This is a genomic window from Paenibacillus alba (genome assembly GCF_013204855.1).
Classification (GTDB): Bacteria; Bacillota; Bacilli; order Paenibacillales; family NBRC-103111; genus Paenibacillus_E; species Paenibacillus_E alba.
Genome location: NZ_JABMKZ010000023.1, coordinates 1 through 57,671, shown reverse-complemented (window position 1 = coordinate 57,671; position 57,671 = coordinate 1). Strand labels below are relative to the sequence as shown.

53 protein-coding genes (1 of these 53 running past the window's edge) are annotated in these 57,671 nt (G+C 47.6%); 40 read left to right on the top strand and 13 right to left on the bottom strand.

The window, feature by feature from the left end:
• The 10 genes in view from HQN90_RS24530 to HQN90_RS24485 are tightly spaced (at most 35 nt apart) and all read left to right on the top strand, a layout consistent with a single transcriptional unit that may run on beyond the window.
• A protein-coding gene (locus tag HQN90_RS24530; RefSeq protein WP_173223597.1) for a glycosyltransferase family 4 protein crosses the window boundary here: on the top strand, nucleotides 1-1,736 show its 3' portion. It extends 148 nt beyond the left edge of the window; only the last 1,736 of its 1,884 coding nucleotides appear in the window; its start codon lies beyond the left edge, outside the window; its stop codon occupies nucleotides 1,734-1,736.
• Nucleotides 1,733-2,824, top strand: coding sequence for a non-hydrolyzing UDP-N-acetylglucosamine 2-epimerase (gene wecB / locus HQN90_RS24525; RefSeq protein WP_173223595.1), 1,092 nt, complete (start codon nucleotides 1,733-1,735; stop codon nucleotides 2,822-2,824). The genes HQN90_RS24530 and wecB overlap by 4 nt, the downstream gene beginning before the upstream one ends.
• Nucleotides 2,814-3,800 (top strand): SDR family NAD(P)-dependent oxidoreductase, encoded by a 987-nt coding sequence (locus HQN90_RS24520; RefSeq protein WP_173223593.1) that lies wholly within the window; start codon nucleotides 2,814-2,816, stop codon nucleotides 3,798-3,800. Before wecB ends, HQN90_RS24520 begins: the two co-directional genes overlap by 11 nt.
• Nucleotides 3,797-4,633: a dTDP-4-dehydrorhamnose reductase family protein gene (locus HQN90_RS24515; protein ID WP_173223591.1), complete on the top strand. Its 837-nt coding sequence runs from the start codon at nucleotides 3,797-3,799 to the stop codon at nucleotides 4,631-4,633. The genes HQN90_RS24520 and HQN90_RS24515 overlap by 4 nt, the downstream gene beginning before the upstream one ends.
• Nucleotides 4,630-5,529, top strand: coding sequence for an NAD-dependent epimerase/dehydratase family protein (locus HQN90_RS24510; protein WP_173223589.1), 900 nt, complete (start codon nucleotides 4,630-4,632; stop codon nucleotides 5,527-5,529). Before HQN90_RS24515 ends, HQN90_RS24510 begins: the two co-directional genes overlap by 4 nt.
• Before the next feature lie 10 nt (nucleotides 5,530-5,539).
• Nucleotides 5,540-6,256 carry a glycosyltransferase gene (locus tag HQN90_RS24505; RefSeq protein ID WP_173223587.1) on the top strand — a complete coding sequence of 239 codons (717 nt, stop codon included), beginning with the start codon at nucleotides 5,540-5,542 and terminating at the stop codon, nucleotides 6,254-6,256.
• A gap of 5 nt (nucleotides 6,257-6,261) precedes the next feature.
• Nucleotides 6,262-6,990: a glycosyltransferase gene (locus HQN90_RS24500; RefSeq protein WP_173223585.1), complete on the top strand. Its 729-nt coding sequence runs from the start codon at nucleotides 6,262-6,264 to the stop codon at nucleotides 6,988-6,990.
• 14 nt (nucleotides 6,991-7,004) lie between these two features.
• A complete protein-coding gene (locus tag HQN90_RS24495; RefSeq protein ID WP_173223583.1) occupies nucleotides 7,005-8,225 on the top strand; it encodes a glycosyltransferase in 1,221 nt (406 codons plus the stop codon).
• 18 nt (nucleotides 8,226-8,243) lie between these two features.
• Complete coding sequence (locus tag HQN90_RS24490) at nucleotides 8,244-8,426, top strand: hypothetical protein (protein ID WP_173223581.1); 183 nt, start codon at nucleotides 8,244-8,246, stop codon at nucleotides 8,424-8,426.
• 35 nt (nucleotides 8,427-8,461) lie between these two features.
• Nucleotides 8,462-9,049 (top strand): class I SAM-dependent methyltransferase, encoded by a 588-nt coding sequence (locus tag HQN90_RS24485; protein WP_173223579.1) that lies wholly within the window; start codon nucleotides 8,462-8,464, stop codon nucleotides 9,047-9,049.
• Nucleotides 9,050-9,575: 526 nt separating this feature from the next.
• Here HQN90_RS24485 and HQN90_RS24480 read toward each other — a convergent pair.
• The 4 genes from HQN90_RS24480 to HQN90_RS24465 are packed head-to-tail and all read right to left on the bottom strand — an operon-like array spanning nucleotide 9,576 to nucleotide 12,156.
• Nucleotides 9,576-10,217, bottom strand: a complete 642-nt coding sequence (locus HQN90_RS24480; RefSeq protein ID WP_173223577.1) for a DUF1796 family putative cysteine peptidase — start codon at nucleotides 10,215-10,217, stop codon at nucleotides 9,576-9,578.
• A gap of 13 nt (nucleotides 10,218-10,230) precedes the next feature.
• Complete coding sequence (locus tag HQN90_RS24475) at nucleotides 10,231-10,857, bottom strand: DUF1796 family putative cysteine peptidase (protein ID WP_173223575.1); 627 nt, start codon at nucleotides 10,855-10,857, stop codon at nucleotides 10,231-10,233.
• A 43-nt stretch (nucleotides 10,858-10,900) separates the two neighbouring features.
• The gene (locus HQN90_RS24470; protein ID WP_173223573.1) at nucleotides 10,901-11,524 is read right to left on the bottom strand and encodes a DUF1796 family putative cysteine peptidase; all 624 of its coding nucleotides are present in this window, start codon (nucleotides 11,522-11,524) and stop codon (nucleotides 10,901-10,903) included.
• Nucleotides 11,521-12,156, bottom strand: coding sequence for a DUF1796 family putative cysteine peptidase (locus HQN90_RS24465; RefSeq protein WP_173223571.1), 636 nt, complete (start codon nucleotides 12,154-12,156; stop codon nucleotides 11,521-11,523). Before HQN90_RS24465 ends, HQN90_RS24470 begins: the two co-directional genes overlap by 4 nt.
• A 272-nt stretch (nucleotides 12,157-12,428) precedes the next feature.
• Between HQN90_RS24465 and HQN90_RS24460 the strand changes: the two genes are divergently transcribed.
• The 9 genes from HQN90_RS24460 to HQN90_RS24420 all read left to right on the top strand — a co-directional run bounded on the left by HQN90_RS24460 (nucleotide 12,429) and on the right by HQN90_RS24420 (nucleotide 21,395).
• Nucleotides 12,429-12,812 carry a hypothetical protein gene (locus HQN90_RS24460; protein ID WP_173223569.1) on the top strand — a complete coding sequence of 128 codons (384 nt, stop codon included), beginning with the start codon at nucleotides 12,429-12,431 and terminating at the stop codon, nucleotides 12,810-12,812.
• Nucleotides 12,813-12,843: 31 nt separating this feature from the next.
• A complete protein-coding gene (locus tag HQN90_RS24455) occupies nucleotides 12,844-13,191 on the top strand; it encodes a hypothetical protein (RefSeq protein WP_173223567.1) in 348 nt (115 codons plus the stop codon).
• Nucleotides 13,192-13,208: 17 nt separating this feature from the next.
• Nucleotides 13,209-14,273, top strand: coding sequence for a glycosyltransferase (locus tag HQN90_RS24450; RefSeq protein WP_173223565.1), 1,065 nt, complete (start codon nucleotides 13,209-13,211; stop codon nucleotides 14,271-14,273).
• Between the two features lie 32 nt (nucleotides 14,274-14,305).
• Nucleotides 14,306-15,568, top strand: coding sequence for a sialidase family protein (locus HQN90_RS24445; RefSeq protein ID WP_216855445.1), 1,263 nt, complete (start codon nucleotides 14,306-14,308; stop codon nucleotides 15,566-15,568).
• A gap of 33 nt (nucleotides 15,569-15,601) precedes the next feature.
• Nucleotides 15,602-16,819, top strand: a complete 1,218-nt coding sequence (locus tag HQN90_RS24440) for a sialidase family protein (protein WP_173223563.1) — start codon at nucleotides 15,602-15,604, stop codon at nucleotides 16,817-16,819.
• Nucleotides 16,820-17,677: 858 nt separating this feature from the next.
• Nucleotides 17,678-18,049, top strand: a complete 372-nt coding sequence (locus HQN90_RS24435; RefSeq protein ID WP_173223561.1) for a hypothetical protein — start codon at nucleotides 17,678-17,680, stop codon at nucleotides 18,047-18,049.
• A 521-nt stretch (nucleotides 18,050-18,570) separates the two neighbouring features.
• Nucleotides 18,571-19,773 carry a glycosyltransferase family 2 protein gene (locus HQN90_RS24430; protein WP_173223559.1) on the top strand — a complete coding sequence of 401 codons (1,203 nt, stop codon included), beginning with the start codon at nucleotides 18,571-18,573 and terminating at the stop codon, nucleotides 19,771-19,773.
• A gap of 14 nt (nucleotides 19,774-19,787) precedes the next feature.
• On the top strand, nucleotides 19,788-20,858 hold the full coding sequence (locus HQN90_RS24425; RefSeq protein WP_173223557.1) for a glycosyltransferase family 4 protein: 1,071 nt from the start codon (nucleotides 19,788-19,790) through the stop codon (nucleotides 20,856-20,858).
• A gap of 96 nt (nucleotides 20,859-20,954) precedes the next feature.
• Nucleotides 20,955-21,395 carry a hypothetical protein gene (locus HQN90_RS24420; protein WP_173223555.1) on the top strand — a complete coding sequence of 147 codons (441 nt, stop codon included), beginning with the start codon at nucleotides 20,955-20,957 and terminating at the stop codon, nucleotides 21,393-21,395.
• An 87-nt stretch (nucleotides 21,396-21,482) separates the two neighbouring features.
• Here HQN90_RS24420 and HQN90_RS24415 read toward each other — a convergent pair whose 3' ends face one another.
• The gene (locus HQN90_RS24415) at nucleotides 21,483-22,397 is read right to left on the bottom strand and encodes an NAD-dependent epimerase/dehydratase family protein (protein ID WP_173223553.1); all 915 of its coding nucleotides are present in this window, start codon (nucleotides 22,395-22,397) and stop codon (nucleotides 21,483-21,485) included.
• 218 nt (nucleotides 22,398-22,615) lie between these two features.
• Between HQN90_RS24415 and HQN90_RS24410 the strand changes: the two genes are divergently transcribed.
• The 6 genes from HQN90_RS24410 to HQN90_RS24385 all read left to right on the top strand — a co-directional run bounded on the left by HQN90_RS24410 (nucleotide 22,616) and on the right by HQN90_RS24385 (nucleotide 26,257).
• Nucleotides 22,616-23,404 (top strand): glycosyltransferase family 2 protein, encoded by a 789-nt coding sequence (locus HQN90_RS24410; protein WP_216855444.1) that lies wholly within the window; start codon nucleotides 22,616-22,618, stop codon nucleotides 23,402-23,404.
• Nucleotides 23,405-23,408: 4 nt separating this feature from the next.
• On the top strand, nucleotides 23,409-24,524 hold the full coding sequence (locus HQN90_RS24405; protein ID WP_246362814.1) for a glycosyltransferase family 2 protein: 1,116 nt from the start codon (nucleotides 23,409-23,411) through the stop codon (nucleotides 24,522-24,524).
• Nucleotides 24,515-25,246, top strand: coding sequence for a glycosyltransferase family 2 protein (locus tag HQN90_RS24400; RefSeq protein ID WP_173223551.1), 732 nt, complete (start codon nucleotides 24,515-24,517; stop codon nucleotides 25,244-25,246). The genes HQN90_RS24405 and HQN90_RS24400 overlap by 10 nt, the downstream gene beginning before the upstream one ends.
• Nucleotides 25,247-25,347: 101 nt before the next feature.
• The gene (locus HQN90_RS24395) at nucleotides 25,348-25,638 is read left to right on the top strand and encodes a nucleoside-diphosphate sugar epimerase (protein WP_079419238.1); all 291 of its coding nucleotides are present in this window, start codon (nucleotides 25,348-25,350) and stop codon (nucleotides 25,636-25,638) included.
• 11 nt (nucleotides 25,639-25,649) lie between these two features.
• Nucleotides 25,650-25,994 (top strand): alpha-helical endospore appendage domain-containing protein, encoded by a 345-nt coding sequence (locus tag HQN90_RS24390; RefSeq protein WP_173223549.1) that lies wholly within the window; start codon nucleotides 25,650-25,652, stop codon nucleotides 25,992-25,994.
• The gene (locus HQN90_RS24385; RefSeq protein ID WP_173223547.1) at nucleotides 25,994-26,257 is read left to right on the top strand and encodes a hypothetical protein; all 264 of its coding nucleotides are present in this window, start codon (nucleotides 25,994-25,996) and stop codon (nucleotides 26,255-26,257) included. The genes HQN90_RS24390 and HQN90_RS24385 overlap by 1 nt, the downstream gene beginning before the upstream one ends.
• Nucleotide 26,258: 1 nt before the next feature.
• On the opposite strand, the gene HQN90_RS24380 is transcribed toward HQN90_RS24385, so the two are convergent.
• Complete coding sequence (locus tag HQN90_RS24380) at nucleotides 26,259-27,248, bottom strand: ketoacyl-ACP synthase III (RefSeq protein WP_173223545.1); 990 nt, start codon at nucleotides 27,246-27,248, stop codon at nucleotides 26,259-26,261.
• Between the two features lie 334 nt (nucleotides 27,249-27,582).
• Between HQN90_RS24380 and HQN90_RS24375 the strand changes: the two genes are divergently transcribed.
• Nucleotides 27,583-29,649: a methyl-accepting chemotaxis protein gene (locus HQN90_RS24375; protein WP_173223543.1), complete on the top strand. Its 2,067-nt coding sequence runs from the start codon at nucleotides 27,583-27,585 to the stop codon at nucleotides 29,647-29,649.
• A 73-nt stretch (nucleotides 29,650-29,722) separates the two neighbouring features.
• Here the strand turns inward: HQN90_RS24375 and HQN90_RS24370 are convergent, their stop codons facing one another.
• Nucleotides 29,723-30,727 (bottom strand): DUF3231 family protein, encoded by a 1,005-nt coding sequence (locus HQN90_RS24370; protein ID WP_173223541.1) that lies wholly within the window; start codon nucleotides 30,725-30,727, stop codon nucleotides 29,723-29,725.
• 171 nt (nucleotides 30,728-30,898) lie between these two features.
• Between HQN90_RS24370 and HQN90_RS24365 the strand changes: the two genes are divergently transcribed.
• From HQN90_RS24365 to HQN90_RS24335, 7 genes are all read left to right on the top strand, one after another.
• Nucleotides 30,899-31,681: a peptidoglycan-binding protein gene (locus tag HQN90_RS24365; protein ID WP_173223539.1), complete on the top strand. Its 783-nt coding sequence runs from the start codon at nucleotides 30,899-30,901 to the stop codon at nucleotides 31,679-31,681.
• A 161-nt stretch (nucleotides 31,682-31,842) separates the two neighbouring features.
• Entirely contained in the window at nucleotides 31,843-33,423 is a 1,581-nt protein-coding gene (locus HQN90_RS24360) for a helix-turn-helix domain-containing protein (RefSeq protein WP_173223537.1), read from the top strand.
• Nucleotides 33,424-33,550: 127 nt separating this feature from the next.
• Nucleotides 33,551-34,111, top strand: coding sequence for a nitroreductase family protein (locus HQN90_RS24355; RefSeq protein WP_173223535.1), 561 nt, complete (start codon nucleotides 33,551-33,553; stop codon nucleotides 34,109-34,111).
• A gap of 35 nt (nucleotides 34,112-34,146) precedes the next feature.
• Nucleotides 34,147-35,100, top strand: a complete 954-nt coding sequence (locus HQN90_RS24350; protein WP_173223533.1) for an ABC transporter permease — start codon at nucleotides 34,147-34,149, stop codon at nucleotides 35,098-35,100.
• Nucleotides 35,090-36,037, top strand: a complete 948-nt coding sequence (locus tag HQN90_RS24345; protein ID WP_173223531.1) for an iron chelate uptake ABC transporter family permease subunit — start codon at nucleotides 35,090-35,092, stop codon at nucleotides 36,035-36,037. The genes HQN90_RS24350 and HQN90_RS24345 overlap by 11 nt, the downstream gene beginning before the upstream one ends.
• Complete coding sequence (locus HQN90_RS24340; protein WP_173223529.1) at nucleotides 36,034-36,792, top strand: iron ABC transporter ATP-binding protein; 759 nt, start codon at nucleotides 36,034-36,036, stop codon at nucleotides 36,790-36,792. Before HQN90_RS24345 ends, HQN90_RS24340 begins: the two co-directional genes overlap by 4 nt.
• Nucleotides 36,793-36,819: 27 nt before the next feature.
• Complete coding sequence (locus HQN90_RS24335) at nucleotides 36,820-37,818, top strand: siderophore ABC transporter substrate-binding protein (RefSeq protein ID WP_173223527.1); 999 nt, start codon at nucleotides 36,820-36,822, stop codon at nucleotides 37,816-37,818.
• Nucleotides 37,819-37,896: 78 nt separating this feature from the next.
• Here the strand turns inward: HQN90_RS24335 and HQN90_RS24330 are convergent, their stop codons facing one another.
• The 3 genes from HQN90_RS24330 to HQN90_RS24320 all read right to left on the bottom strand — a co-directional run bounded on the left by HQN90_RS24330 (nucleotide 37,897) and on the right by HQN90_RS24320 (nucleotide 42,264).
• Nucleotides 37,897-40,284: an EAL domain-containing protein gene (locus tag HQN90_RS24330; RefSeq protein ID WP_173223525.1), complete on the bottom strand. Its 2,388-nt coding sequence runs from the start codon at nucleotides 40,282-40,284 to the stop codon at nucleotides 37,897-37,899.
• Nucleotides 40,285-40,591: 307 nt separating this feature from the next.
• Nucleotides 40,592-41,623 carry an anthranilate phosphoribosyltransferase gene (locus tag HQN90_RS24325; protein WP_173223523.1) on the bottom strand — a complete coding sequence of 344 codons (1,032 nt, stop codon included), beginning with the start codon at nucleotides 41,621-41,623 and terminating at the stop codon, nucleotides 40,592-40,594.
• Entirely contained in the window at nucleotides 41,620-42,264 is a 645-nt protein-coding gene (locus tag HQN90_RS24320) for an ANTAR domain-containing response regulator (protein ID WP_246362813.1), read from the bottom strand. The genes HQN90_RS24325 and HQN90_RS24320 overlap by 4 nt, the downstream gene beginning before the upstream one ends.
• A gap of 467 nt (nucleotides 42,265-42,731) precedes the next feature.
• On the opposite strand from HQN90_RS24320, the gene HQN90_RS24315 reads away from it, so the two are divergent.
• The 3 genes from HQN90_RS24315 to nirD all read left to right on the top strand — a co-directional run bounded on the left by HQN90_RS24315 (nucleotide 42,732) and on the right by nirD (nucleotide 46,874).
• Nucleotides 42,732-43,973, top strand: a complete 1,242-nt coding sequence (locus tag HQN90_RS24315) for a nitrate/nitrite transporter (protein WP_173223521.1) — start codon at nucleotides 42,732-42,734, stop codon at nucleotides 43,971-43,973.
• Between the two features lie 96 nt (nucleotides 43,974-44,069).
• On the top strand, nucleotides 44,070-46,493 hold the full coding sequence (gene nirB / locus HQN90_RS24310; RefSeq protein ID WP_173223519.1) for a nitrite reductase large subunit NirB: 2,424 nt from the start codon (nucleotides 44,070-44,072) through the stop codon (nucleotides 46,491-46,493).
• 30 nt (nucleotides 46,494-46,523) lie between these two features.
• Nucleotides 46,524-46,874, top strand: a complete 351-nt coding sequence (nirD, locus tag HQN90_RS24305; RefSeq protein WP_173223517.1) for a nitrite reductase small subunit NirD — start codon at nucleotides 46,524-46,526, stop codon at nucleotides 46,872-46,874.
• A gap of 117 nt (nucleotides 46,875-46,991) precedes the next feature.
• On the opposite strand, the gene HQN90_RS24300 is transcribed toward nirD, so the two are convergent.
• Entirely contained in the window at nucleotides 46,992-51,344 is a 4,353-nt protein-coding gene (locus tag HQN90_RS24300) for a DEAD/DEAH box helicase (protein WP_173223515.1), read from the bottom strand.
• A 659-nt stretch (nucleotides 51,345-52,003) separates the two neighbouring features.
• Here HQN90_RS24300 and HQN90_RS24295 point away from each other — a divergent pair.
• On the top strand, nucleotides 52,004-54,022 hold the full coding sequence (locus HQN90_RS24295; protein WP_338042374.1) for an S-layer homology domain-containing protein: 2,019 nt from the start codon (nucleotides 52,004-52,006) through the stop codon (nucleotides 54,020-54,022).
• A 98-nt stretch (nucleotides 54,023-54,120) separates the two neighbouring features.
• Here the strand turns inward: HQN90_RS24295 and HQN90_RS24290 are convergent, their stop codons facing one another.
• On the bottom strand, nucleotides 54,121-54,306 hold the full coding sequence (locus tag HQN90_RS24290) for a hypothetical protein (protein WP_173223513.1): 186 nt from the start codon (nucleotides 54,304-54,306) through the stop codon (nucleotides 54,121-54,123).
• 178 nt (nucleotides 54,307-54,484) lie between these two features.
• Nucleotides 54,485-54,706 carry a helix-turn-helix domain-containing protein gene (locus HQN90_RS24285; RefSeq protein ID WP_028556998.1) on the bottom strand — a complete coding sequence of 74 codons (222 nt, stop codon included), beginning with the start codon at nucleotides 54,704-54,706 and terminating at the stop codon, nucleotides 54,485-54,487.
• Between the two features lie 195 nt (nucleotides 54,707-54,901).
• Between HQN90_RS24285 and HQN90_RS24280 the strand changes: the two genes are divergently transcribed.
• From HQN90_RS24280 to HQN90_RS24270, 3 genes are read left to right on the top strand one after another with little or no spacing between them, the layout of a single operon-like run.
• Complete coding sequence (locus tag HQN90_RS24280; protein WP_173223511.1) at nucleotides 54,902-55,597, top strand: DUF6483 family protein; 696 nt, start codon at nucleotides 54,902-54,904, stop codon at nucleotides 55,595-55,597.
• A gap of 28 nt (nucleotides 55,598-55,625) precedes the next feature.
• Nucleotides 55,626-56,357, top strand: a complete 732-nt coding sequence (locus tag HQN90_RS24275) for a class I SAM-dependent methyltransferase (RefSeq protein ID WP_173223509.1) — start codon at nucleotides 55,626-55,628, stop codon at nucleotides 56,355-56,357.
• A gap of 10 nt (nucleotides 56,358-56,367) precedes the next feature.
• Nucleotides 56,368-57,345: an MBL fold metallo-hydrolase gene (locus HQN90_RS24270; protein WP_173223507.1), complete on the top strand. Its 978-nt coding sequence runs from the start codon at nucleotides 56,368-56,370 to the stop codon at nucleotides 57,343-57,345.
• The last annotated feature ends 326 nt before the right edge of the window (nucleotides 57,346-57,671 follow it).

Sequence of the window (57,671 nt, the reverse complement as noted above, 5' to 3'; positions counted from 1 at the left end):
TTTTAGCGGCAGAAGCCAGACGCCAAGGTGTGGCAACGGTCGTGCAAACTTTCCCGCTTCTGTACGACATGTATCATCCAACAGAGTCTTTGCCGCACTTGCATCAAGAATTGCTGGGCCATTCCGATATGGCGGGCTTATTGGATCTACTCTTCATTCATGAACCGGATCTGGTTATCACTAACACCTGTGTCAACCTTCTGCCGGCCGCTGCCGCAAAGAAACTGGGAATTCCCGTAGCATGGATTATAGCTGAATCCATTCAATCGAATGCTTTTACGCCTATCAGTGCGGAGTTCATGGATCACTATGCGGATTGGATCGTAGGCATCTCGGAAACCACACTGCAGCCGTTGCAGAACCACATTCGCCGTGCCAAGAAATTCGTTCTGCCGCCTTCCTGGCATCCGGAGCAGTATGAGTCCAGAGAATGGCCAGCTAGACGGCAAAATAAACGTGCCGAGCTTGGCATCTATGACGAGCGTCCTGTTGTTGGTTATATTTCTTCCGATATCTATGCCAATAAAGGGCTGGATCACTTCATTCAGATGGGCATCACCATTTGTGAAAAGAACCAGATGGCCCATTTTATGATTACAGGTAAACCGGCAGATCCCGTGTATATGGAATCCTGTATTCAAATGATTTTGCTCTCCGGCTATTCTTCTCAATTCACACTACTTCCCTTCGATCCTGACATTCAATCGGTTTACCCAGCTATGGATATTGTTGTTATTCCCAGTCTGCTTAATGAGGGCTTCGGACTCACTGCCTTGGAAGGTTTGATCTTCGGTAAAGCTGTTGTGGCCTATCGCTCAGGCGGATTAGGAGAAATTCTATCTTCGACAGGCAATGAGCTCTTCCTCGCGCATAAAGGCGATATTCGAGATCTTACAAGCAAAGTACAGTATCTCGTTTCGGACGGAGGAGCGCGCCAGCAAGCAGGCGAGCACAATAGTCAAGCGATTGGGCAAATATTCGGCATCGAGGCTTACCGCAACCGGTTGGACCGTTTCCTCTCAATCGTTTGGCCGTACATGGATGCCAAAAGATCAAGCAGGCTTAGTGCTCCTCATTTTCCAGATCAGTTTCTACTGAAGGGTGAAGCTTCCAATACGGTGTTTCTGATTGAACAAGGGCAGAAACGTCCGGTTTCGACCGGTTATGATTTTCAATTCTATAAATACGACTGGAACCATGTCGGTATTGTTCAGGATCAGCAGTTAACCTCCCATCCTACTGGTGCGGCAATACGAGGGGAAGAACCTTTCTTGCAGCATGCTCCTGCCATCTTCGTTGCTAGAGGCCAGGGACCGACGGTTTACCTCATACAGCATGGCATCCGCTATCCCTTCAGCTCGGAAGGCGCGATGCAGCGTTACGGTTATACGTTTGATCAAATTGTGCAGTTGCCCGAACGAGGTCTTCTCTCCTATGCGCTTGGCCTTCCCATCGTTGGCGGGGCTAGTCGGAAGCCGGCAAAGTTAAAACGCAAGATCAAAATCAAGCGGAGTACGAGAAGAAGGATACAAAAAGGGGCAAAGCTGAGACGTAGTGGAAAACGATTTGCCAAGGGTGGATTGAAGGCGCGCAAAGCAAAGGCGGCTGTTCGGAAAACGAAAGCTGCCAAGAAGATTTCGCGGATTCGTAAACCGTCGGGGAGACGCGCTAGAAACGGTTCTGCCAAACAGAAGTTGAGACCCAAAAGCTTCGCGAAGGTAGGAGGGAAGAAATGAAAATCGCAACAGTGCTAGGAACTCGGCCTGAGATTATTCGGCTCAGCCTCATCATTCAGAAGCTGGATGAACTAGCCGACGAACACATTCTTATTCATACGGGGCAGAACTTCACGGCCACTTTAAGCGACGTCTTCTTCGAAGAGCTGGGGCTGCGTCAACCGGATTATATGCTGAACAATCAGCAGATGACGTTAGGCGGCCAGCTTGCTGTCTTATTCGCCGAGCTAGAGCGGATATTTACATTGGAGCGGCCGGATAAAGTGCTTGTGCTGGGGGATACGAATAGTGCGCTGAGCAGCGTTCTTGCCGAGCGCATGGGCATCCCTGTTATTCATATGGAAGCGGGCAATCGCTGCTTTGATCTTGCGGTTCCGGAAGAGAAGAATCGCAAGGTCATTGACGCTATTTCCAGTATTAATATGCCGTATACAAGATACAGCCGAGATAATTTGCTTCGTGAGGGAGTTCCCAGCCAGCGCATTATCGTGACCGGCAATCCCATTTATGAAGTGATGACCCACTACGAGGAGCAGATTAAGCAAAGTGATATTTTGGCAAAGCTCGGTTTGACAGACGAACCTTATTTCTTAGTGACGACGCATCGTGCTGAAAATGTGGACCATCCAGAGCGGCTGTCCCAGATTTTGCAAGGACTCAATCTCGTTGCTGAAGCTTTCGGCCATAAAGTAATCTGCAGCATCCATCCTCGGACGAAGTCAAGACTGGAGAAGGATGGCACAGCTAGGCATCCTTTAGTTCAGTTTCATGAACCTTTTGGATTTTTTGACTTTGTGCATTTGGAGCAGCATGCCTTTTGCGCCTTGACGGACAGTGGAACGGTACAAGAGGAGTGCTGCATTTTCCATGTCCCCACTGTGACCATACGCACAACAACCGAACGTCCAGAGACCATTGATTGCGGCAGCAACGTGGTGTCGGGTCTTGAGGCGGAGCAAATATTGGACGCGGTGAAAGTGATGGTGAGCTTCCCGGCAGACTGGCAGTGCCCGGATGGTTATCTGGATACGCAAGTATCCCAGAAGGTCGTTCAATATTTATTAGGAGGTAAAAAGCATGTTTACTAATGCGACAATCTTGGTGACCGGCGGAACCGGATCCTGGGGTTACGAGCTCATTGAACAACTGCTTAGGGAAGATCCTAAGAAGATTATTGTGTTCTCTCGTAATGAATCCACCCAGGTTGCGATGAAACGGGCCTTTGAAGATCCTAGACTTAGCTTCTGTATCGGAGATGTCCGGGATAAGGATGCTTTGACGAAAGCCTGTGAAAAGGTCGATTACTTGTTTCACTTAGCAGCGCTCAAGCATGTTCCTGTTTGCGAGGATCAGCCGTATGAAGCCTTGAAGACGAATGTGATCGGAACGCAGAATGTGATAGAAGCAGCCATTGAGAACAAAGTCAAAAAAGTCATCAATATTTCAACGGATAAAGCGGCGAATCCTTCGAACTTTTATGGCATGACCAAAGCGATCGGCGAGAAGCTGATTGTTCATGCGAATCTACTCAGTGATTATACGAAGTTTGTCTGTGTCCGTGGCGGCAACGTGCTTGGGACAAATGGCAGTGTCATTCATTTATTCATGAAGCAAATTCGCGAGAAAAACCAAATTGGGATTACGGATAAAGCGATGACCCGTTTCTTTCTAACCAAAGAGGAGGCTATCTCTCTTTTGCTTCGTGGCGCGAAGGAAGGCAAAGGCGGAGAAATCTTCGTTATGACCATGCCAACCTGCAAAATTATGGATCTCGCCGAAGTCTTAATGGAAGAGATGGGCAAACACAACGTCGATGTCATAGAACTCGGTGTTCGGCCGGGAGAGAAAATTCACGAGATTCTGCTTTCAGAATTCGAAAGTCATTATACGGTTGCCTATGACAAGGAGTACTTGGCTATTTTACCAACGATCGATATCCCTGGGTTGCGCGAATATTATGCGGATTATCCGAAGGTGCCTTTTGAAAGCTTTAGCTCGGAGGGGCCTTTGATGAGCAAGATAGAGATTAAGTCGCTTCTCGTTCGAGGGGGGTTCTTGGTATGAAGCAAAAGCTGCTAATCCTTGGCGGACGAGGAATGTTGGGAAGTATGCTCGTTGATTATTTCCAGGCATGCAGCAGCTATCATGTTTATTTCACGACAAGAGACAAAACGTGCTCAGAAGGTTTGTATCTGGATGCGGAAGATGCGGTATTGCTAGAGAAGGTCATCGAAACGGTACGGCCGACAATTACCATTAATTGCATGGGGATTTTGAATCAATTCGCGGAGAACAACCCGAAGCATGCCTTCTGGATTAATGGCTTAATTCCTCACAGAATCGCGCAGGCCATGGACAATGTGAACGGCAAGCTGATTCACATCAGCTCAGATTGCGTGTTCTCCGGCGAGACTGGAGGACATACGGAGGGAGACATTCCCAACGGAACTTCCATTTATGCCAGATCCAAGGCACTCGGGGAGGTAACCGCGAGTCCGCATCTGACGATTCGGACCTCGATCATCGGACCGGAAGTCAGCGAACATGGGATTGGCCTGCTGCACTGGTTCCTGAAGCAGAAGGGAGAGATTAACGGCTACAGTGAAGCGTGGTGGAACGGTGTTACTACCCTAGAGCTTGCTCACTGTATCCGCCACGTCATTGATGAGGATCCCGTATCGGGGATCCTTAACATTACGGCCCCGGAGCCGATTAGCAAGTTCGAGCTGCTGAAGCTGTTTCAGCGTGTATTTCAGAAAGAGGATGTTCTGATTCGTATGGACGACAAAGTGAAGCTGGATCGCACGCTTCGGCAGAGTCGTGATGATTTTCACTACGTCGTTCCAAGCTATGAAACCATGCTCTATGAATTGAAAAATTGGATGTGTGCGCAATGAAAACGATTCTTATAACGGGAGCGAACGGTTTTACTGGACAGCATGCTTGCCGGCATTTTGTGCAAAAAGGGCTGCAGGTTGCTGCGGTATCACGCTATAAGAATTCATCCGTGCCTAGCGTACATTCCCACATGGCCGATTTGACGAAGGTCGAGCAGGTGAACGCCTTAATAAAGATGACCCAGCCTGATTATGTCCTGCATCTGGCAGGCAAAAATGCCGTAGGAGAATCATGGCTGGAGCCCCTTGCTTACCTGGAGAGCAATATGATGTCGACCTTACATTTGCTGGATGCGCTGCGATCTGTCCCACATTGCCGTGTTGTCGTCATTGGTTCTATGCTCAGCTATGTACCGGCGGACGGGCAGGCCCCTCCTAGTCCTTACAGCATGAGCAAGTCTTTCCAAACCTGGGGCGCACTCGGTTGGGCGCATTTGTTTCAACAGCAGATTATGATAGCCAAATCTTCTAATCTGATCGGACCTGGACCCTCCAACGGCATCTGCGGGCTTCTGGCCCGCGCGTCTGTGGAAGCAGAAGCGGGAACGAGGACAGCTCCGTTCAAGCTGTCCTCGCTTATTGAAGAACGTGACTATTTGGATGTCAGGGATGCTGTTGCCGCCTATGAGCGGATACTCGAGCACGGCATCCCCGGCAACGTGTATCCGGTAGCCTCGGGTCTGAACCGAACGCTGGGAGATATCGTTGATGCACTGAAGCCGCTGACGGAGAAAGAACTACTCATTCAATCGGATCAGCTTAGCGGGTATGTGCCTCCTGCCCCGATTCAGACGCAGTTGACTCGTGATTTGGGCTGGAGTCCAGCATTTGCGTTGGAGGATTCCTTACGGGACGCGCTCGTTTATTTTCGTCAGCAAGGATTAACCAATAGGTAGAGGTGAAAGCATGTATCCGAAAGTTTCAATCATTATCCCCTTCTATAACGATCCTTATATTGAGCAAGCTATTGTCAGCGCGTTAGGCCAGACCTACCCGAACATCGAAATTATCGTGGTCGATGACGGCTCTACCATGCATCAAGAGAAAATTGCCCCATTTCTATCCCGAATTCACTATCTGGGCAAAGCGAATGGCGGAACGGCGAGCGCTCTGAATTACGGCATCCGGATGGCAACAGGGCATTATATTGTCTGGCTCAGCTCGGATGACATGCTGTATCCGGATAAGGTAGAGCGCCAATTGCTGTTCATGCTGGAGCATCATTCTGCAATCAGCTATACCTCTTTTGACGAAATAGATGGCTATAACAATGTCATTGGTCGTCATAAGTCAATGCTTCTTCCGAATCAGGCTGAACTTGTTCGTGCATTTATGAGCTATGATCCAATCAACGGATGTACGGTAATGCTGAAAAAAGAACTATTTGCCATCATCGGTTATTTTAATGAAGCTCTTCTTTATACGCAAGATTACGATCTGTGGATCCGTACGTTATTAGGAAGAGTTCATATTCATTATTTACACGTGCCACTGACCATGTATCGTTGGCATGGGGAAATGGGAACTAAAAAGCATTGGCCGGCGATTTTGAGTGAAATCGAACATATTCAAGCGTACTACCGGGAAAGTTTGCTGAATTATGTCCATCAATTGGGGGGGTAATACCGATGCATCCACTCGTATCCGTCATCATCCCTTTTTATAATTGTCCCTATGTGCATCAAGCCATTCAAAGCGTTCTGCAGCAGACGTACCCTAACGTAGAAATTATTGTCGTAGACGACGGGTCTACCCAATATGTCGACCTAATTCTCCCTTTTAAGAACAAAGTCCACTATTTGGGCAAAAAGAACGGGGGAACGGCCAGTGCGATAAATCACGGAATCAGCATGGCCTCAGGAGCTTACATCGCCTGGCTGAGCTCGGATGATATGTTTTATCCTCAGAAAATACAAAAACAGTTGTCTTTCATGCTGCATAATCATTCCTTGGCCAGCTATACCCCCTATGATGCAATGGACGCAAACAGTCATGTCTACCAAAGACATATAGGTCATGTCCTGCCAGGTGAGATTGCCCTCTGTCAAGGTTTTATTAAAGGCCTAAATCCAATCAACGGTTGTACGATCATGGTGCAGAGATCCGTATTTGACATCGTGGGTTACTTTAACGAGCAATTACGCTTTACTCAGGACTACGATATGTGGGTTCGACTTATGCTGCATGGTGTTAAATTCGATTATTTACCCGAACCCCTGACGATGTACCGATTTCATGAGCGCATGGGCACTGTACGGCATCAATCGGAGATGTTTCCCGAATACGAGGCTGTTCAGCGGCAATATACGCAGCCTTTAAAATATCGGATACGCCAGCTAGAGGAAATTTCTTTTTGAAATGAGGGCGATTTGTGAAAATATTGTTGGCAACACACTGGCTGATTCCCCACGTTGGCGGTGTATGGGCATTCATGGAACAGCTCAAGAAGCGGTTGGAGTCCATGGGGCATGTCGTGGATATGCTCGGCAACAGCCCGGATTATTTGAAAATCCATATCGTGAATCGCAACCTGGAAATTGCCAAAGCCCAGCTTCTGCCGCTGCTGGAAACGAAACTGAATGCCCATAATCAGCCATTGCTGAATTTGAGCCCGATTGTTCGCTACCATGAGTATGAACGCTATTGCTTGGAACTGTCTGCTGCTTATTTTGATTTAAGCCAATATGATCTTATTCATACGCAAGATGTGCTATCCACACGTTCAATTAGCCGGGTGAAGCCTAAGCATGTTGCTCATGTCGCGCATATTCACGGCTGTGTAGCGACAGAGATGATTCTTCATTATCAGTTGAACCCGCAGCTCGGTGTTACTGAAAGCTCGCCGGAGCTGAAGTATTTCCGCAGTCTTGAGCACTATGGCGCTTCTTCTTGCGATATTACGGTCACATCTACGCATTGGATGAAGGATTTGCTCATTAATGAATTTGCAGTTCCCCGTGGGCAAGTCACCGTGTTTCAATATGGGTTTGACCCTACTGATTTTGACCTAAAAAGTAAGAGAAGCACGTCCATTCGACGTCCCGAGGGCAAGAAAGTTATCATTTGCCCGGCTAGACTTGTGTTTGTCAAAGGCATTAATGTGCTGATTTCGGCTTTGGCGCATCTCAAGAAGATTCGGCAAGATTGGGTATGCTGGATTGTCGGAGATGGGGAACTGCGTACCGAGTTGGAACAGCTCAGCCTGGGGCTGGGCTTGCAGCAAGAGGTTGCATTCTTGGGACGCCGGGATGATGTGCCTGCTTTATTGCAGCAATCTGATATTTTTGCCCATCCCTGCTTGCAGGATAATCAACCTTATTCCGTGGTGGAGGCACAGTTTGCCGGATTGCCTGCTGTCGTTTCGAATGCCGGGGGATTGCCGGAAATGGTTGATCATGGACATACAGGATTGATTTCACCTGTGGGGGATGCGGAAACCTTAGCCTTGAACATGGCCTTTTTGCTGGAAAACGATGAGGTCCGGCAGCAATTCGGCCGGAATGCCAAGGCGTGGGCAAAGCATCATTGGTCCATGGATCTTATGATGGGTCGAGTGCTTGACGTTTACGAGAGAGCACTAAGTACAAAGTGATCAAAGGAGGCGGAGGGTATGGATTCATCATCCCGATTTTTAGTACTTGGCGACTTGTATAATTGTTTGTTCGCAGTTCAAACGTCAAACTTTAATCAGCTGGTTGATTATGTCATTTGGAATCAGGTGAAAACTTCGCTGCCCAAAGATTATACGCTCCCGGATCTGCTCGTTCTCCATGCGCTCAGCCTGAATGAATGATGACCTGTTTATTTGAATTGAAGGAGTAGTGAACTATGACGACTTATTGGGATCATGTCGATCCAGATGAATTCTTGCAGACAGACGAGGAAGGGTATAACAAATCGATACGCAAGCTGTTCCGGGATTTGGTTGGCCACTTGCAGATTCAAACGATCCTGGAAGTAGGGTGCGGACCTGGCGTCGACTATGTAGGAGCTTCCCAAACACGTCCAAGCATTGATTATACAGGCGTAGACATTACCCCACAGATGATCGAGCACTGCCAGCGTCTATATCCGCAGGGGAAATTCCAGTTAGCCGATATTTACAGCCTGCCTTTTGCTGACAATACATTCGAGCTGGTGTACTGCAAGGATGTCTTGAATCATTTGGACACGTGGGAGCAAGGCTTTGCCGAGCTATATCGTGTCAGTCAGAAGTATATACTGGTTAATTTCTTTTATGGCTTGGGTGCTACGACAGTCAAAGAGAAGCAGGATCACGGTACCCATATCAACAATTGGTACGATTGGAATGAAGTTATGACCAAGCTGGTCGCTTCGCGGCCCTTGTCGCTTGTTGTTTTCCCAAGGGTCTGCAACTCTTATGAAGAAACGTTAATTTTGCTGCAAAAGGTATAGCGTGCGGTTGGTAGGGATGAAAGTCGTATGGTAAGTTTCGCGAAATTAGGAAGAACGAGGGGGTTGTCCCAAACGTAGATATTTCTACGTGAGGACAGCCCTCTTCCTCTTGAACTATTCGAAAAAAGGGGTTGGCAGCAGGGGAATTCCTGCGAAAATGCATCCTTTTCGTCTTGGGAATAGGTAAAAAGGTGAAAAGCCTGCAAATATGCATCCTTTTGAGAACTTTTTGCGATTCCAGGGCGGAAAAGCTTAAAAAGCCTGCATAATCGCAGGCTTTCTCGATTTTCAGACGATTTGGTCGAAAAAGCCTGCATTATCGCAGGCTTTTCAAAATCGGTGTGCCACGGACATTGCCTACAGAGTGGCGCATTCGCTGCATATGGCTTGTGGTCAGCCCCTTGTTCATCGCCCCTCAGTCGAACTCGTCACCCAGTCGAACTCATCACTCGGTCGAACCCGCCTCTCAGTCGAACTCGTCTCCCAGTCCACTCGTCACCTCGAGTCCCACTCTTCCCCCTCAGTCCTACTCATTCGCAAGGTCCTTATAGTAAATGTCTTTGAAAATGCTCTTCCACAAGTTGTCATTGCCATGCAGCATATCATGATTGGGCAGCTCGATGGTGCATACGCGTTCAATCGGCCAATCGGTTTCAAGGATATGTTCGCGATCGGTATACTGGCCAAACAAAATGCGAAAATCATGCTTCACTAGCCTGGAGAGTGTCTTCTGCAGTTCTTCGACTTGTTTCCTATTGCCGCCGGTTCGAATAAATAGGAGCATGCGGCTGGTTTCTAATTTGTCGAGGAATCGTTCGATGCGCCGATCGTATTTTTCTTTGATCTCGGGGTAGGATTCTAAGTTCGCTATCGTATTCTTTTTGACGGAAAAATCATGAGCACTGTCGATGTGATAAGTCTCGTCTCTCACAATATAGTTGAAGGGGCCGTAGTCTTCGCCGACAACCTTCAAATTTTTAAACTCCATGAAATCGCTAAAGCGATTATTCAAAAGCCGGTTCACTTGGGACAAGTTGCCGGATACCATCCAATCCAGCACACCGGCGTAGGGGCGCAGCTTATTTTTCTCCAGCTGAATAGCAGGAAAGCAGCTGTCTCCCAGACTAAAAAAGGCATCATAGGAGCCTTTGATTTCGGAAAGTTTCAAGGGGGTGACCTCCTTAGACGATGTGAATCCCGTCCAAAATTTCTTTCCACCAATGATCATTCGCTGTAAGAATGTTATCCATTGGAAGCTCAAGTGTACAAACGTTGTCATAGGTGCAGCGTGTTTCTATCATTTGCTGCACAGGACTATGCTTCACCAGAATTAAACGATAATCATGGGTCACGAGTTCGGATAGGATGGCGTGCAGTTCGTCCACTTGTTCCTTCGTGTGGTTGCCGCAGCGAATAAACAAGAGGTGATGGGCTGTGTTCATTTTTTCCAAAAAACGCTGAACCCTGCGATCATATTTTGCTTTAACTTCGGGATATCCGGTCAGCTCGTGCAGCGTATTTTTGCTTGTAAAGAAATCATGATTGGAAGAAAGCTGGTAAGCTTCGTCGAAAACCAATAGATTTTTATCATAGGCTGTACCTATTATTTGGAGATTGGCTAATTCCATAAAGCCTTGAAACCGATTCTTGAGCAAGCGATTAACATCTGATAAGTTCAGTGAAATCAACCAATCCAGTACGCCCGAGTAGGGGCGCAGCTTGTTTTTTTCCAACTGAATGGATGGGGTACAGTGGTCCCCTAAGCTGAAGATGGCGTCATAATTGCCTTTGATCTGTGCCAGTTTCATTGGTTCCCCTCCCAATTCACATGTTTATAAGATAGAACACGCTTCATTTCAAATAAATGCCCTGCAAGATTTGAGCCCATAGCGGATCATTCCCAAACAACACATCGTCATCTGGGAGCTGAATGGAGCAGACGCTCGGCAGAGGCCACTGTGTTTCAACGATGCCTGTCACTTTCGTATGCTCGACGAACAGGATTGTGAAATGATGTGTAACGAGATCGCTCAAGACAGCGTGCAGCTCTCTTACTTCATCAAGCGTTCCCCCTGTGCGGATAAATAAAAGATGGGAGCAAGTTGCTGTTTTCTCCAGAAATCGAGCAACCCGGCGGTCATATTTGGCCTTGACCTCCGGGTAAGTCGCCAGATGATCAGCTGTGTTGCGGGCTGCGAAGAAGTCGTGATTGGAAGCGATATTGTAAGCCTCGTCAACAACTAACAATATTTTCTGGCTTGCATACCCCAGCACTTTGAGGTTGGGGAGTTCCATAAAGCCCTCGAAGCGATTCCGCAATAGACGGTTGACGTCGGATAATTGATGAGATCCCATCCAGTCGAGAACACCGGAGTAGGGACGAAGTTTATGCTTCTCTAATTGGATAGAGGGACCACATAGATCTCCTAAGCTGAAGATTGCATCGTAAGTTCCCTTTATGTCCGCTAATTTCATAGAGAAAGCTCCTCTCTTAATTGAATTCCTTCCAGCAGGTTTCTCCATAATTGATCGTTGTTATGCCAGATTTCCTGATTGGGCAGTTGGACCCAGCAGACGTTCTGAATAGGGCATTCTTTTTCTACAAGGTCGGGAACGACTGCATGCTGAACAAATAAGAGGCTAAAATCATAGGCAACAAGTTCTGTTAAAATGGCTTGCAGTTCCTCGACATGTTCAAACGCATCTCCTGAACGCACAAAAAGGATTCGTCGCCGAGTGGCAAGGACGTCCAAAAAACGAGCGATTCGTCGCTCATATTTCGCTTTTACCTGCGGATAAGCTGTCAACTGCGTGAGACTGTTTTTGCGAATAGAGAAATCGTGGTTGGATATGAAGGAGTACCGGGTGTCCAGTACCAAGAGCTGCTGGCCGGCATAGCCGAGAATTTGCAGATAAGGCAGTTCCATGAATCCCTCAAAACGCTGCTGAAGCAAACGATTGACATCGGAAAGGCGGTTAGAAATCATCCAATCGAGCACACCTGAATAGGGGCGCAAGGCGTTTTTCTCCAGCTGCATCGCGGGGACGCAAAGGCCTCCCAAGCTGAAAATAGCATCATACGAGCCTTTCAAGTCTACCAATTGCATAAGTTAACCTCCCTCAGAAACTTCTTCATGGAAAAGTTGCTTCTATAGTAGATGCGCCCCAAGGAGGATTGGATTGGACAAAAGCAGGGAGGTGTTTCCCCAATTTATGAGAGAATCCAGCTGTGAGATATAGGTACTTTCTAGTGGGAATATGCCCTTCCCTTTTGGCATGAATTTCATACCTTAATAGAGTGAACATGCAGGAACCTGAACACCGATTGCACCTATTTTGGGGCGAGGTCAACAAGCGATTTGGAGAGGAAGTGACGACTATGCAAAAGTACACGCATGCAAACTCAGCAAATGAGGGGACATTTACGCCGTTTTTGATAACGGATAAGGAAGTTGTGCTTACCTCGGTCATTGCTATGCATGTTAGTCCAGGGAATCGAATCATTCTGCAGATGGAAGTGGGATGGGAGAAGCCGATGAACTGGGATATGGGGGAGATCGAAATTGTTTTGCGCAAAGATGCTCCGGACGGACCTGTCATATACTGGACATTGGAATCTTGCTTCGTAAGTGCGCATACCATCGTGGAGCAAATTGAAATCGGGGAAAATCCCGTTCACGTTTACTACTTATCTGTCCTTTCATCAGAGCATCGCGCGATTATCGTGGGTCCTTATCTTTTGAAATGCACGGTTATGGAATAAAGAAGCCAATGGGTACGAGGAAGGTGAACGAATGTCAATTTTTCGAATAGAAGCCAGTGAAAGCCATGCGATCAATTCTAAATATATTCAGTCTATTGATATTACTTTGCAAAACTTAGGCAATGAGGAATTCGATATGCTGATTCAGGGGACGAATCCTTCGGGAACGACCTTTACGTACTTATATCATTTGAATCCTGTGCACGCAGCTAATTCCGTCATTCATATCCCTGATATTTATACGAATTATGAGTCCTTTTCTTTGCTGCTTGTAACCAATATCAACACTTACGCCACGACAGCTGTCACCCTGCATATGAAAAGCAATGGACATGTGGTCGCGATATTCACACAAGATAATTTTGTCCGAATCCATTGAGAAAAGAGGAGAACAATGTGAATGTTCTTTTCGTTTATTATGTGCCAAGCGGCGGGGTGGATACCTTGAACCGTCTGAGATGCAAGGCGCTTAAACCTTATGGCATTCATGGTGATTGCCTCTACTATGGCTGGGGAGCCGGGATCCAAAATAAATCAGAGAATCCTTACTATGTAACTAGAAACGATATTGAAATTAAACAGATCATTGATAAAGGCAATTATGACGCGATTGTGGTGACGACAGATTACGTATCCTTTCCAAGATTTCGCTTGCTTGGATATACCGGCAAGCTGGTGCTGGAAGTGCAGGGATATGGTCCCAAGGATGTGGCTCGGAAAGAGCTTACATTGGCCATCCCATACGTGAATGGTAATGTCGCAGGATTGCTTAACCCGCGAACGCCGCATATCGCTGCATTATTTGAAGAATTATTTCCCGCTATTCCCCGGTTTAATTTCAATAATGCGTTTGATTCGCAATACTTTACCTATCGGGCTCTGCCTAAAGCTCAAGAACCGATAATCGGCTGGCTCGGGCGTATTCAGGACAATAAAAATTGGCGTGAGTTTTTACAAATCGGCCACACCTTAATTCATCATGGATACCCCAAATTACAGTTGTGGATGTTTGAGGATCACCACTTAGCGGTGCCGGAGGAACGGGTTCAATTTCATGAGCTCGTGGAGCAGCTACACCTGAAGGAGCATCTGACCTTGCGATCCAATGTAGAGCATGCTCAGATGCCAAGCTATTTTTCCATGATCGGGGATTCCGGAGGACTGTTGTGTTCAACTTCTAAAGTAGAAGGGGCTCCTTATGCTGTTTTGGAAGCCATGAGCTGCCGCTGCCCGGTCCTATCGACATATTCGGACGGTGTATCCAGCTCGATCTATCACAATGCCACAGGCAAATACTATCAACAAGGGCATATTGCGCAAGCGATCGTTGAGGCCAAGGAATTGATGGGGAACTTGGAATTGCGGGAATCGATACGTGCGGCAGCTCAGCTTCATGTGGAGCGCAATTTCAGCGCAGATACCTATGCCCAGCATTTCAAGGCTATGCTCGACAGCCTATAAGAAAAGCAAGAATGCTTATGAGGCAAGCTACAATGAATGTCATCGAAGGAGGAAGTATCGTGGCGAATTATCAAGTGACTCCCAGTGGTAATCCGAAGCAGGAGCCCTCAGTTGCCGTGAATTTACTGGATCTAACGACAGTCATGGCAACGGCAACAGACTTTTCCTCTGGGCCTCCATTGATTGGGATCTATCGCTCGATTAATGGCGGCGTGAATTGGGTTAATGCACTGCTGCCATTGCCTCCGGGTTATACCGGAGCTGAAGCAGGATTTGTTGCCTACGGTTTTCCGAATTTGTTCATCGTCTCAGCGCATGTGTTTCCCGGTGATTCCGATGGGACGGTTGTTGCTTATCGGTCAACGGACAACGGCGTGACCTTTTCAGATCCTATTTTTGTCAATAAGGGCTACGGCACTTTTATCAATAACGACTGGACGAAAATTATTATTGATAATGCGCAATCCAGCCCCTATTTGGGCTATGTGTATGTCACATATAACCGGCAGTACAATGTCGATCTGGGAGGCAACTCCGTAGCTGGCTTTCAACGCTCAACAGACGGCGGACTTACATGGGACCAGCCACAGTTCCTCTCGGACTTGATGGAGGATACGGAACGGGCTGATGTGGCGGTCAGTTTGAAAGGGACGGTGACCTTGGGATGGATCGATGTCAGTTCGGTAAATCCCGCTTTTTACATTCGAATTTCATTGGACGGAGGGACGACCTTCGGATCACCCATCTTTGTCTCCAATGTTGTCCTTGTTCCGAGTCCCCTTCCTGTTACCGGTTACGAGTTTCGTGTGCTTAATTTCTCCAATATGGCAGCCGATACGTCGCTGACCCCAGGGACCAGCGGAAATCTGTATGCCGTTTGGCAGGATAACAGCCAAGGGTATGCGGACATTTTCCTCTCCAGATCCCTAGACCAAGGACAAACCTGGAATGCTCCGATTTCAGTAACGAACGCTCCGGCGGGATCACAGAATTTCTTCCCGGCTATCGCCGTTTCTCCCAAAACAGGGACAGTGAAAATTTTATATTATACGAATCAACTGGATGGCTTTGATTTGGATACTTTCGTTGCTGAATCGAGTGATGGAGGCTTGACCTTCGTCAATTCCAGAGTCTCCACCGTATCTTTTAACCCGAATGGGAACAGTCCTACGCCTACACCTCTAATTGGGGATTACATTGATTTGACCATCGTACCACCCGATGACTTTCTAGGTGTTTGGACAGATACGAGGACAGGCACGCAGACCATTTTTGCAGGAAATAATAATCCCTAAGTAAATCCATTACGTGAAATAAGGAGGATGGTTATGGCTAATGTTCAGGTCTCACCCCCAGGCACGCTTGCTCAGCAACCGTATGTCGCCGTTAATTGGTTGAATCCGAATATTATTCTCGTTGGCGCTACCGATTTTACTTCGGGACCACCGCTTGTTGCGGTGTATCTCTCTACGGATTCAGGCAACACCTGGTCGCCGACCATTTTGCCGCTTCCAAGCGGTTTTCTGGGAGGGGAATCCAATGTAGTGGCTTATGGATTTTCAAGTATTTTCCTCGTGGCATCGCATGTATTTAATACCGTATCCGGCACAATCGTTGTCTATCGTTCTACAGATAATGGCATGACGTTTTCTGCTCCTATTATCGTAGCGCCCGGCTTTGGCACCTTTACGAATAATGTGCAGGTCATCGTGGAAATCGATAATGCGCAGGCCAGCTCTTTCCAAGGGAATTCCTATTTGATTTATGTTCACGGATTCAATACGGATGTCATTGGTGGATCCACGATCTTTTTTCAACGGTCACTGGATGGGGGAGTTACATGGCAGCAGTCCGTACTCGTATCTCCAGAGGCTAGCATCGTAACGCGATCCGATATTGGTATCGGGCTTTCGGGGATTGTCTATGTGGCTTATATTACACTGAGCCCAACTACGGAATTCAAAGTTAGCCGTTCTCTAGATGGGGGAGAAACCTTCTTGCCTGCGGTTTCGGTATCTCCTGTGACGCTTGTTCCCGATGTGCTGCCAGTGCCAGGCTATGGATTTCTTGTGCTGACATCTGCCAATATTGCGACAGATACGTCATCATTTCCGACAAGCGGGAATGTCTATGTAACTTGGCAGGACAACAGGCTTGGGTATGCGGCTATCTTTTTATCCACATCGTTGGATGACGGCGTGACATGGAGCGCCCCATTATTAATATCGAATAGCGGGCCAGGCTTTCAAAACTTTTTCCCATCGATCGCCGTCTCGCCAAAAACCGGTCTAATCACCGTCATTTACTATTCGAATCAGGCGGATGGTTTTGATTTAAATACTTATGTTGCCGAATCATCTAACGGAGGCAACACGTTTGTCGTTTCACAATTAAGCACAGCCCCCAGCAATCCGAATGCGGGAAGCGCTACACCGGTGACAACGATCGGCTACTATATCGACATTGCCAGCAGTCCACCAGCAGATTTTATCGGTGTTTGGACAGATACAAGTACAGGGGCACAAGCAATCTTTTCAGGAACATAGGGCATTGGGGGGTATCAGGCATTTGGAGGTTATCCTCCAATGCCTTTTTTTGTAATTGCATAGAGAAAGAATAAGTTTTCGGTTCGCGAAAACGACTTTCGTTGGCGATACGATCTGCCTCTAAACGTGGACGCTCCTTTTTGGAGAGAAAGCAAGCCTAATCCATTTTTTCTATGCGTAGGCAGGCTCAGCACGTGAAAAGCCTCCACCCCGCTCCGAGCGGGTGGAAAAGGCAGTCTCGGCGTGGGAAAAGAGCATCCCCCAGTGGAAAGTAACCTGAGCCTGCCAAAAACGCAGGCTCAGCAGGCAAAAAGCCTCCACCCCGCTCCGAGCGGGTGGAAAAGACAGTCTCGGCGTGGGAAAAGAGCATCCCCAGTGGAAAGTAACCTGAGCCTGCCAAAAACGCAGGCTCAGCAGGCAAAAAGCCTCCACCCCGCTCCGAGCGGGTGGAAAAGGCAGTCTCGGCGTGGGAAAAGAGCATCCCCCAGTGGAAAGTAACCTGAGCCTGCCAAAAACGCAGGCTCAGCAGGTAAAAACCATCCACCCCGCTCCGAGCGGGTGGAAAAGGCAGTCTCGGCGTGGGTAAAGAGCATCCCCCAGTGGAAAGTAACCTGAGCCCGCCAAAAACGCAGGCTCAGCAGGTAAAAACCATCCACCCCGCGCTGAGAGGGTGAAAAAGGCAGTCTCGGCGTGGGTAAAGAGCATCCCCAGTGGAAAGTAACCTGAGCCTGCCAAAAACGCAGGCTCAGCAGGCAATTATTTAGGTAATAACCCCCCCTAAGTCTGCATATTTGTCCAATCATTCTAGCGAGGAATGAATATATTATTGGTAGATTCATAGAAGGGAGGTGGACATAGATGGTATATACAACTGGTTTAATCAACAATACGAATGACGGCGGAACTTCTGCAGCGAATGTCATTGTCAATATTACGAATGATGATCCAACGAATACAGCGCTGGTTCTCGTGAAAATATTTTATGCGATGGGAACTGGCGTTGCGAAAACTCCCTTGCATTTCACAGGGTACTACGTGGCATCGGGTTTTGTGGATATTCACACATTTTCAATAGTGGGTATTATGGCTTATGAAGTTCAGATTGAAATTGACAGTTCGACACCGAACCTGACCATTCCAACTGTTTTTGCTACCGACACATTTGGAAATCCGATTCCTGACACAAGAGTCTTGCAACCTGAACTTGCGTTCATTTCAGCTTTAAGCTAATTAATTGAATCCAGTAAGTGAAAGTCCTTGTTGTACAAGGCTTTCACTTTTTTTGATGCTAGTTGAGAGTAGCTAATCCATCGGAGTCTGACCCATTCCAGCTGAATTCAATTGACATTGAACCCGAGAAGGAACTAGGATCCGCTAATTGACGGAGAACGGGGGAAAAGTAGCATGAGAGGGAACTGTGGTATGCTATTTCGGCGAAAACGTTGATTCTAAGCAGGAAATGCTGGAATAAGGGATCCTACTTCCCTTTCAGCTGCAAATATCCGATTCTGAGCTAAATAGAGGATCATAGTTCCTCCCACAGTGGATTTTCCCCGAATTTCCGTAGTTGATCCAATGTCTGTGAAGCTGCTGACCTCGCTGAAGGTACAAAAGCGTTGATACAAGAAGGTGGACGTGAGTCGCGGCCTTCTTTTTTTGCATTTTAGACAAGTAACTGGTTACGAACACAATCAAATGACTACGTAGAGAAATAAGCTATTAGTAATAAGGCAAGGAAGGGGTTCGAATCCATGATTGAAGTTGGAATCGTTATGCCCGTATACAAGCAAAAACGTGAATATCTAAGCGCTGCAATAAAGTCGATATTGAATCAGACATTTAAACAGTTTCGATTCATTATTGTGATCGACGGAGACATGGAGATGCTGAAGCTTTCCAAACAACTGGTCGGTGGAGACCCCCGAGTAGAGTTTGTCGTGAATGAAGTCAATCTAGGTGTGGCTAAAGCGTTAAACCGTGGTTTTGAGGTGTTATTTGCAGATCCGAGGATGAAATATGTGACTTGGGTATCCAGTGACAATATTTATTATCCGCAATTTATTTCGGTGCTGCGCCATGCGCTTGCTCGTTGTCCTGAAGAAATTGGCCTTGTCTATAGTTCATTTTGCACCATAGATGGGGAAGATCGTTCGTTGGATACGGAGCAAACATTGGCGCTGCTGAGACAGTATCAATCCCAACCCAGAGAAGCGCTTCTGGATGCTTGCATAACAGGCGTATCATTCATGTATAAATCGCAATATGCCAAGCAAATTGAAGGGTATTATCTTGAACCTGTCGAGGATTATGAATACTGGCTTCGCTTAACCGAGCTTTGCGACATCAAATATATTCCTGTGGAGCTTGTTGATTATCGCGTCAATTCCACGTTCAGCATTTCAGCTACCTTGCAAACGACCGATAACCATCGCAAATGGAGATACGCCTACCACTTGGCGCGATATGAGGCTAGAATGAGGCGGGGCATTGCACCGCTAGTGACCGTGCTATTCAGTGTGAAACAATTGGATGAACAGGGTATCGCTTGTTTGGAAAGCCTATATGAACAATCCTTTAGCAATTATGAATTGCACATTTTGGACTGTTCTTCAGATCGAGCAGCTACTTATGAGATTTCTAAAATTGCACATCCAGCAGTAACCTATAAGTTTTTTCCTCAAGTGGATGAAGAAAAGGCTATTTTCTATGCTTCACAGTTTACGAAAACACCTCTCACCTTTGTATTGGGGAAAGAGCCTTTGCCCCAACATCTCCAGATGGAAACCCTAGTCCGGGAGTTAAGCACCAAAGCGCCGGATTACATGTCCAATTATTTTACTAAAGATAATTTGATTGGATATCGCAAATATGAGAATGATGATAAATCTTATTTCAACGAGCTTTTCCGCACGGTGCATTTTTTTGCTTACCAAATTAAGAAACATCTAGTATGAAAGCGGGCCGGGCTATGAAAATTTTATTTACGTTCTATAACCCAAGCGGCGGCATGGACACCTTAAATCGAATACGCTGCGAAGCTTTGCAAAAGATCGGTATCGAATGCCATATGCTCTATAAATTTGACGGCAATGGACGGCGCAATATTAAACATATAAAAACACATATTGGCAATACGAACAAGGATATAGAAGATTTGCTCCAGCGGGAAAATTATGACGCGATCATCGTCTGCACCGATTTTGAATTGCTGCAGAAGATTCGCGCCAGCGGTTACAAGAATCCGCTCATTTATGAGATTCAGGGACTTGGCACGATGGAAACTGCTGTGGAGATTCTGAAGTATGCTGAAGCTAATGTGAATAAATATGCGTCCGCCTTGTTATATCCGCGCACTGCCCATATCATGCAGTTGCTTGAAACATTTTTCCCGGATAAAAAGCACTATTCCTTCGATGATCCCTTGAATATGGAGGATTTCGGCTATACATCGTACCCGCAGAAGAAATATAGTGTTATCGCTTGGGTAGGACGGATTGAGGCGAATAAAAACTGGCGTGATTTCATTGAGCTAGGCTATCAACTCAGCCAATCTATCCCGAATCTGTATCTGTGGATGTTTGGCGATATGGATTTGAATGAACCCGGTGAGCAGAAGAAATTTGAAGAGAAGATCGTAGAGCTGGGGATTGAAGATCGGGTGATCCGATATTCGAACGTCCCTCATGAGCAGATGGCTGACTATTTCTCGATGATTGGCGACTCGGGCGGATTTCTATGCTCAACCTCCATATTGGAAGGTTTCGGTTATGCCGTTGCGGAGGCTATGCTTTGCCGCTGTCCTGTGCTTACAACAGATTCGGACGGGGTCAGGAATTTCATTTTTCATAATGAAACGGGCTTATTCTTTCCCCATGGGGACATTGATCAAGCCGTTGTTCTGGCCAAACAACTCATGTACAATGCTGAACTTCGCAATCATATTCGAACGAATGGAGAGCGATATGTCAAAGTCCGATTCACGGTTCGCAAATATACCAAGAAGTTTATGGCGATGCTGGGAGAGCTAGGTGTGCAATAATAAGGCAATTTGAGAATTGTAAATAGATAACTTGTCCAGTCAATTCTCTGATTCTTGCATAGGATAGCGTATAAACTCAGAAAGGAGGTCTTGTAAATGGGGATTTTACTAGACGAACAAATTTCGCAAAATATTAGTACGACAGGCGGTATTTCCATTCCACTTTCTTCTACACCAGCCTTGTTTGGTACGCTTGGCTTGAACACAGCTGATGCAGGAGCTAATCTTCGCATCCAATTCTCAGCTACTGTTTCTTTAGCTTCTATTGTCTCTGTCTTGACACCTGTCACAATTACAATTTTCAGAGGAGTAGGACCTAGCGCTGTGCTTGTCTATTCCGCTACGCAGTCTGCTCCGGCAGTTGGCCTGTTGGAAGTTTTGGCTAATAGTGTCATGACGGTAACGGGAGTTGACTATATACCTCCGAATCCAGGATTCTTAGTCTATCAAGCCTTCGTCAGCATTCCTGGCGGTGTTGCCATTGCTCCTACGCGAATAGGCCCAGAAAGTTTTAACGCAGCTGCCTACTCCGACTAAGCGTTTTTAGCTGAGCAAGCTGAATAACGAGCCAAAGAACCTTACCTCGACTTGCGCCGAGTGTGAGGTTCTTTGGTTTTCTACGGTCTAGTTGTTGGTGCTCATTTGGTACGTTTCCAGCAAGCCTGAACGAATGTCATAGTGAGGCTGCCATGACAAGAGTGCGAGTGCTTTGCGATTATCCAAACAGCTGTGCTTGATATCACCATCCCTAGCTAAGGCATGCAGAATAGGCAGTTCAGAACCGTGATAGTGCAGCAGAAGTCTCGCCAACTCCTTGACGGAGGTTGGGCAGCTCGTACTCACATGCAGCGTTTCCCCGTTGCCGTGATGGATGGCCGCTAGATTCGCGCGCACCACATCTTTCACATAAACGAAGTCTCGTGTCTGCTCTCCATCGCCATGAAGCGTGAGTGCTGTCTCTTTCAGAATGCGATCCATGAAAACAGCGACCACGCCGCCCTCTCCTTTAGGGGTTTGTCTGGGGCCGTATACATTGCCAAAACGCAGGATGGTGTAGGGAAGTCCGTGGAATTGATGGAAGACGCGAATATAGGATTCGGCAGCAAACTTGGATAACCCATAGTAGGAAATTGGCGACGTTGGGTCTGTTTCGGTAAGTGTGTCTCGCTGTAAGTTGCCGTATACGGCGGAAGTGGAAGCGAAGATGAATTTGCTTACACCCGCATCGCGTGAGGCTTCAAGGAGATGAATGGTGCCGATTAGATTAATGTAGGCATCTTGGCCCGGATCCGCAATCGAACGCTGAACATCTGCTTGTGCCGCAAGATGGAAAACAACGTCAGGTTGTATCGAAACAAGAAGCGGCTTGATCTGTTCGTGACTTATATCTTCCACATGAAGAATGGCACCAGGATGAACGTTAGTTGGTTTGCCTGAAGCCAGATTATCAATAACATGGACTTCGTAATGCTGAGCAAGTAGTTCATCGACAAGGTGTGAGCCAATAAAGCCCGCACCACCGGTTACAACAGCTTTCATCTAGAATTCCTCTTTTCTTGGTAGTATGCACTATCTTACGTGAGGAAATAGAAGGATGTACAAGGCAAATGCCTGTTTGTCTCTTGTAAAAAAAGCGAGAGAATAGGCTGTACAAATGCCTGTTTTCCTATATTACGGCTTCTGCCCTGTCCCCTTTCTTTTCCGATCATAGAATATATAAAGCAGGTATTCCGCCATGGACAGGAGTTGAGAGCGAATTGAGTAACCAACGTATTCAGCGGAAGCACAAGCAGCTAGTAGCGCGCATCAGCTTGCATCAGCCTAAGGTATCCGTCATCATTCCTGTTTACAACGAAGCCCGCACATTGGCTAAAGTGATTAGGGAAGCCTTCCGTGTACATCCCCATACCGAAGTGATTGTGGTAGATAATGGATCGACAGATGGAAGTAAACGTGTAGCGGCGCGGTCAGGGGCTAGGGTTATCTCGTTTAATCAACCGCTAGGACATGATGTAGGAAGAAGTCTTGGAGCGAAAGAAGCGAGAGGAGATATTCTATTGTTCCTTGATGCCGATTTCGTTATTGCTGCGAAAGAAGTGATTCCACTAGTCAGAGCCGTACAGCGGGGAGTGGATGTCGCATTGAATAAATACAACGGAAGCACAGCCACTGCCGGCGTTCACCGCGTTGTGCTGGCCAAACATGCGCTGAACGCGATATTAGACCGCACCGATTTACTAGGAGCTTCCATGACGACAATTCCGCATGCGATCAGTCGTAAAGCACTCCAGACGATAGGAGCGGATAATTTAGCCGTTCCTCCACTAGCCCAAGCGATCGCTGCCCATCGCGGCCTTCATATAAAGGCAACCCAGCTGATTCAAGTTGGCCTTCGAAATCGGATCCGCCGAAGACCGAAAGCTGCCGATCCCGTCGGTGACTTAATCATAGGCGATCATTTGGAAGCGATTGGCTGGTTAGTTGGGGTGTCCGGTGAACGGGCGAGCTTGAATGACTCCGTGCGTGTTAGAGAAATGATGAGGTGAATACATGAAGCCGAACATCAAGAAAAGAAGTCCTCAGCCCCAGCCTGCAGCAATTAAAAAAAATCGCATACTGCCCAAACCATCCTTGTCCCGTCTGCGAGCGAAACCTTCTCCCAAAAAACGCTCAAAAACACAAGTATACTGGAGAAATTGGGGCAGCAGAGCGGGGCAAGAAGATGCCCTGAAACAGGACATTACTAAAGAAGCTTATCAGAAGAAGGCTCTCAATCAGCTTTGGGTGAAGCGAGCTTCGTCCGAGTTGCTGCATGCTAACGCGCTGAGCTATGAAGCAGCTTCCAAAGGTTACGTGCATGGCTATTGCAAAGCGGCCAAACTGCCTATCCCTGATTGGGTGTTAATGCCTACGGCAGGTTCAGTTGGAGCAATTGTCAGTGTTATGAACGAAGAACGAACGATTGTGAGGGTGCTGGAGCAGCTGAATCGGCTGCCGCTGGATGAGATCATCATCATCGTGAATGGCTCGAGTGACCGCACGCTGGAGAGGGTCAAAGCGCATTCCCATGCGCTCATTGTTCATTATCCAGAGCCATTGGGGCACGATGTGGGCAGGGCGATTGGAGCCAAACTATCACATTCGGATATTTTGATTTTTCTTGATGGCGATTTTGTTGTTGGCGCTGAGAAATTACTGCCCTTTATTTCTTCGATTGAAAGAGGACATGATGTAGCTCTTAATAATATAACGCCATATCTGCCTCCTTTCTCACAATGGGATTCTGTCACCATGATGAAACGGTTTCTGAATGTCTCGATGAAAAGACCGGATTTAAATGCCAATTCGCTAACCGCCGTACCGCATGCTTTATCCCGAAATGCGCTTCAGCATATGGGCTATGCAGAACTGATGGTTCCGCCAAAAGCTCAGGTCAATGCCATCATGGGAGGATTACGGATAACGGCACCCGCCAGTATTAATGTTGTATCCGTGAACAGAATCCGCAAGATTAACATGGGAAGAAATAATCCCGTTGCTCGGATGATTATCGGGGATCACGTCGAAGCACTGCAATTTGCCATGAAATCCAAAGGGGAACGTATTGTGTTTCCTGATATCATTCGGAAAAGGAAATTCCTCGAGGGGGAAGTCTCATGCAGGTAACGAGTATCGTCATTCCTACATTTAATGGTCTATCCTTGCTGAGAGACTGTGTAGCCTCCATTCGCAAGCATACGTCAGTGCCTTATGAAATTATTGTGGTCGATAATGGTTCCACAGATGGCACATTGGAGTACTGTTATCAAGAGCGGCTTAAGCTCGTTTGCCTTCCGGTGAACCGCGGCTTTCCAGTCGCTTGTAATTACGGTCTTCACATTGCCACTGGGAACGCATTGATGCTGCTGAATAACGACACGATCGTAACTCCAAACTGGTTAGACAATATGCTGCGAGCGCTCTACAGCAGTGAGGATATCGGGATGGTTGGACCGGTGACGAATTACGCGAGCGGCAAACAGCAGATTCAAGAGCCGTTTACCAATATTGCCGATATGGCGGCCCAATATAATGTCCCCAATCCTGCTTTATGGCAGGAAAGCACTCGGCTGGTCGGGATTTGCCTGCTTTTCAAAAGGGAAATGCTCGATAAAATCGGCTTCATGGATGAACGCTTTTCCCCCGGACATTACGAAGACGACGATATGTGCTATCGGGCGAGGCTTGGCGGCTTCCGGCTGTTGATTACCGGGGATTGCTTTATTTTCCACCATGGGAGTGCGAGCTTTCATAAAAAGGGGCAAGAGGCTGTCCAAGCGCTGCTCCAGCTTAATCGCCAGAAGTTTATTGATAAATGGGGAGTAGATCCCCATAATTTCATTGCGTAGCAAGGTGAAAGGGTGAATGGAAGAAAAGCTGCTTCTTGGCACCGTTTTTTGCCTGATTGCATAACTTAGAGTGAAAATGCGGAATTTGGAGGCGAAATGGCGTGGAACAAAGGGTAACAACGATTATTTCCCATATAGCGGCTTCCCATCGCGAGATGTCCAAAATCTTGGAGGCGAAGCGAAGTATCTCGACGCAGATGGCCTCCATTGCGAAGGATATCCCCGACTCACATCCCGATTTCGAAGGCCTAAGCATGCTGCAGGAGCAGGCGTTGCAGTTGACTAAGAATATAACGGCATATTTGAACAGTTTAGCTAATCTGGAAGAAGCCATTGCCCAGCAAACAGAGATTGTGATGAAAGAAATGAAAGATCCTGAGGATGAGGAATAGAGGGATATAATTTGAACAGAAATGATCTGTATTTGCATATGCTGGATGCCACAGCTAAGCTGCAGCATGAAATCGCCTTAATGCTCGAAGCCAGAGTTGTCGAGGCGGAGAAATCTCGCAATTGGATATGCCATCACATCAATTCTTCCAATCTGGAGGGGCATGAGCATCAAATGAAACAAACCGGAGAGATTCATGAGCATGTGATTGAGCTCATCGACGGTTTGACGAAAATGGAGAACTCGTTGAACCGACATATGCAGGCTCTTCTTGGATCCAATGATGCTGGTTCAGGAGATTCAGGCGGATCGAGCGGGTTGGGCAATTTATTTTCCTTTGGCGAGGATGAGAAGTAATGAAATCAACACATCGTGAGACCATTGAATTGCATATGCTGACCTCGCTGGCCAGAAGCCAGCGAGCAATATGCCGCATCTTGGAAACCATTGCGGATCAGGTAGAAATTTCAGAGCAGCTGGCCATCCACTTGGCAGAGAATCTGTCGACATTAAGCGATTATCAACGTACGTTGATTCACAAAATAACCAAGCAGAAGCCGCGCAAGCGTCAGATGGGAACACCCGCCAAGCCTTGGATGAACAAGCAAGTACTGCGTTAGTTCATCCCCACCGTACAATCAAGCCTGCGTGAGTAAGACCGCCGCCGAAGCCATACAATAATAAGGTATCCCCCGCTTTGACTTTGCCTTCCGTTATGCCTAAATCAAGTGCCAGCGGAATGGAAGCCGCAGATGTGTTGCCGTAATATTCAAGACTATATAAAGCTTTCTCCAAAGCAATGCCGCTCTTCTCGCAGATGGATTCGATGATGCGCAAGTTGGCGCTGTGAGGGATGAACCAATCGATCGCCGTCTGCGGCAAACCGCTTTTCTCGAGAAGCTTCTGGATGCCTTGCGGGACCGTTGTCACAGCGAATTTATACACTTCGCGTCCATTTTGGACAAGCTTGCCGTCTCCGGTTAATGGCGTCCCCAGCCATTGTGTGGATAGGCCGGTTCGGTAGACATGCTTGCCGCCGGAACCATCGGAACCAAGATGGTGAGCCAGGAATGCAGGCTGATCTGCTTCGCGTTCTACGACCACGGCACCGGCGCCGTCACCAAACAAAATACAGGTGGAACGGTCTGTGTAGTCGGTAATTTTGGACAGCGCGTCACCGCCGACGATGAGAATCTTGCGGTGCACACCGGCCGCAACAAGCGCGCTTGCGGTATGCAGAGCGTAAGCGAACCCGGCGCAGGTCGCGTTGAGGTCATAAGCACCCGTTTCGGGCAAACCGAAATGCGCTTGAATTTGGCAAGCGACCGGTGTCGAAGGCAGATCCGGCGTATGCGTAGCGACGATGATCAGCTCGACCTGATCCAGCGAAGCGGGGTACCGGGTGAGCATATTTTGCACAGCGGCTATACATAAATGGCTTGTGAATTCATCGTCAGCAGCAAGCCTGCGTTCGCGGATGCCTGTGCGCTGCACGATCCATTCATCATTCGTGTCCACCATGGTTTGTAGATCTGCGTTGCTTAGAATACGGGAAGGAACATAGCTGCCAATGGCAGAGATGCGAGCTTGCAAGGGAGTTGAGATAGTCATTCGGATTCACTCCTTTGGTATCTGATATTAGTACTTGGTACTAAATATAACTTTACTTTAACGAATATAAGGTGCTGTGTCAATGGGTGATTGACTTAAACAGGCGATCGGGTTGTTGGAAATGAGGCTGTCCCAAAGGGTTGCAACCCTGACGGATCGCCTTATTTTTTTGTTATTAGCAAGAAATTCCTCAGGCGGTTGGCGGTTGGTAATTACAGCGAAACGTGGGTGCATAATGTGTTAAGAAATCTCACAAAATGGTTAGCCGCAGCCGATAAAGATAGTGGATAGAAGCAGGTCATAGACAAATACAGGGTTTGAAAGAGGAGTCAACATGACAAAAACACAAGGTGCAAGGCAAAGAAGATCATTTTCACAAGTATCATTGAAAATCAAACTGCCTTTATGGATCAGCTTGTTAGTGATTCTTGTGCTAACGGCAACGAGCTTATTTACCTATAGGTTCGGGTCCCAAATTGTAATGAAAAAAAGCAAAGACGAAATCAATACCAATGTTGAACGTATCGGGCAATATTTGCAATCCACAGCGGAGCTGGAGGAACAAAGCCTCTATCTGGTATCCAATGAAGGTGAACTGAAGGATTTATTGAAACTAAGAAATCAAAAAACGTTGTCAGATCAAGACTTTTTCGCTCCCAAAAACGAGCTGCAAGCCAAGACGAATGCCTTCCTTGCGCAAAGCATCAAAGGGACGCAAGGTATCCAAACGATCACACTTGTGGATAACAAGGGGACGACGATTGCCAGCAACAATCCGGGTTCCTTGAAAGCGGATCTTTCGGAACGCGATTATTTCAAAGAGGCTATGCAAGGCAAATTCGCCATTAGCGACGCATTGATTTCCAAGACGACAGGTACCTTGGTTAATGTATTCGCGCAACCCGTTAAAGCGGAGGATGGCTCTGTGCTTGGTGTTGTCATTCTTACCATTGATACGTCCCTGTTTGTCAATAAGCTCAAGGGGATCACCATCAACGGCGAAGGAAGGGTATTCGTTGTAAGTCGTCAAGGAACAATTGTGTACCACTCCACCGTGCCTGACATGATTGGGAAGAAATTAGAATCTGAACAATATGCCGATGTCCTCAAGCAGAAAGCGTCCGATCAACTGCTGATGGGGAATCTCGATAACGCGGAAACCTATATCCGGTATGCCAAAATTCCAAGAGCGGACTGGATGATTGTGGTTGCCGATGATTTTAGCGATATTCAAAGACCTTTGGATGATTTGATGACGAAAATCGTTATGATAACTATTGCTGCCGTGGTCATAGCCCTATTGGCGGGTATCTTCATCTCCAGAAGCATTACGTCGCCTATTGCGAAGCTGGCAGCGTTGTTCAAAAAGTTGTCTGACGGGGATTTAACGGTTCGAACTGAAGGGAAGTTTGTTGGTGAATTTGGTGTGTTGGCGAACAGCTTTGATACCATGGTGGGAAAAAATAAAGAATTAATCGGTCATATGAACACGTCCATTGAGGTGTTGAATACAAGTACGAGCGAGCTGGAACAAACCTCCAAAAAAACGGCTCAATCGATTCAGGAAACGTCCGTAACGACAATGGAAATTGCAAGAGCGATGGAATCTCAGTCGAATGAGACTGAAACAATTGTTGGTAAATTTTATGAACTGGGCGAAAAGATGGAAACGATCGGCAGCAAAACGCAATCCGTGAAGGAACGCTCGGAAGCTATTCTGGATGTGTTTGATACGAACAAAGAGATCATCGAGAACTTGATACATATTAATCATCAAAATGAACAGGAAGTCCAGAAAATATCGGCGATTACAGGATTGTTGGCCGAAAGCTCGAATCAGATTCGAACGATTACAGGGACGATTGGCGATATTGCTAAACAGACTAACCTGCTGGCACTGAATGCGTCCATTGAAGCTGCAAGAGCCGGTGAACACGGAAGAGGTTTCGCTGTGGTAGCGGATGAAATCCGAAAATTGGCGGAACAATCCTCCAAACAGTCCAGTGAAATTAACGAAATTATTCGGTTGACCCTCTCGCATGTTGACGAGAACAACCAAAGTGTCGGTGAAATTCAGACGATAGCGTTGAAACAAGATGAGTTTGTAGGCAAAACGCAGCAAGCCTTCACGATGATCTTGGCGCATGTCAAAGATATTACGAATCAAATTCAATCGATGGCAAGCGATGTCACCCATATGGAAAAAGATAAGGATGATGTGCTGGAATCCGCTCAAAGCCTATCCGCTTCCGGCGAAGAAGTTTCCGCATCTGTGGAAGAAGTAACGGCCACGGTACAAGATCAGTCTTCCATGGTTCAAACACTTGCCGGCATGGTAGCGAGTATCGACAGCTTAACGAAGAACCTTGCTGAATTCACCCTGCAGTTCAAAGTGAAATAACAGTAGCATGGTTAGGGGACACCAAAAAAGCAATCGAGCCCTGTGAGCTCGCTTTGCTTTTTGGAAGTCCCTTTTATTGATTAATGAGCTGACGTCGATCCTCCATTTGTGGTGGTTCCTCTAGCCAGCCGTTTTTAATCATGAGCTTGACGCCTTCGTGGGAGTATACATAAATGTCCTTGGCTATCCAGGCGGTTTTCACAGTCAAATCATTTCTTAACGAAAAAACAGTCCCAAAACTATTGCTTACCAGGCCGAACCCATTCAGAAGATAGATGCAAAACATCATCAGCTTTTCAGAAAATGGCGACGTGGTAGAAGTTGTTACTGTACAACCGGACGTGGCCGAGAACTGAATATCACTTTGTAGAAGGATCTCTTCAAATGTTTTAATTTGCTTCTTGGCAAGCTCTTTCCCTTTCACGAAAAAATCTTTCACCTCTTTATTGTCTGCGCATTGCGCAAAACCGGTGATGAGCTGCATGCCGACATTGTTGGTTTCAATGCCATGATGAAGAACGCCGAGTTCAATGGTATTCAAAGCCCTTTTATCGCCAAATAGGTTAAATCCATTCAGATAACTTTTGCTTTCAATAAATTCAATCGTTTTCGGCATCGTTACATGCGGAGGCAGAGAAAGAATGCCTTTTTTCAGTAAAAAGTCGGTTGATCTTCGATAGGTTTTTTGAGTGACAACGGTAAGACCTTCAAAAATATCCATTACCTCTGGATGATAGGCCATATTCATATTCAGGGTATACATTCCCATGCTGATCTCTTTCAGAACGCGCAGAAACATAATATCGAAACCGTTGTCATACAGCTTGGGCGCCTCTAGATTAACATCTTCTTTCACAAATCCAATCGGAATGGCAATGCCTTGAATCTCAAAAAGGTCATTTATTTTATTCACATAATAACTGAGGTCCTGCCATAAGCCTCCCATAATATTTCGGGCTTCCTGATCCACCGTTTTCTCGATGAAATATTCCAGAATCCTTAAAATGAGTGTCTTTTCCTGATAGGTAAGCCAAAGCGTTCCAAGCTCCGATGAGCTGATTGGGTTTTTGACAGCCAAAATCGTATCCCTCCAGATTTTATTTAAGATGTATTATTTCCAAATGAGACAAGATTACGTATTGCAAAATTTGGAGTTGAATCTGGATAATATTTGGGAAACAGGTCACTCTAAGGCTTATCGTCCACGATGCGACGAATGATGCTGATAACGGGGAGTGAACGTAGACTCATGTTGCAAGGCAAAAAGAAGCATATCTGGATCCTATTCATTTGTATCGCCTTGTTCTGCTCATCCGCGAGTACCGCTTTTGCCTACGGCAAAGGGGCTAAAGGGCCGGATGTTTATGCGGTTCAAGGGATGCTGAAGTCACTTGGCTACTACGGCGGACCAATTACAGGCTATTACGGCAATCAAACTGCTGCGGGTGTGAAAGCATTTCAAAGCAAATATGGTCTCCCAGTTACGGGGAATGTGGATGATCAAACATTGCAGTCCATTCTATGGGCTTATGGGAATTTGAAAATCCCTAAGACTCCTAAGCCGACCCCATCACCAACACCGGCTCCATCGACTCCAACGCCGACACCGAGCCCACCGCCAGAGTCTCAGGTACCACCGACATCAGGCTTAACGGTGGAAGAGCAGCAAATGCTCGATCTGGTGAATAAGGAGCGTACGGCTGCAGGGCTGTCCCCGTTGATTGCGGATGCGGCACTCATCAAGACGGCAAGGCTTAAAAGCCAGGACATGGTCGATAACAACTATTTCTCCCATGATTCTCCTACGTACGGCTCGCCTTTCGATATGATGGAAAAGTTCGGCATTACCTATAATGCCGCGGGAGAAAATATAGCTTGCAATCAAGATGTTCAAGCTGCACATGAGGCTCTAATGAATTCGCCGGGCCACAAAGCTAACATTTTGAGCAAGGATTATACGCATATCGGGATCGGGATTGTGAACGGTGGTCCTTGCGGCAAAATGTTTACCCAGCAGTTTATAGGAAAATAGAATCGGATGACATCACACAGCAAAAGACTATTGAAGCCAAAGGGCCGATAGTCTTTTTTTGCGTTTGGCTGTTGGCGCTTGTTGGTTAATATTTGACAATGAGAATCATTATCAAATATGATGGGGGAGTAGTTATCACGATGACAAGGATGTGGTTGTAGATGTCAGTAACCTTATCATCGGAAGCGCACGCCCTCCATTATTTGGGGACAGATGAGTTAACGATTGAAAGTCAATCGACAATTGAACATGCCAGCCAATCGCATTATGCGTTTGGTTATGTGATAGATGAACTTCTAAGAGTCACCTTGGAGGATCATACACACCGACGTACGCACAAAGTGCTGACTGGTGAGCTATTCTTTGTTCCGCCCAATTGCCGATGCACGCTGAAAAATAGTGAAAATCATCGGGCCCGTTTGATCTGGATTCGCTTCCAAATTCTGAACGGCCCCACTTCTGCTGCTGTGGCTAGCGGAAGTGGGGGAATGAGTGATTTCTTGAATCAGCGTGAGCTGCAGCAGCACAGTTTCCGGATGCCTCACATTTCCAATTGGATCCCCGATTTCCTTAGCGATTGCGGCCAGCCGGATTCGGCATTATTTTATCAACTGCAGTCCTATCTTTACCGAATGACTTCGGCGTTCACGACCTTTCTGCAAAGTCCAAAGCAAGTAGATGATGAACTTGTGGAGTATGTGGAGCAGGCCAAGCAATATATTCTGGAGCATTATAATCAAACGATCGATATGGAAGAAATGGCCCGCTTGTCAGGCTCGAGCCGCAAGTTTTATCAAGCCTTTCGAGGGGTTACGGGCTTAAGTCCGCATAAATTTGTGACGACGATTCGGCTGAATCGCTCGCTCAGCCTTCTCGGAAGCTCGGCTTTCTCCATAACGGAAGTTGCTCACACCGTTGGCTATGCCGACGAGCTTTATTTCAGCCGACTTTTCAAAAAGCATATGGGTCTATCGCCCTCCGATTATTTGAAAAATGCCCAAATTCGCATTGCTAATCTTTGCGCTATTTTTCATGGGGATTTGGCTGTGCTGGGGCTAACGCCCAAGGTAAGCCTGCACAAGGATTGGTGGCTGGAGTCAGATCTTACGCCGTACATCGAACAAATCCGGAACAGCCATCCGAACATCATTTTAAGCGGACCGATTCCTGATGAACTGCAAGCGACACTCGCCGATATTGCGCAAGTCGTCATCATTCGCTGGCGTGACCTCAGCTGGAAGGAGACGCTGCTCAAAATCAGCGGGTTAGTGGGTCTATCAAGTGTTGCCCAGCGCTGGCTGACCTACTTTGACATGAAAGTGGACAATGCCCGCGAGCACATTCGAGAACGTCTGGGCGGGAAGCCCTTCCTGCTCGTCACTGCTCAGGAACAGCATTATCGGGTATACGGCTTAAAGCGCAAGAAAATCAAGGATTTATTTTATGATGAGCTTAAAATAACGCCGCCTAAGCCCGTAGAGCAGGTATCCTTTTTGGATACCTACACGCTTCCCGAGGTGGCTTCGATGGATTGTGACAACGTGGTGTTTTTCGTCTCGACAACGCTGTCCAATGAGTATTGTCTCCAGTTGGAAGCCTCTTGGCGGAGGCTCAAACAGGCGCACAGCCGAGAACAGCAGCATATTTTGCTGATTCGTCATCAAGGCTTGCTAATGTACAACGCGACCATGCATGACAGTTTAATTGATGAAACGGTGTACCATTTATTGTCCAAATCATGATCGTGACAAAAAATCCATCCGAAATACAGGAAAGTCCATTCACGTTCGGATACAATCATGCCAAAATAAGAAACGTTGATAACGATTCTCAACTATTGGGAGTCCAGATGACTAGACGGGGGGACATATGGAATTAACTAAACTGATCAAAGAACGGCGTTCCGTTCATCAATTTGAAGATAAACCAGTTTCTGTAGAGCTTATTTCGGAGCTGCTGGATACCGCAGTTTGGGTACCTAATCACCGGATGACACAGCCTTGGCGTTTCGTCATTATTCAGGGTGAAGGGCGCCGCAAATTAGCGGATATCGTGCGCGAGTTCAGGGCGGCCAAGGAGTCGGATCCTGCGAAGGCGCTGGAAATCGGTCAAAAACTATATGATAAATTCATGTCGGTGCCGATGTTCCTCGCAGTTATTTTGCAGGTCAATGACAATCCGGCCATTGCGGAGGAAGATTATGCATCGGCAAGCTGTTTGATTCACAATTTCGGATTGCTTGCTTGGGAGCAGGGCATCGGTATGGTATGGGAAACGTATCCACTGCTGCAATTGGCATCGTTCCGCGAAGCCTTCGGGGTGAAGTCGGACGAGAGAATAATCGGCAGTTTGCACGTTGGATATCCTGGCAAAGTCCCTGCTCCACAACAACGTATACCGGCCAGCGAACGCTTGACGGTCATGGAATAGTGCGTGAATACAATTTTCGTACGTTAGGATCTGCTATGAAAATAAGATATTTAGTGCTTGCCCTCATCGTGTTATCCATCACTTCGATTTTTATCGGGGTTAAGGGCATTACACCCTTTGATTTATTTCATTTAACAGAAGATCAGGCCCATATCTTGCTGGTGAGCCGCATCCCGCGCTTGATTAGTATCGTCATCGCCGGCGTTAGTATGAGCGTCATTGGTCTATTGATGCAGCAGCTTACCCGCAACAAGTTCGTATCGCCCACAACGGCGGGCACGATGGACTGCGCCAGATTGGGGATACTCGTTGCGATGCTGTTGTTTGCAGATGCGACGCCGCTTCAGAAAATCGCCGTTGCCTTTGTTTTTACGCTTGCCGGAACCTATCTATTCATGAAGATTTTGGACCGCATTCGTTTTCGGGATACCATTTATATTCCGCTGGTCGGCTTAATGTTCGGGAGCGTCGTGACGTCCATTTCCACCTTTTTTGCTTATAAATTTAACCTGATACAGAATATCTCCTCCTGGCTGCAGGGCAATTTTGCAACGGTCATGAAGGGACGTTACGAGCTGCTGTATATCAGCATTCCGATGCTGGTCATTGCTTACCTATACGCGAATCGTTTTACGATAGCCGGTATGGGGGAAGATTTTGCCGCTAATTTGGGATTGAACTATCGACTTGTTGTTAATATCGGCCTCATTATCGTTGCGGTTGTAGCATCGGTGAATATTTTAAGCGTTGGGATCATCCCTTTTCTGGGCTTGGTCATCCCGAACATCGTTTCGATTTATCAAGGCGATCATTTGAAAAAGATTGCCCCCCATACGGCGCTTCTGGGAGCGGTGTTCGTCTTGTTCTGCGACATTCTGGGTCGTATTCTGATCTATCCTTACGAAATTCCGATCGGATTAACTGTGGGGGTCATCGGAAGCGGAATTTTCATTTACTTGCTGATGAGGAGAAAGGCTTATGACGTTTAGATTGAAATTGAGCCTGCTCGCCATCCTAGCTTTAGGCGTCATTGCTGCCTTTTTGACCCTGCATGCGGGCGGTAATTGGGATTATGTCCTCCCCAGAAGAGGCATCAAAGTGATGAGTATTATCCTGACAGGGGCAGCGATTGCCTACTCGACGATTCTCTTTCAGACGATTACGAATAATCGTATTCTAACCCCAAGTATTATCGGTTTAGATGCTTTGTATATGCTCATACAGACCACGGTTATTTTCCTGTTGGGCTCGAAGAGCGCGCTTTCTGCGAATGGGAATCTCAATTTTACGATCACGGTTGGCCTGATGACGCTTTTCTCTCTAGTGCTGTTTAAATTGCTGTTCAAAAGGGAAGGCCGGAATTTATATTTTTTGCTGCTGTTTGGCATCATTCTGGGTACTTTTTTCGGCAGCTTTACGACCTTCATGGAAGTGCTGATTGATCCTAATGAATTCTCTGTGCTACAAGGACGTTCGTTTGCCAGCTTCAATACCGTGAATAGTAAATTATTGCTCATATCGGCCATCTCGAGTGTCATTGTTGTGCTGTACAGCCTGAAATTTATGAAGTATCTGGATGTCATTTCTTTAGGTAGAGAGCATGCGATTAATCTTGGGGTTCCTTACGAATATGTCGTGAAACGGCTGCTTATTATTATTTCTGTTCTGGTTTCCATAGCGACGGCATTGGTCGGCCCGGTCACCTTTCTAGGTTTGCTTGTGGCTAACCTCACTTACCAGTTTATGAAGACGTATCGGCACCGTTATCTGATACCTGGCTCGATTTTGATTTGTATGATTGCGTTAGTGAGTGGTCAGTTGATTATGGAACGGATATTCAGCTTCACTACACCGCTTGCCGTCATTATCAATTTCGCCGGGGGCGTATACTTCTTATACCTGCTGTTAAGGGAGAATAAGTCATGATTGAAGTCAGACATGTATCGAAGTCCTACGGAAACAACCCCGTTGTGGACGATGTATCCATTCGAATCAGCAAAGGAAAAGTTACCTCTTTTATTGGGCCCAATGGCGCTGGCAAAAGTACCCTCATTTCGATGATAAGCCGACTGCTTTCGATCGACAGCGGTGAAATTCTTATCGACGGTGAGGATGTCACCAAAGCCAAAAGCCAGGAATTAGCCAAGAAAATAGCGATTCTCAAGCAATCCAACCACATCCAAGTGCGTCTGACCGTGCGTGATTTGGTAAGCTTCGGGCGATTCCCTTATTCGCAGGGCAAGCTGACCAAGGAAGATTGGCAATTCGTGGACGAAGCGATTCGGTATATGGGGCTTGAAAACATGCAGCACAAATACTTGGACCAACTGAGCGGAGGCCAGAACCAACGGGCCTATATTGCGATGGTCATCGCGCAAAATACCGAGTATATCCTGCTGGACGAGCCGCTCAATAATTTGGATATGAAGCATTCTGTACAAATTATGAAGGTGCTGCGACGACTGGCAGACGAATTAGGCAAAACCATCGTGATCGTGATCCATGATATCAATTTTGCATCCTGCTATTCCGATTACATCGTCGCTTTTAAGCAGGGCAAAGTGGTGAAAGAAGGTAGGACGGACGAGATGATTGATTCAGCTGTCCTTCATGAGATTTATGACATGGACATTGCGATTCAAGAGATTAACGGCAATAAGATATGCGTGTATTTTACATAACAAAGATAATAGAAGAGGTGTCTAGTCATGAGCAAGAAATTATCCATTCTCCTACTAACGTTGATCATCGCGGTTTTCGTTGCGGCTTGCGGCAATGGAAGCCAAGCGAATAAAGAGACTGCGAAGCCTGCGGCAGCGAGTCCGCAAGCAACCAACGCAGCGACGGCTGCGACAACGCCTGCAGCGCCAACAGAGGTTACAGTCAAGCATAAGTTAGGTGAAACGAAAGTAAAAATGAATCCGAAGAAGGTTTTCGTATTCGATTATGGGGTATTGGATTCCTTGGATCGTTTGGGCGTTGAGGTTGCCGGCGTTCCGCAAGCGAACTTGCCTTCTTATCTGAGTAAATACAAAGATGCGAAATACATCAATGCCGGTACGCTGTTCGAGCCGGATTTTGAGAAAATCAATGCCAGCAAAGCGGATCTCATCATTATCTCTGGTCGTGCAGAGAAAGCCTATGCGGAGCTAAGCAAAATCGCACCAACCATTTTTATGGGTGTGGATAACGCAAAATACATGGATTCATTCAAAGAAAATGCGTTAACCTTGGGCAAAATTTTCGATAAAGAAGCTGTTGCAACAGCAGAAATTGCTAAAATTGAAACAGCCGCTAAACAACTTCAAACCAAAGCATCGGCAAGCGGTAAAAATGCGCTGATCGTCCTTGTTCAAGATACAGCACTTAGCGCATATGGGGCAGGCTCGCGCTTTGGCATCATCCATGACGTGTTTGGCTTCAAACAAGCAGATAGCAAAATTGAAGTATCCACACATGGCCAAAATATTTCCAATGAGTACATTTTGGAGAAAAATCCCGATTATCTCTTCGTGGTTGACCGCGGTAAAGTAGTTGACGGCAAATCGACAGGCAAGCAAGTTATTGAAAATGAACTTGTCAAAAAGACGAATGCCTTCAAAAATGGCAACATCATCTATCTGGATGCGAACTACTGGTACCTCTCCGGCGGCGGACTAATCTCCGTTGAGGGTATGGTGAAGCAGGTCGCGGATTCGGTGAAATAACTAGCAGCAGCTTTTGCAATAAATTAAACCAACCTCCAGCCCCACGCTTATCGTGATGTTGGAGGTTGGTTTTTTCGGTTAACGATGCTTGCCGGAGGATTCTATTCTAGCGCGCAGCCAGATTTCGAATTCCGAAGCGCTAATCGGATGTGAGATCAAATATCCTTGAATGCTGTCGCACTGATGCTCCATTAAGAAGTTGTATTGTTCTTGCGTCTCTACGCCTTCTGCGAGCACATTCATATTCAGGCTGCGTGACAAGGATATAATGCTTTTGGCGATCTGCGCGCCTTGCGGTGATTTATCGCCGATGAACGATTTATCAATTTTGATCTGATGGACGGGCAATTTATTGAGCAGGGATAAGGAGGAGTAGCCTGTCCCAAAATCATCAATGGCAATGGAGATTCCAAGTGTAGTTAGACGTTCCAGAAGGGCAATCGCCTGCTCTTGGTTCTGAACAGCAACGCTTTCTGTAATTTCCAGACAAAGATACTTGGGGTCAAGACCGGTTTCCTCAAGTATGGCTTGCACGCTGCCAGCGAAATGGTTTTGATGAAATTGGAGCGTAGATATGTTAACAGCCACTTGCAGTGCGGGCAATCCCTCCTCCTGCCAACGTTTGCTTTGCAAGCAGGCATTTCGCAGAACCCAGTTGCCAAGGGGGACAATGAGTCCGCACTCTTCTGCGAAGGGAATGAATTGCTGCGGCGGAATCATGCCTTGTTCGGGAGAATTCCAGCGCACGAGCGCTTCTATCCCGCAGACGCGGCCATTGATGAGATCAATTTGCGGCTGGTAATACAGAACCAACTCTTCACGTTCAATCGCTTTGCGTAGGTTGCGCTCCAGCTTCAGACGTTCGTGAGCCTTATGGCTCATGGAAGCTTGATAAGCTTCCATTTGATTACGGCCTTGTTCTTTTGCTCGATACATGGAGATGTCGGCGCTTTGAATCAAGGAATGGACATCCTCGCCATCATCAGGAAAGAAGCTGATGCCTAGACTGGCAGTCACGTTGAGCTCCAGTCCTTCTTCTGTATAGGAGGATTGTTGGAACCGCGCAATCAACTCGCTGCCGATCTGAATCCCGATCTGCTTGCTCGGCAGATTGGGAAGCAGGATGAGGAATTCATCCCCTCCGATTCTCGCAACCGTGCTGCCTTCGTAGAACGGCTTGGACAAAAGTGCTGCGACGAATTGCAATAATCGATCTCCGACTTGGTGCCCCAAGCTATCATTTACAATTTTGAATCGATCTAAATCCAGAAGCATAACGGCAAGCAATTGCTGTTCTTCCTGTGCTTGCAACAGAGATTCGCTGACGCGCTGCTGGAACAGGTTGCGATTGGGAAGACCTGTTAAAGCATCATGATAGGCGAGGAAGGAGATGCGTTGTTCGGCTTCCTTTTGCGCTGTGATATCCCGTAAAATCATATAAACAAATGTTTCATCGCCGATTTCCAAGAATTTGGTATCCACCATAAAGGAGATGGGTAGATGATTCCGAAAGGAGATTTTCGTGACTTCAAAGTTATGCAGGGATTGCCTGGCATCAAACTGCTTGCGATAAGAATCAAGAAGCTTAGCATGCATTTCTTTGGGATACGCGTCTAGAAAGGAATACGCTCTATGGGAACCATCATCGTCAGGAGGAGTTAGCATTTTTCGTCCGGCTGCATTGATTTCTACAATATTCGCGTCTTTATCAAGAAGGGCGACTCCGAAAGGAACGAGTTCAAACAGCATCTCATATTTGCGAGATTCATTGGGAAGCATATCGTACCTTTTGACAATCGTCCGGACTGCAATCACGTAGAAAATAACGGAATGTATAGACAGTTCCGGCATGGCGATGTATGGAGGGATCAGATTGCTGAGGATAAACATCACAAAGCCCCATAAGAGGGTAATGAAGCTGGAGATCATCAGCATGACATATTTGCGTTTGTGACCGCCGCAATTTGAGCGAATCATCCGTATGAGTAAAAGGATCTCAGCCATTGAATACACAAAAACAAAAATCATCAAGTAAGGAAAAAAAGGGCCAAGGATGGGTTTAATCCATAGGCTATCCGGGACATAACCACTGACAAGATATGGTGTACAGATAGATATTGGCGCGAATAGACAAAAGGGCAAGCCATAAATAATCATTCTGACCGTTATAGAAAGTCTTTCTCCAAACTTGCTAAGGTTGAAATAGAACTTCATCCCCAAGCCGGTAGAAATCAAGATAACGGGAAAAAAGATCGTTTGATAAAAAAATGGCGAAAAAGCGGGTGGGACCAAATTCATTAATAATTGTGTCAGGCATAATACGGCAAAACAGGCAACAAATAAGGAGGCAGACTGATTCACTTTGCTTTTCCGATTGCGAAGATACATCTCTATGGACGAGTAGAAGAAATAGATGGCGGGTAGAAGATAAATAATGATCGTTAACAACAGGTGAGTTGTTGACATATGAAATTCACTTCCCTACTAAGACAGTTACCAGACACAGTTCGACACATTCAGACAAACTTCCTTCTCAAAAGGTGATAGTCCAATAGAAGGCTGGCTGAGAGGAGGGGAGCGGCGAGATGTGATTGAGCCAGCGAAAAAAGCAGCTGAGCCTGCCGAAAAGGCCGACTCAGAGGAGAGAAGGCAGCGAGATGTGCCTGAGCTAGCGAGAAAGGCAGTCTTAGACGAGAAAAGCCCTTCACACAGGAATTCCAAAGGATTCCAAGTAAAGGGCTTAGGGATGAGTGCAGCAGTAAGGCTTGGTGGATCAGGTGGTCGAGACCAGTTTGATGGCTTCGGTCCACTCGTTGTATTTCTGCAAAGCCGTTCCTTGTTCAATAGCATGGCGGGCCAAATAAATGCCTTCTTCGATGGAACCGGCTTTGTGGGAAACCCATAGACGCACGGCACTATTCAGCAGCACCATATTTAAATAAGGAAGTTCGGCGTCACCGCGCAGGACGGCAAGGGCAGTTTCGCCTTGCAGCTGAGCTGTCCATTCAACTTCAGGCACTTCAACCATTAATTCGTAAATTTCTGGATCGACAATGAATAATTCACTGACGCCATCTTGGATGAGATAAGTTCGTGTACGTTTGTCGACAGAAAGATCTTCCGAACCTTCCATCCCCTGCACGACAATACCTTGAGAAACGCCCAATTCGATTAACAAATTGGTGATCTTTTCGAACACGGTGCCATGAAACACACCGACGGCCATATAAGGGGCTTCGGTGAAACGAAGCAGCTTTTCGGCTGTATTGAACACGGTACGCAGTCCGAGTTCCTTGCGCAGCTTGCGCAGCTCGCCAAGCGGCGGGCACCAGCTTTCCGTGGGCGTGAACAGGAAGCCTGTTCGAGCCGCGGCCGATATGAGTGCTTCGCGTGAAGCGGCAAGCACAGGAACACCTAGCGCTGCGAGCACATCCGACAGCGTGATGCCCCATTTGGGCGGCATGCTGGGGCTGCCGTGCAGCGTGGCAGGAAGACCGCATGCGGCGAGGACGAAGGCGGTGGGTAAGGTAGCGATGAACGTGCGCGTTCGTCCATCGTAAGGTCCGGCGCAGTCGATGCTGCCGGGAATCGGATAAGCACTCGTTCGTTTGCGCAGCGCATGAATGAATGCTTTGATCTCATCGGGTGATTCCATTTTGATGCGTTCAGCGACGAGAAAAGCGCCCATTTGCGCTTGGGTCGCAGCGCCTGTAATAATGAGCTCCGCAGCTTGGGCAGCTTCTTCATACGTCAGATCTCTTGCTCCGCGTTTGCCGCGGCCCACTTCTTTGAGTAAAGATATCATCGTTTCCGACCTCCTTGGTTCTGATCCTGCAGTATTTGATACACCTTGACGATGGAGGTAGCAACGTCTACCATTCTTTTCCGTTCATTCATCGCTTGTTTACGCAAAAAGTCATAAGCCTCCGCCTCGGAGATGCCTTTAATTTCACATAAGATCCGCTTCGCCTGATCGACCCATTTGCGCTCTTCCAGCTTGGAAAGAAGCTGCTCACGCTCTTGCTGCCACTCCGTTCGCTGGAAATAATGATTCACACCAAGCAGCAAGGCGCAGTGCACTTCAAGCGGCGTCATCGTTGAGCCAATCAATCCATCAATGCCAGCATCCATAACGCATTCATTTGAGGGAAAGGTGTGGGAATCGCACCACCAGAACAAGGGAAGACTCTTCATCGCTGACACACGGGTGCGCCAGGATTCGACTTGACTAGGGCTTACAGATAATAATACAGCATCGACCTTGGGAATGATAAATGAAATTTCTTTTACAGCAGCAGTAGCATAGACGCGAAAACCTAAGTCCTTCAGCATCTCGGCAGGCAGGAATTTCTCGGTAGAAGAGGAAGGGTTCGGCTGATGAGGCGACGAGGAGGTAGCTGAGCGAGTTGCTTGTAACTCGTCGATCAGGATAAATGATTGTAACATTTGAATACCTCCATCGCGGTTTGCTTCTTATATGGCAACTTTATGTGAGGTTTATTGCTTGTGTGAATGTTTACACGGCATTACTATAGCATATGACCTTGAATTTTGTCGATATGGCAGAATGGATATCATGAACGAAAATTTTGTGTTAAGTTTATTGACATCATTGCAATGCCGTACTATAATCAAATTAGAAATCGGCACAATGATGTGCCGCTAAGCACCACCAACGAAGGCAATGGCGCCTATCCCCTTACAAATACGTAACCGGATAGGCTTTTTATGTTTTGTTTGATCCATATCAACAAACAAGCTGCTCACAATGATGTGACAGCAGTGGCAAAGAGGCCGATAAGCATCCCACCATTCCTGGGGATTGTTTGTCGGCCTCTTCTTGTCAAAAAGCGCTCAAGTACGGTAGGGTAGAAAAAAGAAGGCGAAAAGCCTCGATAAAGGAGAGGGAATTCATGGTTGATCGGAAGAGTTTTTTGCAAGTTGGGCACAAAGGGTCGTTATTCAGTTCGTTTTTGTATTTTGACATGAGTTTCATGGTATGGGTCATACTTGGTCCTCTTGCGGTTATTCTCGCCAATGATTTTCATCTGGATGCGGCACAGAAGGCGAATTTAGTTGCATTGCCTACGCTCGGTGGCGCTGTTCTTCGATTAGTACTAGGGGTTCTGACCGATAAAATAGGGCCAAAGCTAACAGGACAGATTGGACTTACCTTAACCTTAGTTCCTTTGTTTTGGGGCTGGCAATTCGCGAACAGCATGGGAGATATGTATTTCGTAGCACTGATGCTCGGAATTGCAGGAGCCAGCTTTGCAGCGGCACTGCCCTTAGCCAGCAGCTGGTATCCGCCGCAGTACCAAGGTCTGGCGATGGGCATCGCAGGGGCTGGCAATAGCGGAACTATTTTCGCCACCTTGTTCGCCAATCGGCTCGCCCAGCATTACGGCGACTGGCATATTGTTTTGGGGATTGCCATGATTCCGATCGTAATAACTCTTGTTGTCTTCACTATTTTAGCGAAAGATAGCCCAAATAAACCAGCTCCGAAGACGATTGCCGAATACGGCAAAGTATTGAAGCAAAAAGATTCTTGGTTGTTTTGTATGTTATACAGCGTTACCTTCGGCGGTTTCGTAGGGATGTCTACCTATTTAACAATTTTCTTTAATACGCAATATGGTCTTTCACCGGTTCGAGCAGCCGATTTCACAACGTTATGCGTGATTGGCGGGAGCTTCTTCCGTCCGGTCGGGGGATGGCTTGCGGATAAAATCGGCGGCATTCGAATGTTAATGGTGTTATACGGGATTGTTGCCATCATGATGGCTGGCATTTCTACGCTTCCTGCGCTTTCCCTTACAACCGTGATGCTGTTCATTGCAATGATGGCTTTTGGAATGGGAAATGGCTCTGTGTTCCAGCTTGTACCCCAGCGTTTCCGATCCGAAATCGGCGTTGTTACAGGCATCGTTGGAGCGGCAGGAGGCCTCGGCGGATATTTTCTGCCGAAAATTCTCGGCAATATCAAATTATCTACGGGTTCTTTCACCCCCGGCTTCTTGATCTTGAGTGCCATCGCGGCCATCTGCATCGTGTTAATCGCGATTGTGCAAGGGCAATGGAAACGGACATGGATTGGTGAGGGCGGTAAAGTGAAAGCACCAGCTGCTTCTATAGAAAGTGTGCAAGCCTAATACATTTCCATCGTTGCCCTCAAGGATCCTAATAAACGGAAATTGAACGAGAAGCAAATGGATGATAGGAGAGACATATCCGAGAGGAAGATGATCATGACTCAAAAAGAAAAGCTGGTATTGGTCGGCAATGGGATGGCGGGCGTAAACGCGGTGGAACACTTGCTGAAGCTTGCACCGGATAAATATGAGATCACTATTTTTGGCAGTGAGCCGCATCCGAACTATAACCGAATTTTGTTGTCTTACGTACTTTCCGGGGATTCCCAAGTCGAAGATATTGTCATTCATCCTTACGAGTGGTACACGAATAACAACATTACCTTGCATACCAATCAAACGGTTACTCAAATCGACACAACCGCTCAAACGGTAACGAGTGATAAAGGGTTAACGGTTCCTTATGATAAATTGATTTTGGCGACAGGCTCCAATCCATTTATGATTCCGCTGCCTGGTGCGGATAAAGAAGGCGTCATGGCGTATCGGACCATTCGTGATTGTGAAATCATGATCGAGTCCGCCCAAAAATATAAAAAAGCGATCGTCATCGGCGGCGGCTTGCTTGGCTTGGAAGCAGCGAGGGGATTTCTTCATTTAGGGATGAAAGTAGATGTTGTTCATATTGTCGATACGATTATGGAACGTCAGCTGGATCGAACCGCATCCAAAATGCTTCAAGCGGCACTCGAAGAGCAAGGAATCAACTTCCTCCTCGCCAAGCAGTCCGCAGAAATCATCGGTGACAAACGCGTTGCTGGTCTAAAATTCAAAGATGGTACGGTTGCCGAGGCGGATTTGATCGTCATGGCTGTAGGGATTCGTCCCAACGTTGAACTTGCCAGAAATTCCGGTATAGACTGCAATCCAGGTATCATCGTAAACGACTATTTGCAAACGAATGTGCCCCATATTTATGCCGTAGGCGAATGTGCCATGCATAGAGGCATCGCCTACGGACTGGTTGCTCCTCTGTATGAGCAAGGCGCCGTGCTCGCCAAGCATTTGGCAGGCGTAGAAACAGCCCCGTACGAAGGTTCCATCCTGTATACGAAGCTGAAGGTTTCTGGGGTTGATGTTTTCTCAGGCGGTAAATTCGTCGATGCCGAAGGTACGAAAGCCATCCGCATCCATGACGAGTTCACAGGTGTCTATAAAAAAGTGGTTATTCAAGACAACAAAATCATCGGTGCGGTGCTTTTTGGAGATACGGCAGATGGCACACGACTCATGCAAATGATTCGAGAAGAAACTGATGTGAGTGCAATGTCCAAAACAGCGATTCTGACAGATTCATCCAGCGGCAGTGGCGCAGCAGCAGCCGGAGCAGCTGACATGAAGGACGATGCTATTATTTGCGGCTGCAATGGTGTTACGAAAGGTGCGATTTGTTCAGCGATCAAGGAACAAGGGCTTACGACAGTAGATGAAGTGAAGAATTGTACAACAGCTTCTCGTTCCTGCGGCGGCTGCAAGCCGCTCGTTAGTGAGCTATTAGCTTTCACATTAGGAGATTCTTATGATAGAAATGCGGCCAAGGAATCCATTTGCGGCTGCACCGAGTTTGCGCGTGATGAAGTGGTTGAAGCTATTCGGAACAAAGGTTTATCGCATGTGCGTGAAGTAATGAACGTGCTGGGGTGGAAAAATGAAGAGGGCTGCTCCAAATGCCGCCCAGCGCTTAATTACTATTTGGGCATGGTAAGCCCTGACACGTATCAAGATGACAGCACCTCGCGATTTGTTAATGAACGCATGCATGCCAACATTCAGAAGGATGGTACGTATTCTGTCGTTCCAAGAATTTATGGCGGTGTCACGAATCCAACCGAGTTGAAGCGGATTGCTGAAGTAGCCGAACAATTCCATGTTCCCACTGTGAAATTTACAGGCGGTCAACGTCTCGATCTGCTTGGTGTGAAGAAAGAAGATCTTACGGCGATGTGGGAAGCATTGGATATGCCGTCTGGATATGCGTATGGGAAAGCTTTGCGTACTGTTAAAACTTGTGTAGGCGATACCTTCTGCCGCTTCGGTACTGGGGATGCGATGGGAGTTGGCATTGAGCTGGAGAAACGATTTGAACGCTTGAATACACCAGCCAAGGTGAAGCTTGCGGTATCCGGCTGCCCGCGAAACTGTGCGGAGTCAGGCATCAAGGATTTGGGCGTTGTCTCTGTAGACGGGGGTTGGGAGCTTTATGCGGGAGGCAATGGGGGAGTGAAGGTTCGTGTCGGTGACCTTTTGACAACGGTGAGAACTGAGCAAGAAATTATTGAATACACAGAGGCCTATCTGCAATACTACCGGGAAACTGGCAAATACGGGGAACGTACCAGCGAATGGGTTCACAGACTCGGTATCGAGCATATACGAGATGTAGTCCAAAATGAAGAAGAACGCAAACAGCTATGCGCACGCATGGAGCTTGCTCTTTCCGTTACGAAAGATCCATGGAAGCAAGCGATTGACAGCAAAAAAATTCAACGTGATCTCTATGAAGTTGTCGAGTTGACCTAGCAGTAGAAGATGGCCAGGAGGGGCAGAGAGATGAAAATACAAGACGAGCAACTGGTATGGGTGCAAGCCGTATCTTATGAGGATTTAGCCGTAAACACAGGGAAAACGATTCGTTATCAAGGCGAAGAAGTAGCGTTATTCAAAATGAAAAACGGCAAGCTGCAAGCCATCCAGAATCGTTGTCCTCATAAAGAGGGCGTTCTGGCCGAAGGCATTGTCTGTGATGATCACGTCTACTGTCCCATGCATGATCGCAAGATTCATCTTCCTTCGGGGCTTGTTCAAGCTCCGGATACAGGCTGTGTCCGCACGTACACGACCAAAGTGCTGGATGGATCCATCTATATTGGCTTCCCGATAGAGAAAGAAATGGCCAGTTGAGCAAGCAGTGAAACTGATTTTCGTTCTTTTCATTGGGGAGATGAACTCTCCATCCATGTTCTGACCAATGATGCGCTCGATCCGACCAGTCGGATGCCGAAGCGATATAGACCGTACTCAGCTCAGTTGGCTAGGCCAAAGGACGAAGCTGGTGCGGTCTTTTTCTGCGCCCAGAAGCTTGAAATAGACTTGTTCCGGCGCTTCGGAGATGCGTACGCCATTCCAAGCATCAATGACGATTTTGCGCAGCTGATGTTGTTTCAAAAATTGACGGAACATGAGCTTGAGCTCCTGAACGATGATAGATGGATCGCTATTGGTATCTGCCAAAGAAGTGATTTGGTAAATTCGTTTGCCGTTATTTTCAATCCAGTAGAGCCACTCGCTGCCTTTGAGTGCTAGGTAATTCCCTTGCTTCCGTGAAAATGAAATACCTGCAACCTCTGGCCAGTCGAGCAGAAGTCCGAAAGGATTGGCCGGATCGACCGCACTCACGAGTGTGAACTTGGTTTGACTCGCCAGAGGAATAGCTGGCTGCTGGTGCAGCAGGCTGATAAAGGTTTTGGTTGCGAATTGCAGCGCAGGCAAGTCCGCAATAAACAATCCTCGAACAACAAGTCCCCATTCTTCCAATTGACGGAGCGCGGATTGAATGGCTTCCCATGGGAATGGACAGAACGCAGAGACCACATCCTTGGTGACAAGCCCGAAACGTTCAAGCAGGTGATGGGTCCACTGCATGGCAGATGCTTGCTTATCAAAAGCTGGTTCATACAGGCTGCTAAGGGCGTACCAACGGCCAAGTCCAGACTGGAACTTATCCGGTTTCTTCGAGGCGCCCATCGCATGAAGCCTCAGTGGCGCGAATTGATCATTGGCAGCTTGACCATCCCATACCAATTGCAGCAATTCCTCCAACAAGACAGAAGGCGGCTTGCCAGTTTCAATCCCGAGCTTACTCAGAAAGCTCGCCCCTTTTTCCTGTAGAAGCGTTAGCAGATAGGGTTGGGAAACAGGCTTATAGCTGACTGCGGCAAGACAAGGCTCGAAGAGAGAATGGCTTTCTGCCAGGAAGAAAGCAATCCGTCCTTCCTTCTCGCCGGGCTCTTTGCGGCCAAGCCAGACAATTTGCCCTGATGAGCACAAGGTGTCCAAATCTTGCTTGCGGTAAGCAGGCTGACGTGTTGGGAACAAGAGGGACTCCCAGTGTGACACAGGCAAGAAGAAGCCTTGCAAATCTCGAATAATTTCAACCAGCTCTTCCATTCCTGGCACATCAGCGCGATCTGAGAGCTTGCGTCTGAGGGGCATATGTGCCAGATAGGTGTATGGCGAAATAGCTCCGCCGCCACGGCGATAGGATTGCAAGGACAGGCGAATTAGCCGGGAGGCGACTTTACTGCTGGTCCACAGCTCTTCCGTGGCCGGATCGGCAAAGGGCGCTTCGCCAATCTGCTGTGAAGCAAGAGCCGTCTCGACCCAGCTCGCTGCGAGCTGAGGATCAATTTCGAAATGGGCCGCAAGTTCTTCGGTCGTGAACGACAGCTTCCCATCGGCAAAACGCTGAAAAACGAAGGAGCGGGATACGGCGTCACTGGAAAGTGAGGCATAAAACGCCATTTCATCCTTGCAAATATATCGCGTCATTGTGGAGAAGTAAGCCTGAGCTGCTTTGCCTTGCTGCACAAGCTCATCCATCCAAGCAGCTACAAGCGTTTCGGAGACGGCACTCACCTTGACGAGCTCGGGAATCGAGGCATCGCCGCGTTCCTTCAAAAAGCGCAGCACCTCCGCAGCTGAAGCCAGCGGCTCGTCAGTTTTGGCGAGCTTCTGCTCTTCGGCCTCTATAATTTGCGGGCTGACCGCACGGCGAATGGCTTCCACGCCGAAAATATCGGCCGCCATCTGCCGGCTGAAGCCAAGCAGTTCCACCTGCAAATCCTCCGTCAAAGCGTCGGATTCATAGATTTTTTGCGCGACATAATCGGATTTGAATTGTGAGGCAAGTGGTGAAGGAAAATGGTTGCGGTGAACCGCGATTTGAATCGTACCAAGCTGAATCACTTGCAGGATATGCTGCAAATGAGGCAAGTCGACATGCTCCTCCAAACATTCGCGCATGGCCTCCTGAAATAAAGGAAAGCGTTCCTTGAAAGGAAGAGCTTCCTTGATCAGTTCTTGCCCGCGCAGCCGTTTCAGCCAAGCGGGGACGCGCGTAAAGCTGCGGGAAAGCAGCAAGGATGTCTCCGCTAACCGCTGGAAGGCGGCACCGAACATGCCGGATTCAGCTACGGCTTCAATGACGAACTGTTCCGCTTCTAGGGAAGAGATGGAAAGAAGGGCGGGTACAACCGCATCCTGCAAGGATGGGAAAATAAGCTCGATGCCATTATCCTTCGCATTTGTATAGAGGGCAGCCAGTCCATGCCGCTTGAGCTGTTTCTCAATAGCCATCAGCCAAGTGCGGTTTAATTTACGGCCGAACAGGCTATGCAGAATATAGTGGGCTTGATTGTTTTCATCAAGAAAGGACTCGATGACTAGGGTTGTATCAGTTGGGATGGTATTCACGGCAATTTGATTGCGGACGAGACTGATCAGTGATTGACTGGCTTCTACGCCAAAAAAGTACTGCTCGCTTAGCCAGTTTTGGACAGCGAGGTCTGCCTCGGTGCTGCTCTGGGCTTGCAAACGATCGCGCAGCTCGCGCCAGAGTTGACCCGTTTGAACGCCAAGCTCAAAGGATTTGCCTCCGCTTTCCCCACGCCAGAAAGGGATTTCACTATAGCGATTGTCCGCTTCCTGGACATAGATTCGTTCTGGACGCTTGCGGACGATTCGCCAGGAAGCGGTGCCCAGCTGGAAGACGTCGCCGACTGACGACTCGTGTATGAACTCTTCATCGAGCTCTCCGAGATGAAGGCCTGTTTCGTTGTGATGCACGGGATAGGCCGTGCTCTGCGGAATGGTGCCGGCGCCGGTTAATGCAGCCATCTGCGTAGCTGCCAACCGTTCGAGACGGCCGGTTTGGCGATCCCATGCGATGAGCGGACGCACGAAAGGGTAAAGCCCTGACAGCACTTCAAGCATGGCTGTCCAACGCTCCTGCGGCAGCTCGCGGAAGGAATCGCTCTGCGCCAGCAGTCGCGCCAGCTGCGCGACATCCAGCTCGTCGCCCATCGCGACCATCGCGACGAGCTGCTGCGCCAACACATCGAGGCTGCCCCGCGGAATGCGGATGTCCTCGATGTCGCGCGCGGCGATCCGCTGGCTGAGCACGGCCAGCTCCGGCAGCAGGCTGCGGCTGCGCGCAAGCAGCACGCCACGGCTGACGCTGCCGACGGCGTGGCCGGCACGGCCGATCCGCTGGATGCCTGCGGCAGCGGAGAACGGGGAGTCGATCTGGATGACCAGATCGACATGCCCCACGTCGATACCGAGCTCCAGCGACGACGTGGCTACGAGGCAGCGAAGCTCGCCGGCCTTGAGCAAGCGCTCGACCTCGAGCCGCTTCTCGCGGGCGACGCTGCCGTGGTGGCTCTTCGCGATCTCATGACCGACATGGTCATTGAGTCGCAATGTCATTCGTTCGCACAGCCTGCGGCTATTGGCGAAGATCAGCACAGTGCTGCAGCCGTCCATCAGCTGCAGCAAACGCTCTACAAGAGGCGTCCATATCTCCTCTTTGTCCGCTCCGGGCCTTGCAGGCTCCGGCATCGTCACCTGCAGGGCGTACTGCTTCTCGGCTTTGCTCTCGATAATGCCGACCTGTCGCGGCTGATCCGCTTCCCAGCCGCCCAGGAAGCGGGCGACCCGCTCGATCGGCTTCTGCGTGGCAGACACGCCGATCCGCTGCACGGATCGCCCGCACCACGCGTCCAGCCGTTCCAGCGTGAGCGACAAATGCATGCCGCGCTTGTCTGCCGCCAGATCGTGGATCTCGTCGACGACGATCTGTTCCACGCTCTTCAGCATCTGTCTCGCGCGCGGCGAAGTGAGGAGCAGGTACAACGATTCCGGCGTTGTCACGAGCAAATCGGGCGGGTTTTTCAGCATCGAGGCTCGCGTGCTTTGCGTGGTATCACCCGTTCGCACGCCAACCCGCAAGCCGTGCCAATCGGCTTCCTTCGGGGAGGAGGCAGCAGCTTCGTCAATTTCTGCAATAAAATGAATCAAATGATCATGAATATCGTTATTTAACGCCTTGAGCGGTGTGACGACTAGGACACGGACACCGGCTGGGTAGCTGTCCCCAAGCGATTGCTTTGTTTTTGCGACCCTGTCCATGCAAGGAAGCAAAGCTGCCAGTGTTTTTCCTGATCCCGTAGGAGACGAGATGAGGGTATGTGTGCCGGAAATAATATGTTTCCAAGCTTGCTTCTGCACATCGGTGGGTTCACCAAAACGGGAAGAAAACCAAGTCCTCAGAATCGGATGAAAATGAGATAGCTCCAGCGCATTGTCCGTCATTTCGTTCGCTCCCTTGCTTACACTTTTATCCAACATAGCATAATGTGAGGGCCAGCGCCAAACCTAAGAGACCTTCACACCCTCGAAAAGTAAGCTTAAAGTGCTGCACGCTCTTGGATTTTCTCATGCTTGCATAGAAAGCCTGCAAAAGTGCATGTTTTTTCAGAAAAATCGCGAGAAAAATGGAAATACCTGCGATTGTGCAGGCTTTTTAAGCTTTTCCTTTCTGGATTCGGGAAAAGGTCTCCAAAGGATGCATAATCGCAGGCTTTTCACGATTTTGCTGATTTCCAAGAGAAAAGGATGCCTATTTGCAGGAATATGCGAAAAAGTGCGACATAGACGGACCTGAGGTAGTCTGCCAGCTCCTGAAAGTCCACGACTTCCACCACGACTTCCACCATGACTTACGCCATGACTTCCACCACCGCCTCCTTCCTCCGATTCATTTTTGGCAGTTGCAATTTACCGTAAATGATTTACACAATATGACAGTTTATTTATAACTTGTATGATAAATTTGTTAAGCCGTATCTAGGGTGATGAGATAGAGCGGTTATTTTTCATGGGAATTGTAAGGTTACCCTCCTAATAATAACCAGACGTACGAATTCTTCTGATACACGCAAAATTCTAAGTTTGAGGGAGAGTGAAGCTTGGTGTTCAAAAAAGTTGTAGCAACTTGTCTTGCTTTTGTTATGATCACGGGAGGCAGCACAGCCGTTTTGGCAAAAGATAACGGTGCTCAAAATCAGGACAAAAAAATTGAGATTCATCTGACCTTTGACGATTTGCAAAGTGCGGAATGGGCAATCCGCTATATCGCCAGCTTGGCATCGAAACGTGTATTTGAAGGCTATGAAGATGGGACGTTCAAACCGCATAATACCGTTTCGCGGATTGAAGCGATTACGGCTGCCGTTCGTTTGATGGGACTTCGCAGCCAGGCCGAATCTGCGTCGGCAATGAATACCAAATTGAACTTCAAAGATGCCAATCAAATTCCTGCATGGGCGGTTGGTTATGTAGCAGTCGCTCTAGAAAATGATTTGTTCTCGGAAAATGATGACAGTGTTCAGCCTCAAAAAAATGGAGACCGTTTGTGGGCAACGACGCTTCTGGTGAAGGCATTGAAGTTGGAGGCGCAGGCGAAAGCGAAAATGAACACGACGCTGTCTTTCAAAGACGCGAAGCAGATTCCGGCAGGTTCTGTTGGTTACATTGCTGTCGCCATGGAGAAAGGATTAGTCGATGGCTTCGAAGACAATACATTTAGGCCCAACCAATCGGTAACACGGGCTGAGCTTGCGGCGCTGCTTGACCGTACAGGCGGGCAATTGCCGGATCAAGTGAATAACACGATCACAGGCACGATTACTAACGTAGTTGCGAATAACACGCTAAGTATCAAGAGTTCTGGCACAACAGCAGCGTATTCCCTGCATCCGGATGTATTCATCTATCGGAATGGGGCCAAAGTAAACGCTTCTGCTTTACAAGCTGGGGACGAAGTGAAAATACGTACATTTAATAATCAGGTCGTTTTCATTGAAGTAACCAAAGCTGTGCAATCCATCCTTTACAGCGGCACCGTGAGTGCAGCAGTGAGCAATAATACGTTGACGTTAACGAAGGCTGGCGCTACCTCTACACTTGCGCTTCACCCAGACGTTGTCGTCTATCGCAACGGTAATAAAGTGAATGTATATGATTTGAAAATCGGTGATGAAATTAATATTCGCACATCGGACAATAAAGTCATTTACATTGAAGTCACGCGATCTGTTGTACCTGTTTCCAGCAGCGGGACTGTCAGCTTGGCAGTGAGCAGCAATGTGCTGAAGCTGACGAAATCAGGGGTCACCACCGAATATGTCCTGCACCCGGATGTAGTCATTTATCGGAATGGTGTGAAGGTCAATGCTTCCGCTCTGCTTGTCGGGGATGAGGTGAATGTCCGTACGTCCGACAATAAAGTTATCTTCATTGAAGTGACGCAAACGGCGCAAGCCATCACGAACAGCGGAACCGTCACTGCGGTCGTCAGCAATAATGTGCTGAAGCTCCAAAAGTCAGGTGTTCCTTACGAGCTGCCGCTCCATCCTGATGTTGTCGTTTATCGCAATGGCCTCAAAGTCAATGCTTCTGACCTGAAGGTGGGGGACGAAGTCAACATTCAAACGTCCGAAAACAAAGTTATTTACATTGAAGTTACGAAAATGGTTCAAGCGATTACAAACAAAGGCACAGTCAGCGCTGTAGTGAGCAACAACGAGCTCAAGCTTACGAATTCGGGAGTTATAACTACCTTTACGCTTCACCCCAATGTTGTCGTTTATCGAAACGGGAAGAAGATCAAAGCTGCTGATTTAAAAGCAGGCGACGAAGTCGATATCCGTACCTCCGATAATAAAGTCATTTATATTGAAGTTACCAAAATGATTGATGCGGATCAGCCATTTGAACTTTTAGGCAAATTAAAAGGAACTACGCTCAATGCCCAAGGCGGGCTTGCTACGATTTCTATCGTTCAAACGATAGATGGCAAAGAGCAAACAACGATTTATACGGTGTCTACAGGTGTCACTGTTTCGGGCAACTTGTCCTTGTTTACTGAAGGTCATCTGATTCAGCTGAATGGCAAGAATAAGATCGTAACAGCCATCATCGTCAAGTAAGATTGCATTCCTTCCGGAAATAAATAAAAACCAGTCCGAAGATCACGTATTTCCGTGGCTTGGACTGGTTTTTTGTCCGTAGGCAAACAAAAAGCCCATCAGTAATGGGCAAGGATAATGGCGATATCTCGATCTGTAAATTGCAGGGAGCCTTCCTCCGATTTATGAAAGAAGTAACCTCTCGATTCAATATAACGGCACAGTCTAAGCAGCATATTAGGTTCTATATTTAGGAGTGTAGAAAGTGAAAAAACAGTTTTATGATCCGTGACGAACTCATTCATATCACAAATAGCCTCCTCCAATTAGGTTGTATATGTAGCATATCTGTATCATAGTACATGCCTGACGTCATTTGTTGTCGAATCATCGGGTTAACAAAACGTTCACTTCCAACATAAAAGCCCTCGACTCCTTCCTAAGAAGGCTCGAGAGCTTGCATGGATCCCTTTGCTGACGGAATCAGATCTTTAATTCCCCAAGCTTAATCAGTTCTACAACCGCTTGTGAACGACCCTTGACATTTAACTTTTGCATGACGTTGGAAATGTGATTCCGTACAGTCTTTTCACTAATGAAAAGCTGCTGTGCGATATCTTTCGTTGTTTTGTCTTGCACTAAGAGCTCGAATACTTCGCGTTCGCGGTTAGTAAGTAGAAATTTGTTTTTGTGGTCGCTGCCCATGGATGTGTGTCACCCCTCCTTGCTCGGGTATTGGGAAATACAAGGTTAAGGGATACAGTCAAAATTAGTTTATGAAGGGCTGCTGTCAATGGTGCGGTATATGCATAAAAATAGGCGGGATGGATTTTTGAGTTTCCTGCCGATGCATGGTAAGCTAAAATAAAGCATTTCTTTTGAGCTTAGGAGGCGATTCCCGTGTTCAAACGTGATTATTTTATGCGGCAAATTGAACAAATGACCGTGATGCTGCATCGCATTCTTTTTAACAAAGAACACATCCCTCTGGAAGATGCGCAGCAGCTGCTGGATGAAGCAAGCCGTCATTTGCTTGGGCTGAATATTCGTTCGCTGCAAGCGTTGTCGAGTAAGGATATTCTGGAATTGCTTTCTTATCATGGCAGCTTGGATACGGCCAAAGCGATGGTGATTGGTGATATGTTCGCTGCCCAAGGAGATATGCTTCAGCGGCATGAGCAGATGGATGAGGCTTATCATGCTTATTTGAAATCGCTGGATCTTTTGCTTCATTTGTCGCTTTCTTCTGAGGTTGACCCCAAGGATGAGGCAAGCGGGGAAATTGGATCGCGTATCGATCAAAGCTTGGAGCGTCTGAATCGCTGGATGATGCCGGAAGATATGAAGCGGCTGCTTTTTGTCCATTATGAGAAGGTAGGCAATTATGCGAAGGTTGAGGACGTGTTGTTTCATTATATGGAAGATCATCCTGATCAAGCCGAATTGTTGGGACAAGGCGTTGCTTTTTATGAAAAGCTGCTGGATGCTGAAGATGACGCTCTCCAAGCAGGCAATTTTAGCAAAGATGAAGTGTTGGACGGGTTGCGTATTGTAAGAGATAAACAGCGTGCTTTTGAAATTATGAATCCTTTATAGAATATTTAGAAATTGAAGGTGCGAACAAATGGCTTGGTATCAGGAAAGTTTTGGAAACGATTATTTGATTGTGTATAAACATCGCGATATGCAGGGGGCTTACCACGAGGTCAAGAAAATGATTGATTGGCTGGACTTGCCTCAAGGAGCCCAGGTGCTGGATTTATGCTGCGGCATGGGGCGGCATTCGATGGCTTTAACGGAGTTCGGCTATGAGGTAACCGGGGTTGATTTATCCGAGGTGCTTTTGAATGAGGCGCTCAAGCTGGATGAGACGAAACAAGTCACTTGGCTGCGTGGAGATATGAGAGAGGTCCCGATCGAGCGGCAATTTGATGCTGTTGTGAATTTATTTACTTCATTTGGTTATTTTGATGAGAATGAGCAGAACGAGAAAGTGATTGGTGAAGTTCAGCGGCTTCTCAAAAAAGGCGGCCGGTTTATCATTGATTTCCTCAATCCGGTATATATCCAGGCGAATCTGGTTCCCCAATCGGAACGGATGGAAGGCGATCTGTTTATTCGCGAAGCGCGGGCGATTGAAGAGGGCTGTGTGCGGAAGCGCATTGTGATTTCGCAAAAGGATACTGCGGATCGGCACTATTTGGAGCAGATTAAATTGTATGATCGAACGGCCTTTGAGGCGATGCTGGAAAAAGCCGGCTTACATATTGATTCTGTGTATGGCGGTTATGATGGTCAGCCTTATGAGGCTGAGACATCCAGCCGCATGATTTTTGTAGGGCATAAGGAAGGATGACGACTCGGATATGAACATCGTGACGGAACATACAGAGGAAATTACCCAAGTCAAGGTTCCACTGCCCTTCCCGCTGCGTTGGGTCAATGCGTACCTGATTCGTGGCGACAACGGGTATACGGTGATAGATCCGGGGCTTCATACCCCGGATGCGGAGGCGCTCTGGCTGCAGGTGCTGCAGGAGCGAGGGATTGGCTTCGAGCACGTGGAGCAGATCGTGCTCACCCACCACCATCCCGATCATTACGGGATGGCGGGGTGGTTTCAGGAGCGCACGGGCGCGCCGGTTCTCCTATCGGAGACCGGTTACGCGCAGGTGCAGCTCTTATGGGGAGCGGAGCAGCCGATGTCGGCGCTGCTGCTGAAGCTTTTTGCCCGGCACGGCTTCCCGCAGGACGGGCTGGATGAGATGACGAAGCACATGGTGAGCTTCGTCGAAATGGTTTCCCCGCAGCCGCAGGTCACACTGCTGCGTGAGGGCCCTGTGCGCCTCGGGAACCGCGTGTACGAAGCCATCGAGACCCCTGGCCATGCCGCGGGTCATCTGGTCTTCTACGACGGCGAGGCGGAGGTGATGTTTTGCGGCGACCACGTCCTGCCGCAAATATCGCCGAACGTGTCCTTCCTCCCGCAGGTGGAGGAGAACCCGCTCGGCGCGTATCTCAGCAGCCTGCAGGAGATCGGCAGGCTGCCTGTGAAGATGGCTTACCCGGGGCACCGGGAGCCGTGGCCTCTGTTCAGCGCACGCGCCGCGGAGCTTGTGCGCCATCATCATGAGCGGCTTGCGCTCATGGAAGGGCAGCTAAGCGTTTCGCTTAGCGCTTACGATGTGTGCCGGGCGACTTTCGGCGACCGGCTGAGTATCCACCAGATGAGGTTCGCGCTATCGGAGACGATCGCTCACCTCATCCTGCTCGAAGCGGAGGGACGCATCCGGCAGGACGACCCTACGGCGGAATACATTCGCTATATCGCCTTATCGAAATGAACATACAAAAGCCTCCAAACCAATTCATTGTTGGTTTGGAGGCTCTTTTAATTTCACCAAAAGGAACTGTAATCCCCTATTTAGCAGAATTCAGACGATTTCCTCTCGCAAAGGGAAATACAGTCCGCTATTTCGAAGAAAAACGCCACTTTTTGCCGAATAGACGGCGATTAGCGTATCCTAGTTCCGTTTCAACGCAAAATGGCAATAGCTTTGCATCAAACCTAACATGGAAATCCGAAAAAAGTATCGTCTAAATAATTTATAATTACTACCTAAATATGGGATTAATTGATGTATTTATCTGGACGATGCACAAAAAAACT

What these genes read in the sequence shown, in the direction of transcription:
- HQN90_RS24270 (WP_173223507.1), top strand. Translation starts at nt 56,368, where the DNA reads ATGAACATCGTGACGGAACATACAGAGGAAATTACCCAAGTCAAGGTT.
- HQN90_RS24350 (WP_173223533.1), top strand. Translation starts at nt 34,147, where the DNA reads ATGAAAATAAGATATTTAGTGCTTGCCCTCATCGTGTTATCCATCACT.
- HQN90_RS24320 (WP_246362813.1), bottom strand. Translation starts at nt 42,264, where the DNA reads ATGTTACAATCATTTATCCTGATCGACGAGTTACAAGCAACTCGCTCA.
- HQN90_RS24470 (WP_173223573.1), bottom strand. Translation starts at nt 11,524, where the DNA reads ATGAAATTAGCGGACATAAAGGGAACTTACGATGCAATCTTCAGCTTA.
- HQN90_RS24345 (WP_173223531.1), top strand. Translation starts at nt 35,090, where the DNA reads ATGACGTTTAGATTGAAATTGAGCCTGCTCGCCATCCTAGCTTTAGGC.
- HQN90_RS24385 (WP_173223547.1), top strand. Translation starts at nt 25,994, where the DNA reads ATGAAATCAACACATCGTGAGACCATTGAATTGCATATGCTGACCTCG.
- HQN90_RS24475 (WP_173223575.1), bottom strand. Translation starts at nt 10,857, where the DNA reads ATGAAACTGGCACAGATCAAAGGCAATTATGACGCCATCTTCAGCTTA.
- HQN90_RS24365 (WP_173223539.1), top strand. Translation starts at nt 30,899, where the DNA reads ATGTTGCAAGGCAAAAAGAAGCATATCTGGATCCTATTCATTTGTATC.
- HQN90_RS24515 (WP_173223591.1), top strand. Translation starts at nt 3,797, where the DNA reads ATGAAGCAAAAGCTGCTAATCCTTGGCGGACGAGGAATGTTGGGAAGT.
- wecB (WP_173223595.1), top strand. Translation starts at nt 1,733, where the DNA reads ATGAAAATCGCAACAGTGCTAGGAACTCGGCCTGAGATTATTCGGCTC.
- HQN90_RS24465 (WP_173223571.1), bottom strand. Translation starts at nt 12,156, where the DNA reads ATGCAATTGGTAGACTTGAAAGGCTCGTATGATGCTATTTTCAGCTTG.
- nirB (WP_173223519.1), top strand. Translation starts at nt 44,070, where the DNA reads ATGACTCAAAAAGAAAAGCTGGTATTGGTCGGCAATGGGATGGCGGGC.
- HQN90_RS24520 (WP_173223593.1), top strand. Translation starts at nt 2,814, where the DNA reads ATGTTTACTAATGCGACAATCTTGGTGACCGGCGGAACCGGATCCTGG.
- HQN90_RS24415 (WP_173223553.1), bottom strand. Translation starts at nt 22,397, where the DNA reads ATGAAAGCTGTTGTAACCGGTGGTGCGGGCTTTATTGGCTCACACCTT.
- HQN90_RS24485 (WP_173223579.1), top strand. Translation starts at nt 8,462, where the DNA reads ATGACGACTTATTGGGATCATGTCGATCCAGATGAATTCTTGCAGACA.
- HQN90_RS24325 (WP_173223523.1), bottom strand. Translation starts at nt 41,623, where the DNA reads ATGATATCTTTACTCAAAGAAGTGGGCCGCGGCAAACGCGGAGCAAGA.
- HQN90_RS24445 (WP_216855445.1), top strand. Translation starts at nt 14,306, where the DNA reads ATGAATGTCATCGAAGGAGGAAGTATCGTGGCGAATTATCAAGTGACT.
- HQN90_RS24500 (WP_173223585.1), top strand. Translation starts at nt 6,262, where the DNA reads ATGCATCCACTCGTATCCGTCATCATCCCTTTTTATAATTGTCCCTAT.
- HQN90_RS24510 (WP_173223589.1), top strand. Translation starts at nt 4,630, where the DNA reads ATGAAAACGATTCTTATAACGGGAGCGAACGGTTTTACTGGACAGCAT.
- HQN90_RS24420 (WP_173223555.1), top strand. Translation starts at nt 20,955, where the DNA reads ATGGGGATTTTACTAGACGAACAAATTTCGCAAAATATTAGTACGACA.
- HQN90_RS24490 (WP_173223581.1), top strand. Translation starts at nt 8,244, where the DNA reads ATGGATTCATCATCCCGATTTTTAGTACTTGGCGACTTGTATAATTGT.
- HQN90_RS24275 (WP_173223509.1), top strand. Translation starts at nt 55,626, where the DNA reads ATGGCTTGGTATCAGGAAAGTTTTGGAAACGATTATTTGATTGTGTAT.
- HQN90_RS24425 (WP_173223557.1), top strand. Translation starts at nt 19,788, where the DNA reads ATGAAAATTTTATTTACGTTCTATAACCCAAGCGGCGGCATGGACACC.
- HQN90_RS24405 (WP_246362814.1), top strand. Translation starts at nt 23,409, where the DNA reads ATGAAGCCGAACATCAAGAAAAGAAGTCCTCAGCCCCAGCCTGCAGCA.
- HQN90_RS24355 (WP_173223535.1), top strand. Translation starts at nt 33,551, where the DNA reads ATGGAATTAACTAAACTGATCAAAGAACGGCGTTCCGTTCATCAATTT.
- HQN90_RS24290 (WP_173223513.1), bottom strand. Translation starts at nt 54,306, where the DNA reads ATGAATGAGTTCGTCACGGATCATAAAACTGTTTTTTCACTTTCTACA.
- HQN90_RS24360 (WP_173223537.1), top strand. Translation starts at nt 31,843, where the DNA reads ATGTCAGTAACCTTATCATCGGAAGCGCACGCCCTCCATTATTTGGGG.
- HQN90_RS24335 (WP_173223527.1), top strand. Translation starts at nt 36,820, where the DNA reads ATGAGCAAGAAATTATCCATTCTCCTACTAACGTTGATCATCGCGGTT.
- HQN90_RS24285 (WP_028556998.1), bottom strand. Translation starts at nt 54,706, where the DNA reads ATGGGCAGCGACCACAAAAACAAATTTCTACTTACTAACCGCGAACGC.
- HQN90_RS24375 (WP_173223543.1), top strand. Translation starts at nt 27,583, where the DNA reads ATGACAAAAACACAAGGTGCAAGGCAAAGAAGATCATTTTCACAAGTA.
- nirD (WP_173223517.1), top strand. Translation starts at nt 46,524, where the DNA reads ATGAAAATACAAGACGAGCAACTGGTATGGGTGCAAGCCGTATCTTAT.
- HQN90_RS24315 (WP_173223521.1), top strand. Translation starts at nt 42,732, where the DNA reads ATGGTTGATCGGAAGAGTTTTTTGCAAGTTGGGCACAAAGGGTCGTTA.
- HQN90_RS24400 (WP_173223551.1), top strand. Translation starts at nt 24,515, where the DNA reads ATGCAGGTAACGAGTATCGTCATTCCTACATTTAATGGTCTATCCTTG.
- HQN90_RS24435 (WP_173223561.1), top strand. Translation starts at nt 17,678, where the DNA reads ATGGTATATACAACTGGTTTAATCAACAATACGAATGACGGCGGAACT.
- HQN90_RS24460 (WP_173223569.1), top strand. Translation starts at nt 12,429, where the DNA reads ATGCAAAAGTACACGCATGCAAACTCAGCAAATGAGGGGACATTTACG.
- HQN90_RS24505 (WP_173223587.1), top strand. Translation starts at nt 5,540, where the DNA reads ATGTATCCGAAAGTTTCAATCATTATCCCCTTCTATAACGATCCTTAT.
- HQN90_RS24380 (WP_173223545.1), bottom strand. Translation starts at nt 27,248, where the DNA reads ATGACTATCTCAACTCCCTTGCAAGCTCGCATCTCTGCCATTGGCAGC.
- HQN90_RS24455 (WP_173223567.1), top strand. Translation starts at nt 12,844, where the DNA reads ATGTCAATTTTTCGAATAGAAGCCAGTGAAAGCCATGCGATCAATTCT.
- HQN90_RS24330 (WP_173223525.1), bottom strand. Translation starts at nt 40,284, where the DNA reads ATGTCAACAACTCACCTGTTGTTAACGATCATTATTTATCTTCTACCC.
- HQN90_RS24300 (WP_173223515.1), bottom strand. Translation starts at nt 51,344, where the DNA reads ATGACGGACAATGCGCTGGAGCTATCTCATTTTCATCCGATTCTGAGG.
- HQN90_RS24440 (WP_173223563.1), top strand. Translation starts at nt 15,602, where the DNA reads ATGGCTAATGTTCAGGTCTCACCCCCAGGCACGCTTGCTCAGCAACCG.
- HQN90_RS24340 (WP_173223529.1), top strand. Translation starts at nt 36,034, where the DNA reads ATGATTGAAGTCAGACATGTATCGAAGTCCTACGGAAACAACCCCGTT.
- HQN90_RS24430 (WP_173223559.1), top strand. Translation starts at nt 18,571, where the DNA reads ATGATTGAAGTTGGAATCGTTATGCCCGTATACAAGCAAAAACGTGAA.